Source organism: Nocardia sp. NPDC049526 (genome assembly GCF_044465765.1).
GTDB lineage: Bacteria > Actinomycetota > Actinomycetes > Mycobacteriales > Mycobacteriaceae > Nocardia.
The window spans coordinates 1-57671 of sequence record NZ_JBITMA010000013.1 but is presented as its reverse complement, the minus strand read 5'-3'; the positions used below and the strand labels follow the sequence as shown (position 1 = coordinate 57671).

Genomic DNA, 57671 nt, shown 5'->3' with positions numbered 1-57671 from the left:
TCGTCATAGAAATCCTCGACCGGCCAGCGGTCACGTGGCACCTCGCTGATCGCGTCGACACCGTCGAGCAGCAGCCGCCAGTACTCGTTCGGCCCGGTCGCTCCCGGAAATCGGCAGCCGATGCCGACAATCGCAATAGGATCGGTCATGGCAGCTCAGCCCGCCGCCGGCGCGCCCGGACGCCCGAGCTCGTCGACGATATATCCCGCAATCGCATCGATCGACGGATAGTCGTAGGCCAGCGTCGGCGGCAGCTCCAGTCCGACCCAGCGCGAGAGCCGGTCCGATATCTCGACCGCCTGCACCGAGGTAAGGCCCAATTCGACAAAGGGTGCGTCACATTCGACGGCCGTCGGATCGTCATCGATATATTCGGCGACCGCGGCGGCGATCCACTCCATGATCAGATCGTGGGCTCGCTCGCGTCCGTACCGTGCCGGATCCGGTACCGCAACGTCAGGATAGGGCTGAATCGACATCGTGACCTCCTCGCTCAGTCGCGAGCACCGCTACTGGGTTGTTCAACCGGACCAGTTCGCCGCGCTGGAATGCGGTTCGGCAGGCACTGCGCCGGGGCTTGCCGCTGGATGTGCGCGGCACCGAATTCGGCTTCACGAGCACGATCCGATGCGCCCGCAGACCGTGATTCGCGCTGACCGCACTGCGGATCAGTCGCTCGATGCGGACCTGTTCCTCCGGTTTGCGGGTGGTGGTTTCGGCCACCACCGCGAGCTTCTCCGCGCCGTCGGCACCGAAGGTGAAGACGATGCTGCTGCGGACATTCGGATGGATCGCCTCCACGGTCGCCTCGATATCCTGCGGATAGTGATTGCGGCCGGCGATGATGATGAGATCCTTCAGGCGCCCGGTCACGAACAGTTCGCCCGCGCGCAGGACACCGAGATCCCCGGTGCGTAGGAAGGGACCCTCCCCGGTATCGGCGAGATGCGCACCGAAGACGTGCTCGCTTTCCTCCGGGCGCCCCCAATAGCCGCGGCCGATATCCGGCCCGGCCGCCCAGATCTCGCCGACTTCGCCGTCCGCACAGCGCCGCAATGTCACCGGGTCGGCGATGACAATGCTGCGATGCAGTCGCGCGGTGCCGCAGCCGACCATCTCGGTGTAATCAGCATCCGCCGTCTCTTCGAAACGTCCCTGTGCCAGTGCGTCTTTCGCCACGCGACGGCGAACAGCGCCGAGCGATGGACCGCCCGCACCGCTGACCATGACGGTGCTCTCGGCCAATCCGTAGCAGGGGTACCACGCGCGCGGATCGAAACCGTAGGGGCCGAAGGCCCGCGCGAATGCGTCGAGCGTTTCCGCGCGTACCGGTTCGGCCCCGCTGAATGCCAATTTCCAACTGCTCAGATCGAGTTCGGCTCGCTCCTGTTCGGAGATCCGGCGTACACACAGGTCGTAGGCGAAGTTGGGCGCACCCGATATGGTCGCCCGGTACTTGGTGATCGCCTGCAGCCAGCGGGCGGGCCGGTGCAGAAAGGCCATCGGCGACATGAAGACTCCCGGTGTCGCGGTGTACACGACGCCGAGCAGGTTCCCGATCAACCCCATATCGTGGTACAGCGGCAGCCAGGACACTCCGATATCGGCCTCGGACAGATCCGCACCCGATGCGATCAGGCGCTCGTTGTGCATCAGCGCATCATGGGTGATCACCACCCCCTTGGGTTCCGAAGTCGACCCGGACGTGTACTGCAGAAACGAAATATCCTCCGGCACAACGGTTGTCGGCACAAAGCGGGTTGCGTCGCCGGGCACCACCCGATCGACCACCAGCCAGCGCGCCGTCGCGAGTTCGGGCACCACCGCGACAACCGCATCCCGATCCGCCGCTGCACCGGCGGCGAGCACCACCCTGGGGCGGCAGTTGCGCGCGATCGACCGCAGGGTCTGCACGCGCTGCCCGGAACCGGCCGGAAATGGCGGATATGCCGGTACCGCAATAACATTCGCATATTGGCAGGCCACAAAGGCTCGGCAGAAGTCGTATCCGTCGGGTGCCAGGATCAGCGCCCGATCACCCCGCTCGGCCGACTCCTGGATATGCGCACCGATTGCCCTTCCGTAGCAATCCAATTCGGCGAACGTGAGGCTCTCGCCCTCGTCCGATCCGTCGGCCAGGAATCGATAGGCGATCGACGAACCCTGTCGTTCCCCCCGGTGTTCCAGCAGAGATAGGAATGTAGCGGCCCTGGTTTGCACAGAATCTCACCCCATGCGCAAAAAGTGATTCTGGCGATCGGGTCACGACAGCATCCGTTGGTGCCGTCCCAATAGCCCCCGTCGACCGACGCCGTGCGCCGGCCCAGTGATACCCCAGCAATCCACGCGACACGATCGTCGACTCGCGGTGGCGACTCGGCGAATTACATGCTGTGCGAATCTATGCTGTGCGTATGAATCTTAAGACTCCGCGCCGTCCGCCGCAACCGTCGCTGTAGGCTCAGTTATGTGGACCCACTGTTCGAGTTCGGCTTACTCACCAAGGCAATTGGGCGTGAGCTGGAGCGTGGGGGGAACCAGACCATGCAGCGCTTCGGATTGACCAATGCGCAAGCCGATGCCCTGGTGGTCATCGGCGAGGCGCAACCGGTCTCACTGAAGAAGCTGGGGGGATTGCTCATTGCCGAGGGCGGTCATCCGAGCCGCCTGGTCGATCGACTTGTCGAATCAGGGCTGGTCGTCCGGGGCGTCGCCGAAGACGATCGCCGTGTCATCCAATTGTCGTTGACCGAGCGCGGTACCGAATTGGCGCGCTCGATCACTGAAGTGCGCCAACGATTTCTCGATGCCACACGCCGGCTGCTCGGGGATCTGGACATGGAGCCGGGCCTGGCACTGCTTCGTGCCGTGGCCCAGCACACATCGTATGCGAATTTGATCGAAGATCGACGGGCAATATCGCACTATTCCCCTAGAGCGCAGCGCGACCGTCAGAACGCGCGCTAGCGGGAGGGCTCCGTTCCATCCTCGGCGGGCGCGGTCGCGCTGAGCCGGCGACGGCGGTCCAGGAACTCCCGATAGGGAGTATGCATCAGAAAACTCTCGATCAATTCCTGTGCGCCCGCGATATCACGATCGCCCAGCAAGCCCCGGGCGAAGTCCAGGACGGTCGTGCGAATCCGCTCGATCTCGACCACCCGCTCCCGGCCGCGCGATGTCAGGGTCAACACCACATGTCGGCGATCCTCCGGGAGCGGCTCGCGCGCAACCAGTCCCGCCTCGACGAGCCGGTCGACCAGCCGGCTCGGATGTCCGGCCTCCGCGATGAGCAGATCGCCGAGATCCTTCAGCGACAGCGGTCCCGCCTGGCCGATGACCACCAGCGCGTCCGCCTGCACATCGGTGACGCCCAACGGCTCGAGCGCATCGTTCATGAGGCGTTCGAGAGCTCGGTGCGCAGCCTTCATTGCCAGCGCAAGTTCGAACAACGGATTCACCCGATGAGCGTATGACACCGGCCAGCGCCCCACCTCGCCCCGAAAAATACCGGACCGACGGAGTGACGGACCCCACAGCGAGATGTATGATCAGCCATCTAATGACACGCCACTCATTTTTGGAGCAGGCATGAACAGTCGCCAGGGTCGAATCCTCCCCTTCATCAGATCCGCCGATCAGCACCCGCTACCGGTCATCGAATGGCCGGATAGCGTGCAGACCATCCTCGACGCCGACCAGGCCGTCGCGCTCGCCACCACCACCCCGGCACGCGGTGTGGTGATCGCCCCGCTGACCAATTTCGCCGCCAACGACCGCGCCCGCGGCACCGTGACGGTGAACAGCTCGGTCGGCATGTGGCGCAAACTGCAACGCATCCAACAGAATCCGAGCGTCACGGTCGCCTTCCACACCCGCGCGCACGCCGCGACGGCGCGGCCGGAGTTCGTCCTCATGCAGGGCGATGCGACGATCGGACCGCTGGACCGGCCGCACCAGTGGTACGACGAACTCGGTGACCGCTGGGAGCGCTTCGGCGGTCAGTCGCGCGGGGTCGGACCGCTCTGGGAGCGCTGGATGCGTGCTTATCACTGGCGGGTCAATATCACCATATGCGTTGCACGCGTGCTTATTTGGTCCGATCTGCGATGCACCGAGGCGCCGACGGTACTCGGTGTTCCGCTGCCCGCACCGCCACTGTGCCAGCACCCGCCCACGGGTGGCACTCGTCCTCGGGTCGACCAGCGCGTGGCGGCCGCCCATGCCCGGCGATACCCGAACGTGCTGCTCGGCTATGTCGGCAGCGACGGATTCCCGATGGTGTTGCCGGTGCAGGTCACCGGATCCGATCCCGACGGTCTCGAACTGGACTGTGCGCAAATACTTCCCGGCGGCGGACGGCGGGCGGGCATGCTCGCGCATTCGTTCAGCCGCTATGTGGTCGGACAGCGCCAGCAGAGCCATACCGGCTGGCTCGATGTCACGGCGGATCGCGCCGTCTACAGCCCGCATACCCAGCACGGCTACCATCTCCCGCCGTCGCGCTCGATGTACAACCTGTCCGCGGGTTACGTCACCCGGCGCGGTGTCCGTTCCGGCCAGCGCGCCGGATTCCTGCCCCGCACAACACCTTCCGGTGGCGGTCGATGATCACCATCGCGCAGAGCACGATAATCCCGGCATCGACGGATCGGGTGTGGCAGTTCTTCACCGAACTCGACGACCGCTATCGCGACTGGCATCCCGAACACGTCGAATGGCGCACGCTGCAGGGACCCCCGTTGACACCGGGTGCGATCTGGTACGCGCACGAGTGGGTCGGCCGGGTCGAGATCAGCAGTCGGGCATTCGTCACGGCGGCCGATCCCGGCCGATACTTCGCCTATCGCATCGGATTTCCCAGCGCCCTGGTCAATGCCCGCGGTTCGTTCCATCTCACGCCGCTCGACGAGCACCGGTGCCGACTCGACGAGACGGCCACCCTGGGCTTCGCCCTCCCCATAGTCGGGGCCATATTCGATGTACTGCTGCGGGTCCTGCTGCCGATCGCCGATATGCGTAGGCACGTCCGGGAGGAAGGGACCAATCTCGCAGCGCTGTTCGCCCACGCAGCCGAGAGCTGACCCGCCGCACCACCGACTCGGTGTGCGGGTCCGACCAAAGGAGGACAGCGTACGCGACCTCGAGCTGATGTCACCGGCACTGGGAACGCCGCACAATCAGGGCCGTAAGAAATCTGTTGGGAAACTCTAAGCCCGGACAGATTTGATGCCCAGGTACGGATGTGACGCTGATGGTCGCAGATTTGAGCCGAGAACGGAGAAGATAGTGCCGACGACGTTTCCGAGTTCCGTCACCGAGGCCACATCGGATACGGTGCAGGACTGCCGCCGACGTGGTTGGACGGTCGCGGAAACGACCAATGGTGTCTGCCTGATCACCGATGCGCGGATTTCGGCCATCGAACTCACCGGGGCACTGGCCGCCACCGTGCGCCGGTACCTTCGGGCCAACAACCTGTCCGGTCCGGTGATCGAAATCCCAGGCCCGCAGCGCCGCGAGATCCACCTCGTCGTCGGCGCGGCCAAGGCGGCCATGGCGATCGGCGCACTGCGCGGTCTCGGCGCGATCGTGCACACCGACGGTGCGAGCATCCCGCTTCCACCGACCCGCCTGTCGGCCGGTTCGGCCTGCTGGGGCATTTCCCCGAGTGAGGCCCGTTGGGTACCGCCCGTGGTCGCGATCGCCGCCGCGGTGCGGGCCGCCGAATCCGGCCGCAAGCGCCATCTCGACGATCTGGCGAGCTGAGCAGCATCAAACCGACGACGGGTCCGATTCCGCTCGTCGGTCGGGTGTCGGCATCGCGTCCGTGCCGTCGGTAATCGGTTCGCGGACAATGACTTTTCGCTGGATGCGCCGCAGCCAGGCCGGAGCCCACCAGCACGCGTCACCGAGCAGCTTCATGGTCGCAGGGACCAGCAGCATTCGCAGCACGGTGGCATCGATGAACAGCGCGGTGACCATGCCGAGGGCGATGTACTGCATCATCAGCAGATCGGACAGGGCGAAGACACCGGTCACCACGATCAAGATCAGTGCGGCGGCGGAAATGATCCGGCCGGTGCGCGCGACTCCGGTGCGGACCGCCTCGGTCGTGGACGCGCCCGCCCTGCGCGCCTCGACGATGCGGGCGAGCAGGAAAACCTCGTAATCGGTGGACAGGCCGTAGATCACCGACACGATCAGCATCAGCACCAGCGACATGATCGGCTGCGGCGTGAAAACCCAGCAGTCCGGCCCCGTGCCCGTCGACGAAGATCCAGGTCAGCACGCCGATGGTGGCACCGAGGCCGAGCAGGTTCAGCACAGCGGTCTCGAGTGGCAACACGATTGAGCCGAAGGTGAGGAACAGCAGTGCGGAGGTGGCGATGAAGACGAACGTGAGCATCAGCGGCAGCCCGTGGAACTGGGCGCCCGCGTCACCAAAGCCCTCGGCATCGATCTGATGTCACTGCAGATGGGACGATCGTTCAGCCTGGAACAGGCCGGTCCGAAGGTGGCCGACTTGATTCTCGCTGCCGAACCCGGTCAGCCACAACCGATTCCGGATCCGCCGACGACCGATGGGGCCGCACACGGTTCGGGGGCCGCGAACGAATCGAGCACCGTGGCAACAACGGCCGTACCGCAGCACTGACCACCCTTATCGAATCGAGGTATCGCTGTGGTCGATTTCGGTCTCATCGATGAGTGGAACCCGCCCCCTGGTCGGCTGGTCACCTGGGTTGCCGCACCGGAATCGGTGGCGCGAGCCGCGCAGGCGCCTGTCCATCTCGCGCCGCCGTCGCACCAGCAGGAGCAGTATCTGCGCTGGCCGATCGGCACACTGCCGCCGACTTCCGCTACTCCGGATTATGTCTGGTCACCGCCGAGATACCGATGGGTGATCTCGACCAGGATGCAATGACGCGCGTCATCAATCCATTCCTCCTGCGCCACGACACCTTTCGGACCTGGTTCGCCATCGATTCCGATGGAACGGTGCGGCGGCGCCTGGTCGCACCGGATGTGGTCGACTTCGTGCCGATCGACTACGGCCGCCTCGACGACGCCGAAGCCATCCGCGGACATGTGCAGAAGACGACCCCCGGTCCGTTCCAATGGGATTGCTTCACTTTCGGCGCGATCGAGCACGGTGAGTCGACCACGGTCTACCTGGCCGTCGACCGCTTCCTTGCCCCGCAACAGTTCCGGACTCTCGCTTCGCACCACACTGGATCCTGCGGTGACGATCGGGACCGGTCGGCGCGATAAGCGCTCGCACAACGCGGCTCTGGACAGCTCACAACGCGAGCCGGAATCCGCTCGGCGGGCACCCTGTGCCCGGTGCCGTCTGACCATCCCCTCCGCGGTCAGACGGCGGCAACTGACGCGCGAGGACATCGGCAGTCGAGATGTTGTTACCATTTGGATGATAGACGCATCCGAATGTGCATGACAACGCCGAACAGGGCACGATCGCCGCGCCACCAGCTACATCTCGGCCATTCGTAGCGCCGCGCGCGAGTATCGAACCGGTACGCTGCGCGGTGCCGCAGGAAGCAAGGGAACAGCGAAGGGACCGATGGTTCGTCTGACGAGGGCACAGCAGCAGGACGCCACCCGCAGAAAGGTGTTGGCCGCGGCCAAGTCCGAGTTCGCGCAGCGTGGATTCCGCGGCGCGACGGTGGACGGCATCGCCGATCGCGCCGATATGACGCGGGGCGCGGTCTACTCCAACTTTCCGGGCAAGCGGGCGCTATATCTCGCGGTGCTGGCACACGAAGCCGAACAGGCTCCCGCGCCCGCCGGCGGCACGAAGGCCGATACACCAGCCGCCGCGCTCGGCGCGTTCGCCAGCACCTGGCTCGAGCAACTTCCGCAGTCGAGCCAGTACGAGTACGGCGAAGACGAGCAGTTCACCTCCCCCGCACTCAGCGTCGATTTCGTACCCGAAGTCCTGATGAGCGAACAGATCCGGCGGCCGTTCGCACAGCTGCTCGCGCTCGACGCACTGCTGCTCGCCGTATCGCTGCGGGCCATCAGCCAACCGACGTCCGCGCCGCTGGAAAGTTTCATCGCCAGTGCCGAATCCGTGCTGACGATCCTGTACGGGACCACCCAGCTGTCCTACGTCGCGCCCGAATTCACCGATCCGGCACGGGCCATCGCGCTGTGCGAACAGGTCGCACTACTCGGCGGCGTGAAGACGCCGAGCCCGGCGTTCCCGACCGACGCGCGCGTCACTCGGGTCGACGAGCCTTGGGAACCGCCGAGCTGCATCGATCGTGTACGCGCGGACTCGGCCCAGCTCGACGGCGACAGCCTGATCGCCGTCGTCGGCATGCACCGGATCGCCACCGTCGAAGCGGCGCTGTCGATCTGGCCCGAGCACACCGATATCACGCTGGCGCTGGTGAGCGATCGTCCCGCGGAACTCGCACCGTTGGCGCGGCTGGCGATCGCGGATATCTGCCGGTCATTGCGTCATGCGTTTCCGGCGGCGGCGCTACCGCGGCTGCAGGTGGTCGTCGATGATGCCGGGACACTCGCGGCCGCATGTGGATTCGACCGGGTCGACGACAATTCCGAGTTCGCGGTCCTCGTCGAGAACGGCCGCATCACGACGCGGGCCGAGGGGCGGGGCGCAGGCAAGGCCGCCGCAACCGAATACGCCAGTTCATCGGCTTCGGACCGAGCGTAAGTCTTCGAGGGTGCCGAACGTTTTCGCCAGCGCCTGACAGGCACCCGCGCCCGTCACCCGCGCCAGCACCCGTTCGCCGTCGACGAAGACAGCACTCTCGGTGTCGTCATCGACGATATCCACCCCGCACGCCCGTGCGAGTTTGCCGGATTCGTCGAGAACCACCTGCATGCCGGGAACCGCGGGGCACGGAAATGCGGCGCGCAGCGACCGGCTGATATCGCTGACCGCGAGGCGAGCCAGCTGTGCCACCTCCGTCCCGTCGGCGGTGGCCATCGCGATCGTGGTGCGACCTCCGCTGGGCTGGTCACGCAGGATATCCGCGACGGCGCCGAGCTTGTTCATCCCGAGTACGGCAACTACGTTCGCGCCCGAAAGATCCGCGGCCACCGTATGGACGAGGTCGCGGCATGGTGGTGGCTTCCACGGTTCGTCGACGCCCGCGACCGTGACGGTATCCGCCGTAGCCCGCGTGGTGTCGTCGATCCGGTGGTGCACCATCTGCTCGCATGCGGCGATCACTTTCGCCCGGTCCACGAATTCCGGTGCGACGAAAGACAATTGGGTCGCACCGTAGAGCAGGGTGATCACCGATTCGGCGATGCCGAGCCAACGGCCGGGCAGTACGGACCCGCCACCGCCGTCGAGGCCCGCCAGCGCCAAGCCCAGAAGGATGGCATCGAGTTTGATCAGCTGCACGAACGAGCCGCGCAGACATTCGTCGACGACGAGTTCGGGAATGAGGTCGTGCGCCAGCATCGGTGAGTGCAGCTGCGAGACCCCGGCCACCGGACAGTTTGCCGAACCGGGGAGCCGTTCGACCCAGGTCCGGGCGAATCGGCCGATGGCCGCCACCGGGGTCCGCGCCGGGCGACCATCCAGCAGTTCCGGCGCCCCCTCGGCCTCCGCGGCCAACACCGCCAGGTACAACGCCCGCTTACCAGCGAAGTTGGAGTACACCGCGCCGCGAGTGAGCTCCGCGCGCTCGGCGATGTCATCCACCGTCGCGCCCCGAAAACCGCGTTCGGCGAATTCCGCCTTGGCCGCCGCTAGGACCCGGTCGCGATTGCGTTGCTGCAATGCGGCTCTGCTCTGACGACTCATCGGTTCTCCACCAACCGTTCTGTTCGTTTACAGATGCGCATACCATCCAAATGTTGATACCATCTCAATGCTACGTGCGACTGAGTACGAGCAGGCGGGCATCGAAGGACGGGTAGTGGGCATCACCAGGTACGAATCCGGGTCGCGAACCGCGGCCACGGTGCTCGATGAGGCCAGGCGTCTGGTCGAGCCCGCATACCGCTCCTCCCTGGACCGCATTGCCCCACCGATTCGAATGATCGTCGGTTACCACGCCGGCTGGCTGGACGCCACGGGTCGGCCCAGCAAACAGGTCGGCAAGTCGATCCGTCCGGCGCTGGTACTGGCATCGGCGAAAGCCGTGGCGGCCGCGGAGCCACCGCAGGGCGTCACCGAGGCCGTCGCGGTCGAGCTCGTGCACGATTTTTCACTACTGCACGACGACCTGACCGACGCCGACGAGCAGCGGCGCAACCGCCGAACGGCCTGGTCGGTGTTCGGCGAACGCGGCGCCCAGCTCGCAGGAGATGCGCTACTGGCCATGGCGATCAACGAGATGGTCGGCCGCCCCGGCATCACGCTGCTGTCGAAAGCCCTCGATGCCCTATGCAACGGACAGGCCGCAGATATCGAGTTGGAGCACCGCGAGACCGGCGGGCTCGACGAATCCCTCGCCATGATCGAGTCGAAGACCGCGGCGCTGTTGTCCTGCGCCTGCGAGATGGGCGCGATCGCCGGTGGCGCCGACCAGGAACAAGCCAGAGCGCTGGCCGAATTCGGACACCATCTCGGCATCGCATTCCAATTGATCGATGACATGCTCGGCATCTGGGGCAATCCGAGCGTGACCGGTAAGCCGCTGTACCCCGACCTCGCCAACCGCAAGAAGTCCCCGCCGATCGCGCGCGCATTGGATTCGACCGGGCCCACCGCGGACGCGCTGCGCGAGTTGTATCGAGACGTCGGGCGAGATACCGAAACGCTGCACCGGATCGCCTGCCTGATCGAACTCACCGGAGCACGCGAGTGGGCGGAACGGGAAGCCCGGCGGGAGCTCGACGCCGCGTTGGACTGCCTGGCCGGCGTATCCGCCGACGATGCCACCGAGGATCTTCGACTACTCGCCGCGATGATGACGAGCAGGTCCGCATGAAGAACCCGATCGAGTCGATCCCGCTAGCTCCGAACACTGTCCCGATTCTCGGTCACGGCATCCGTTTTCTCACCGACCCGATCGGATTTCTATCGTCACTCCCCACGCACGGCCGCCTCAGCCGAGTCCAATTGGGCCCGTTGCCGGTCGTCGTGGTCTGCGATCCCGAGTTGGCCCGAGTGGTGCTCCTCGACGACCGCACCTTCGATCGCGGCGGACCACTCTACGATCGCTCCCGCGAGGTCGCGGGTGACGGCATCGGAACCTGCCCGCACAGCAGGCACCGCCGACAGCGCCGCCTGAGCCAACCCGCCTTCCAACCAGGACGTATCCCCGGATACTCCGAGGCCATGGTCGACTCGATCGAAAACGTGATCGGTTCCTGGCAGGACGGACAGCAAATCCAGCTCGGCGCGGAAATGTCGAAACTCACTGTCCGAGTGGCGGTTCGGACAATGTTCTCCTCGTCGTTTCCGGAGACCTCGGTTCAGCAGGTCGCCGACGACTTCACGACCATTGCCGGGAGCATATTCCGGCGAATGGTGCTGCCACCGGCCGTCAATCGACTGCCCACACCGGCCAACCGGCGCTATTACCAGGCTCGGAACCGGCTGCGGGCAGTGGCCGCCGAACTGATCGACCAGCGGCGCACCGACAATCGAGACCACGGCGATCTGCTGTCCTCCCTCATGCGTGCCCGCGATCCGGACTCCACCGGCGCGCAGGTCGCGATGAGCGACGAGGAGCTGATCGACCAGGTATTCACCTTTCTGTTCGCGGGTGCGGAAACCACCGCGAGCACGTTGACCTGGGCGCTGTATCTGCTCGGACGAAATCCGGAGCTACGACGGCAGGTGCAGCAAGAGGTCGATACCGTACTGAGCGATAAAACCGCCCGCTACCAGGACCTGGCGAATCTACCGGTCGTCAATCGGGTGGTGACCGAAACGCTGCGGTTGTATCCGGCCGGATGGTTGCTCACCAGGGTGGTTTCGGCCGACACCACCCTCGACGGCGTCCCGCTCCCTGCGGGCACGACCATTGCGGTGAGTCCGCATGTCATTCATCGGCGCGATGAAATCTATGAGCGGGCAGGCGAATTCGTGCCCGATCGGTGGATCGGTGCGGAACCGGACCGAACGCTGTTCATATCCTTCGGCGCCGGTGCGCGAAGGTGCATAGGTGACCAGTTCGGACTGGTCGAGGCCAGTTTGGCACTGGCGACGATCGCGGCACGCTGGCGCGTCGCTCCGCTGTCGACTCGGCCCGTACCCGTATCGCTCGCCCATCTGCCCGCACCGACGAAACTCGGTATGCGGGTGTGGCGTCGAGATCCGGTGGCCGTCAATGCCTCCGCATCGGAGTCGGGGTAGGTAGGTATGGCCGCACTCCCCGAAGCGGCCGCGCGCCGCAGGGTCGGCGTGCTGACCAGCGGCTTACTGCGTGAGTTCCACATCTGCTGGTCGTTCAGCGCAGGCGACCTGACGGCAACCGTTGTACCCGCGACGACCTTCGCCGTCGCCGCATGGGCGAGCACCCATGCGGGTGTCGCTGCACTACCGCTGGTGTTGGCCGAATGTCTGGTCTATTTCTGGCTTTACATCTACACGTTCAACCTGTCCAACCAGCTGACCGGGATCGAGGAGGATCGCCACAATAAGCCGAACCGGCCGCTCGTCGTCGGGCTCGTCACCCCGCAGGGCGCCAAGTGGCGGCTGGTCTGGGTCACTGCCGCCTTCCTCGCGCTGGGTGCGGTGCTGCAGGTCCTGGAATGGACGGTGCTCTGGATAGTGGCGTGGGCCTTCCACAATCATTTCGGCGGCGCCCGCGCGCTGTGGGGTAAGAATGCCGCCATGGTCGCGGGCACGATCGCCCAACTCGCGGCGGCCTGGCAAATCGTGACTCCCCTGACGCCGGCGGCCTGGACCTGGATCGCGGCGATCGCCATACCCCTGAGTGTGCTGGTATCCCTGCAAGATCTGCGCGATATCGACGGTGATGTGGCGGTCGGAAGACGCACCGCCGTAGTGGTTTTCGGGGAGCCGGCCTGCCGCCGGTTCTTCGCGGCGGCATTCGTGAGCTATCCGGTTGCCATGCATTTCCTCGTCTATCGGGACGCACCGGCCCCCGCGGCACTGGTCGGCGTGGCCGCAGCGCTGCTGTCCTTCGTCATCGCCTACCGCGTGCTTCGGCGGCGGGATCGCCGTGCCGACCACACCACCTACCTCCTCTATACCTATTGGTACTGCCTGACTCTGGCCAGTGCGGTCCTCGCCTTCGGAACGTAATCCTCGGCAGGACGCGCCCACACAGATCCGGGGAGGGATCGGCTTACCCGAACCAGATGAGCGCGGCCTGCCCTCGAACACCACTACGCCGGCGCCACCGACTGCGGCCTCGGTGTCGCGCCTTCGGGTATTCGAGACACGGTGTCGGCGACGGTGCCCGGTGATCACCATGTGTTCCCAGCTTAGGTTCGCCTGAACATGTGGGCAATCTGATTGGGGCACAACATTATTGAGCCACGTGTGCATTGTGATCGATCCCAGGGTGGGTGCGCGAGGCCCGACGGGTGGATTCCGTCGATTGTTGGGGTCATTCACATCGGTCCCGGTTGACGGTTGGGCGCGGCCCCAACTTCGCAGTGAATGGTGGGCAACACGGGTAGGGCCTCGCATACTTGCGTCTATAGGGGTTTCCTGCCGACCCGAGCTGTTCGAACCGGCCGACGAGAAGTGCATGAGTTGGTTACCGACATCATCGATGTGGGCGCGGAATTCGCGATCGCCCGGCAAGCGCTCTGGGATCTGCTGCTCGAACCGCAGACCTATCCACGGTTATTCGCCAGCATCGGCGGCTGCGAACGCGTGGAATCCCGTACCGACACCGGCATTCTGGAGGTGCGGGTAGGCACCCCAGAGTTCGGAATACGCACTCATCAGGTGCGGTTCCGGGTGTGTCGCTGGTACGAGAGCTTCGAATTGGAATGCCTCGGCACCGGTAGTTTCGCCTCGGTTCGCCTGCGCGGCGACGAGGAGCGCACCAAGATCGTCATCACCCTGTTCGCACCGGGCCGGATGCATCCGCTGCTGCCGGAGCAGTCCAATGCCGCAGTGGTGGCGTGGGTCGACAGCGGATTGCGGCGCGCGGTCGACGTCATCCGCGGCGCGCACACCTCGGTGGTGGTCAATGCCGAGAATTCACCGCTGCGGCGGCAGGTGGGTGTGGCCAAGCAGATCATGAGTACCGGTGTCGCGCGGCCCACCAACCCCGCGACCAGCATCAAACAGGTTCGCTCCCTGTCGAAATGGGGTTTCAATCTGGCGGGCGGGTACGCGGCGGGGTCCGCGCATTCGCCGGATCGGATCGCTGTCGTCGACGACTCCGGTACCCGCACCTTCGCTCAGATGCATGAGCGCACGAATGCGCTGGCCGGAGCCATGGCGGCCCTGGGCCTCGCGTCCGGTGACGCGGTGGGATTGCTGTCGCGCAACCATGCGGGCATGGTCGAAACCATGGTCGCCGCCGGGAAACTCGGGGTCGACGTGGCGCTGTTGAATGCGGGGCTGTCCGGGCGGCGCATCGAGGAAATCGTGCAGCGCCACCGGCTTTCGGCGCTATTCGTCGACGGTGAGCTGGAACAGCTGGTCCGCTATCTGCATACCGATCTGCCGCGGTTCAATACCGACGGTCGCCCGCCGGTACCCGGGCGTTCCACCATCGACGACCTGATCGCCATGGGGCAGTCCGAATTTCGCATCCCGACACAGCCAGGCAGGCTGATCGTGCTGACCTCGGGAACCAGCGGCACACCGAAGGGTGCGCGCCGCCCCCATCCGAAGGGTTTCGGCACCATCGCCGCCCTGCTGTCGCGGATTCCGCTCGCAATGGATGCGGCGATGCTGATCCCGGCCCCGCTGTTCCACACCTGGGGTCTGGCCGGGCTGCAGCTCAGCACGGCGCTGCGTGCAACGGTCGTGCTGCCGGAGCGGTTCGACGCGGAGGAATGTCTGCGCTTGGTCGCCGAACACCAGGTCGAGAGCATGATCGTGGTGCCGACGATGGTGAATCGCGTCCTCGATCTGCCCACCGCCGTACGTGCTCGCTACGACACATCCAGTCTGCGCACCGTGATCAGCTGCGGCGCACCGCTGGCCGGGGCGACCGTGCTGCGATTCATGGACACCTATGGCGAGATCCTCTACAACGTCTACGGTTCCACCGAGGTGTCCTGGGCCACCATCGCGACTCCCGACGATCTGCGCACCGCACCGACCACTGCGGGCCGACCGCCGCTCGGCACCAGGGTCGCGGTGCTCGGTCCGGATCAGCGCCCGGTTCCGATCGGCGTCACCGGGCATATCTTCGTCGGCAACCACATGCTGTTCGACGGCTATGTCAATTCCGCGCCACCCGCCGAGGCCGACGGCATGCTCGACACCGGTGACCTCGGCTATCTCGATGTCGCGGGCCGGATGTTCATTGCCGGGCGCGACGACGAGATGATCATCTCGGGCGGTGAGAATGTGTTCCCGCGTCCGGTCGAGGAGGCCCTCGCGCATCTGCCGCAGGTCAGTGAGGTCGCCGTGGTCGGCGTGCCGGATACCGAGTTCGGGCAGCGTCTGGCGGCTTTCGTGGTGAAACGCGAAGGCGCGGGACTGGATTCGGATATGATCCGGTCCTACATTCGCAATCGGCTCAGCCGCTTCTCCGTACCGCGCGATGTCACCTTCCTCAATGCGCTCCCCCGCGGCGAAACCGGAAAGATTCTCAAGCGGCTGCTCATCGGATCCGAGCCCGGCGAATCGTCTCCACTGGGCACCACCGGCTCTGCCTGACCTTATGTGGGTTCCTGCGACGGTGCGGGCAACGCCAGGGTCGGCACCGCCATGGCAATGGCGAGGACCGCGATTGCCGCCAGCATGACAATGCTGCCGTCCAGGGTGTGCGTGCGGAAGAACACGACGCTGAGCAGTGCAAGCCCGACCGCATTGCCGATCTGCTCGATGGTGGGCACCTGCCCGGATGCTTCGGCCATTTGGCGCTGCGCCAAACCCGCCAGCATCAGCGGTTGCACCTGCACACCGAACAGGCCGACCCCGAATCCGGCGATGAAGACCGGGCCGAGCGCCAACGCGAGATTCACCTCGCCTGCGGTGAGCCGCAGATATGCCGCGCCGATCGCCACGCAGCATCCATACATCGCAATTCCGAACGCGAGTGCCCTTACCCCCCAACGCTTTACCGGCAACATCGAGGCAAGGGCACCGGTGCCCGCACCGAGTGCGAATGGTGTCATCGCCACACCGGTGCGCAGTGCGGACCACTGCAATTCGTCCTGCAGGGTGATCGATACGGTGAAGACGAATGCGGTGAACAGGCCGAAGAAACTTGCCACCAGCGCCGCACCGATGGCGAAGCCGCGATCGGCGAACAAATCCAGGCGCACCAGCGGAGTGCCGCCGCGCCGGACCAGCCTGCGCTCGTAGCCGAAGAACACCGCACCCAGCGCGAACGCCGCAGCGATTACACCGAAAGGCCATGGTCGCCAACCATTCTGCTGAATGTCCGCGAGAGCGGCGAGTAAGGCGAACAGGCTCACGGTGGACAACGCCACGCCGCCCAGGTCGAGGCGATCGCGTTCCAGTGGCCTGCCGAGGTGCAGATATTTGAAGCCGAGGACGAAGGCGAGCACGCCGATGGGCAGATTCATCAGGAATATCGAATGCCAACCGAGTCCGCCGATATCGGCGGTGACCAGCGCACCGCCGAGGATCGGCCCGAGCATTCCGGCGAATCCGGCGGTCGCACCGTACAGCGCGAAGACCTGTTGATGTCGATTCGGCGGGAAGCTCGCGATGAGGATGGCAATGGTCTGCGCCGCCATCCCGGCACCCGCGACCCCCTGGGCGATTCTCGCGATTACCAGTTCGGCTGCACTGGTGGATATTCCGCACCACGCCGAGGCCGCGGTGAATGCCGTGACCGAGACCAGGAATACGGTGCGGCGGCCGAAGATGGCGCCGATGCGCGCCGCGGTCAGCAGCGTGCACGCGAAGGCCAGCGAATAGCCGCAGACAACGAGCACCTGCGCCGATTGCGAGGCCCGCAGGTCTGCGGTGAGATTCGGAAGTGCGGTATTGACGATGGTCACGTCGATCATCTGCATGAATACCGCGATGAGGCAGCCGGCGAAGGCGAGCCACGCGCCGAAGTCACCGCCCGCCCGCTCGCCGGATCGTCGTGTCCCGATCTCCGTCACAGCTGATCCTCCCGAACGCGGGCAATCGAACGCGATGACGGTAACGAACAAGCCGGTAGCTACCGCAGGTCAGCGATAAAAGACTTTGTCAACACACAAGCCGACCGTCACCCGTCTTGTGAACCGGGCCAAGTCGAGGCTCGCCCTTCGGCCCCGATCAGGCCGACAGGTCGGTCGACTCGGCTCGCGCCATCTTCACCAGCATGTCGTGCAACTCCTTCGCCAACTTCCCCGCCCGATCCCCGTGCAGCGCGAAATCGGTGAAAGCATCGAGCAGGGCCAGGCTCGGATCCAGCGGGTTGTACGTGAGATCCGCACTGCCACGCAGTGATTCGGTAATCAGTCGGCGCTGCGCCTCGTGCCGGGCCCGAAAGTCCCCCGCGACATCGAGCGCACAACCGAACTCACGCACGACCGCGGCGTACACCGGCCGATCGGCATTGCGCCGCCGTCGCAACCACCTGCGTGGCCGCGCACTCCCGGCCGCCGGAACCAAGGTCGCCAAGGCACCCCCATCGAGCACCATCCAGATCGCCGACGCATCCGATTGCGGTAATGCCGGAGACGCCCCACGCACATCGGGCGCGTTATCGTCAGGATCGGTAATCCGTATGCCGCGCAAGGCAATCGGATACCTGGTGAGCATATCGTCCACCGCTGCCGTCACCTCCCGGACAAGATAGGTGTCGATATTCGGCCCATCGAACCCGACGATGTCCAGACCGTGCTGCGCCGCCAACTCGACAGCGGTCGTCGGTGTCGCCGAATCGTCGGATTCCCCATGGGAGCGCGGCATCTCGATGTCGGGATACATCGGAAGTTGTACCGTCTCGGAATCCTGAGCATAGACCGGCAGCGGTACAGTCTTCGGCTCCACGTCCGCCGCGGGCGGCCACCCCACCTCGGGCCCTCGCACGTAGACCGGCAACGGAACCGACTCGGGTTGTCGCGCGTAGACCGGCAGCGATGCCAAGTCGGGCTCCTGAACGTCCGCTGGTACCGACACAGCCTCCGGCCCCTGAACATCCGCCGATAGCGCCCCTCCCGCGGGCTCGGCAACAGCAGCGGACGACGGCACCACCTCGGGCGCCCCAACATCCACCAGCGGGCGTGCCATCTCGGGCTCCGACATGTAGGCCGGTAGCGGCAGCTCCCGAACATCTGCCGGCAACGCCCCGGGCGCCTCGATCTCCACCGGCGCACGTTCCGACTCGGTAGTCGAAACGTCAGCTGGTAGCAAAACTTCGTCCGAACCACTGACATCCACCAAAAGCGAAAGAGTTTCGGGGTTGCGAACGTCCTCAGATAGTGCGTCCGCCACAGGCGCCGCAACATCGACGGGTAGCGGCACTGCACGCAATTCGCGATCGTCTGCCGGTAGCGCTTTCGCCACTGGCTCCGCGACATCAGCAGGCAACAGCACCGACTCGGAATCACGAATATCTGCCGGTAGCGCGACCGCGGTGGGCTCAGCAGCGTCCGCCAGGAACGGCACAGCCGCAGGGGCCGCAATTTCCATCGGCGGGCGCACCGACTCGGGATCCGAAACGTCGACCGGTAGAGGTGGAGCCGGGCGTTCTCCGACATTCATCGGCACGAGTTCCGCGATATCCACGGACAACGGTGGGGGATTTGGCGGCCGAACATCCTCCGTCGGCGAAACTGCCTCCGGCGCTTGAACATCCGTCGATGGTCGAACCGCCTCCGGGCTCGCGTTCTCGCCGAGCGGACCACTCGGTACCAACACAGCTTCCGGTTCCCGAATATCTCCCGGTGACGCCGCGGACGCGGGCAGCGCGGGATCCGGCGGCAACGACAGAGCTGCACGCGCCTCGACATCCGCCAACGGCGCGGGTATCGACTCGCGTTCCGAAACATCCACCCGAAGCGACAGAGCCTCGGGTTCGCGAACATCCTCCGGTAGTGCCTCCGCGACATCAGCCGACAACGGCACCTGGTCCGGCGCCCCGACATCCACCGGCGGGCGTACCGTCTCGGGTTCCGCAACATCAGTCGGCCGCGGCCCTGCCTCCGGCTCCCGAACGTCTGCCGGTAGCGCGACGGCCGCGGGCACGGCAGCATTCAGCATGTGCGCGCCGTCCGGCTCGCCGACATCCACAGGCTGCGGTCGTGCCGTCTCAGGTTCTCGAACATCGACTGGCAGAGATGGAGTTGGGCGTGCCCCGACATCCACCGGCCCGGCCACCGCGACGGGCTCCGCGACATTTACCGACGGCGGCACAGGATCTGGCGGCCGGACATTCACCGGTGGCGGAACTACCTTCGGCGCTCGGACATCCGCCGACAGTCGAATCGCCTCCGGTTTCGCGGTCTCGCGCAGTGAACCGGTCGGTGCCGATACGGCGGGCTCGGGGCCCATGTGTGCCGCGCCGGCTTGTCGAGACGGCGTTCGCTGGATTATCGGTGGAGCTGCGACTGGGATCGGTTCCGGTGCAGGAGATGTGGAGGGTTCGGTGGGTGTGTTCGATCTCGCCGGGCGCGGACGGACGGTGCGTTGTGACCACGGGGTGTCCACTGTCCGGCGGGACCACGGAGTTGGTGCGGGCTCGCGCACGAGTGGGCGGTGTCGACTCGCGGTGGGTTGGTCTGTCGTCGGTCGACCTGATGCGGTTTCCGGCTGCATTGCCGCAGATGCGACATCCGAATGCACCGCAACAGGCGGAACGTCCGAGTGCACCGCAGCAGACGCGACATTCGACTGTACCGTCGCGAAGGCCACATCCGACCGCACATCTCCGGATGCGCCGACCGAACGCGCCTCCACAGACGCCGCGCCCGACTGCACCCCCACGGGTGCGCCGTCCGACCACACCTCCGCAGATGCGCCTGCCACCTGCCGTTCCAAGTATGCCGCATCCGAACGCATTTCTTCGGACACCGCGGCCGATTCCACCTCCGCGAATTCGATCGCGGCCTTCAGCTCGACGACGGTTCGGTTGGCTTCGGCGATGAGGCGTTCCAGCCTCGCCACCATCGCCCGCAGTTCGCCCGGGTCGAACCGCGACCGCTGCATCACCGAGGTCTCCTGCTGTGTCGTTACCGCGGTCACCTGCAACCGGGTGTGCTGACCCGTAACCACGGCCCGATTCGCATGAACCCGAGTACGGACAGTGGCACAGTCAATTTTCACTCAGGTCGTCAAACCTCCCGAGGTTGGGAAGTCCACACCTTGCCCGGCTCGGCCGCTTCGGGCAGGGTTCATCGTTCGAACTCAGAGGGCACCGCCACCTCCGATCAACCATGGGTTGAAGCTGCAGTCCAGATTCGAATGGTGCGCGGGATCCAGGGCCTCGAGCGCGATGGAGGCCGAGCGCGGTGAATACATCATGGTCAGGTGGTCGGACAGATCCTGTTCGCAGCCGTCCTGCAGCGTGATGTTGTCGACCGTGGCGTCCGGCCCGGCCTGCAGGAATGTCCAGCTGTAGGGGTTGGTGACCTCGTCGTACCGCGACCCGACGACCGTGTAATCGACACCGGGCACCGTATCCCCGTTCGCGTTGAGCCGCGCATAGAACGAAGACCCCACCGCCTGTTCGATATTCGACAGCCCGACGATCGGCTCGTAGAAACCGAGGATATTCACACCGAGGTTATTGATGGCCCGCCCCAGCAACGCGATGCCCATCAACGACGTGCCGTGGTGGGTGGCACCGAAAGTGACCAGCTTGCCGACCTTATCGGCACCCCCGTCGAATTTCAGATACTGATTCGCCACCGTCCCACCCTGCGAATGACCAACGATATCGACCTTCTCCGCTCCTGTGGCCCCCCGTACCCGCTCCACGAAATCCGCCAGCTGGCGTGCGGATTCGGCCATCGGCCCGACTCCGTAGCGACCGGGCAGCATCGCACCGATCCCACCGCCCTCCATCAGCCCCGATCGCCCGAAATTGAAGGCGAATACGCAGAATCCCGCCCGCGCCAACTGCGGCGAGAGATAGGCAAACGTATCGAAGGCATTGAGCCAGGTGCCGTGCAACAGCACCACCGGGTTCGGATGTTCGGCACTCGGCTTGCAGTCCCACCGGTTCGCACCCGCAGGCGCGGCATCCGGGTGCGCGAGACCGTAGGCGAAAGCCGCAAGGGCCGCGGTCATTTCGGGACCTTCACCGACGGTATTGGATGCGATGCTCTTCGCCCAGCCCGATCCACTTCCGGTGTCCACGATCGCCTGTGGCTGCCTCCCGTCCGGAGCCGGGGCCAGCCCCGCGTTGATCTGTTCGACGAGGAATTGCTGATCGGATTCGGCGGGCTCCGCGCCCGCCACACCGATTCCGAGCCCATGTGCCACGGACAGTCCAGCGATGAGGGCGGCACCCGCGAAGGCGCGGCAGCCGCGTTGCTTCATTGCAAACATCTCGTACTTCCCATTCCGATCGGTTCCGCCCCACGCCGGTCGCTATGCCACAGATCACAGATCACACGAAATGTGATGGCCGCCATTGTGATTAAGCGGTATTCGAAATCTAGAACGGTCATCAGCTGACGTCACTGCACGCCATGACGAATAAAGTCCGCACCGGTTTGTCGTCGACGACAAAGTTCTGGTTGATAAAACCGAAACGTTGAACCGCCCACTGTCGTGGGCAACAATCGGCGCATGGCAATCGCTACGACCTCGGCCATCCGAGACGCCCCATTGGTGACCCGGTTACTGACCCGGTGGCCGCAGATCTCCGAGCGCATGCTCGCCGAGGGCCTCGGTGCGACGCCGCCAGCGACCGATCTGCCCGAGGGCCATTTCACCGCGGAGGTGCTGCCCGCCATCTACGCCTGCGGCCGCGCCGTACTGCACGCCATCGGCGAAGACCGCGAATTCACCGGAGCCGAGGTCGCGGCCTTCGTGGCACCGGTCGCCGAGCGGCATGCCGAAGACCGCTTCCCGCTGTCGATCCTGATCGAGGCAATCCACGGTTCGGCGCAATCGGTGCTCGCCGAAGCCGCCGCACTCGCGACACCCGAAGAGATGGCCGATCTGGTCCAGGTCGGCTCCCGCCTGCTCGATCTGCTCAAGCACATCAATATCATCGTCGTCGAGACCTACACGGCGGTCGAACAATCCATCTACAACGCCGAGCGGGAAGCTCGCCGCGAACTGTGTTCGGCACTGCTGCGCGGCCAACCCGCCGATGAACAGGCCGCCCGCGCCGACACCCCGCTCAGCGACCGCTACACGGTGCTCGGCATCCATATCGATTCCGACGACCAGCCCACCTCCGTCGCCGATCTACTGGCCCGGCGGCGGATACGGATCCTGCACCGCACCCTCGACACGATCAGCAACGGCACCGCCCTGGTGACCTTCGACGGATCCACCGGAATCGCCCTGCTCCCAAGGCATTCCGACGAACCCGAGTCGACGCGTTACGCCGGGCTGGCGGCCGAGCTGGCCGAACAATTCGGCACGTCGGCACATCTGGCCGAATGCCCGGCGGTTCCGCGCGCCGAACTGCCCGAGGCCGCGGCGGAAGTCGCCGAACTCGCAACGCTCGCACGCCTTCTCGGTCGCCCGACCGGAACCTACCGACTCGACGATCTGCTGCTCGAATACCAACTCACCCGACCGGGCCACGCCCGCGATCGGCTGGCCGAGCGGATCACCCCGCTGCTGAGCAACCCCCATCTCCTGGAGGCGCTGGAGGCGCATCTGCGCTACGGCTCCGACCGTAAAGCCGCGGCGGCACGACTTCATGTGCACCCCAACACCTTCAGCTATCGACTGCGCCGCATTGCCGAACTCACTGGTATCGATCCCACCGACCCGAACAACTCACGCATGCTCGCCGCATCACTCACGATCCAGCGCACAAACCGGCCGTCCGAACCGGGCAGGTAGGCCGCTCAGGCGCCGATGCGAGCGACCGTTTCGGCGACGCGCTCCAGGTGATCGGTCATCGCCGTACGCGCGGCCTCCGGCGCACCGGCCTCGATGGCCCGGACGATGGCCTCGTGCTCGCGGTCGGAATCGGTGCGGCGGTCCTGGGTCAGGTTCAAGAATTCCGATTGCAGGTCCAGCGCGCGGCGAGTGTCGGCCACCATGGCGGTCAGCATCGTATTACCGCTCGCGGCCGCGATCGCGGTGTGCAGTTCGCCGTCGTAGCGCACCCATTCGTGCGCATCCGGGGCCGCCGCGAGCTTGTCCAGGATCTCGAACAGCCGCCGCACCTGCTCCGGCGTGCGGCGCTCTGCGGCGAATCCGGCGGCCGGTATTTCGACGAGCCGGCGCGCCTCGATCAGATCGCCGGCACCGACACCCGCGAAGGTCGGCTGGGTATCGGCATTCTTGGAGACGATGAAAGTGCCTCGGCCGGTGTGGGTTTCGGTGAGTCCGAGGATGGCGCAGGCATGTAGCGCCTCGCGGACCACCGGCCGACTCACCCCGAACTGCTTGGCCAGCGCCAACTCCGCGGGTAGGCGATCGCCCACCGCGTAATCGTCGCTCTGAATGAGGCTCTTCAGCCGACGAAAGACCGCTTCGGTGGCGCCGATGCGCTGCACGTACCCTTCCTCGACCGTCACGCGACCCAGTATGGCATTGACAGCCGCTGTGACCCCCATTACAGTCAACCTGTCTTACAGCCTGACAGCCTTACTTCTTGAGGGCTGGATCCGGCCCATGGAAGGTTTTCGATGCAACATCACGACCAACAGTCGACCGCCGCCACCACGCCCGCACCGCGGATCGATATCGGGGACCTCGGCTACCAAAAGCGGCTACGCAAGCGCCATATGCAGATGATCGCGATCGGCGGATCGATCGGCACCGGGCTTTTCCTGGGCGCCAGCGGCCGGATGTCGCTCGCCGGACCGTCCCTCGCCCTCGTCTACATCGTGTGCGGGATTTTCACGTTCATGGTGGTGCGCGCACTCGGCGAACTTGTGATGTATCGGCCTTCGTCCGGCGCGTTCGTGTCCTATGCGCGCGAATTCCTCGGTGAACGCGGCGCGTATTCGGTGGGCTGGCTGTACTTCCTGAACTGGTCGACGACCCTCGTCGCCGACATCACAGCGGTCGCGCTCTACGCGCACTTCTGGTCGTTCTTCGTGCCCGTGCCGCAGTGGGTACTGGCGCTCATCGCGCTGACAGTCGTCGTCGCACTCAATGTGATGTCGGTGCGACTGTTCGGCGAACTCGAATTCTGGTTCGCGCTGGTCAAGGTCGGAACCATCGTCGTATTCATGGTGCTGGCCATCGGATTCATCGTCACCGGTACCTCGGTCGGCGCAAACGCCCCCGGCATCTCGACGATCACCGATCACGGCGGACTGTTCCCCCGCGGCCTAGCACCCATGCTCACCATCGCGCTCGGTGTGGTGTTCGCCTTCGGCGGCACCGAGATGATCGGCGTCGCCGCGGGCGAAGCCGACAATCCCAGACTGGTGGTGCCACGCGCGGTCAACTCCATCATGTGGCGGATCATCCTGTTCTACGCGGGCTCGGTCATCCTGTTCACGCTGTTACTGCCGTGGACGGCGTACTCCCCCAGTGAAAGTCCGTTCGTCACGGTGATGAGTTCGATCGGCATCCCACACGCCGCCGACGTCATGAATCTGGTGGTGCTCACCGCCGCGATGTCGAGCCTGAACGCCGGGCTCTACGCGACCGGTCGCACCCTGCGCTCGATGGCGGTGGCCGGTGCGGCACCACGTTTCGCCCAGCGCATGAACCGCAATGGCGCACCGTACGGCGGGATCCTGATCACCAGCGTGGTCGGTATCGCGGGCGTGGTGCTCAATCTGGTCATGCCGCACAAGGCCTTCGAGATCGTGCTGAATCTGGCCGGACTCGGCATCGTCGGCACCTGGGCGTCGATCATGATCTGCCACTGGATCTTCGTGCGCCGAGCCGAGCAGGGGCACTACCGCAGACCGGCCTTCCGGCTGCCATTCGCGCCGGTGCTCAATATCCTCACGCTCGGCTTCCTGCTCGCCGTCATTCTGCTGATGTTCTTCGACGACGAGATCGGGCGCATCACGCTGGCGGCATTCCTGCTGGTCGTCGTCGCGATGGTGGTGGGTTGGTTCCGGGTCCGGGGTCGACTGGATTCGGACGTGCTCGCTCCGATGTCGGAACCCGGATCGGAGACCTCGTGACTTCGATCACCACCGTCCCGCACCGTCTTTCGCAGATCAGTGTCGACATCCTCTACACCGGTGGCACATTCGGGATGGTCGATCACGGTGACGGACTGCGGCCCCGCCGGGGTCTGGGCAGCGAAATCGCAGACACCATCGCCCGATTCGAGCGCGCGAACGGCGTCGCGGTTCGGTTCGACTACACCGAACTCGAGCAAGTCATCGATAGTGCCGATGCCGGGCCCGACACCGCCTGCCGGATCGCCGCACGGGTCCGGTCCGGTATAGCGGAGCGGCAACCGGATGGGGTCGTCGTTGTGCACGGCACCGACACGATGGCCTATGTGGGCGCTCGGATGGCATTCGAGCTGCGCGGAATCGAGGTGCCCGTCGTGCTGACAGGAGCGCAGATCCCGCTGGGCAGTCCCGGTAGCGACGCGCGGAGCAACCTGGCGCTTGCGCTGAACAGCATTGCCGCCCAGGCAGTCCCCGCAACATTTATCGCCTTCGGCCAGTCGCTGCATCCGACCGTGCGGGCCAGTAAACGCGCCTGCGACGACTACGACGGATTCATCACGGTCCGCGAATGCACACCGCCGCTCGCACCACCTCGACTGCCCGAGACGCGACCGCGCATCGATAGCCCACCCGTCGGCCTGTTCACCGTCTTTCCCGGAATGCATCCGGACCTGCTCGATACGGCACTGCGCCACTACCAGGGCGGACTCGTACTCGAGTGCTACGGCTCAGGCACACTGCCGCTGCACGGTTCGGCAACGGTCGAGGCCATCCGCGCGGCCACCGCTCGGGGAACACCGGTAGTCGTCATCACCCACTGTGACAGCGGCACAGTCGATCTCGACCGCTATCACCCCGGCCGGGCCATGCGCGATGCCGGTGCCATCGGTGCCGGCGATATGACCAGGGAGGCCGCACTCGCGAAACTCGGCTACCTGGTCGACTTCGGCCTGTCCGGTAGCGAGCTGCGCCGGTGGATGACGACGAACCTGCTCGGCGAGCTCTCGAATCACCCAGCGACACAGCCGTTCCCGCACACATCCAACTGAACAGGAATCCGATGACCGAAAGCACTCGTACCGAACGCGATTCCCTCGGCACCCGCGCGGTACCGCGGGAGGCCTACTGGGGCGTCCACACTGCCCGCGCGCTGGATAATTTCGCCATTACGGGCGACCGCATCGGCAATTATCCGGCCCTGATCACCGCGCTCGCCGCGGTCAAACAGGCCGCCTGCCGGGCCAACCGGGACCTCGGCCTGCTCGATTCGCGCCGTGCCGATGCTATCGATGCGGCCTGCGACGAGATCCGCGGTGGTGCACTGCACGACCAGTTCCCCATCGATCCCGTCCAGGGCGGGGCCGGGACCTCGACGAATATGAATGCCAACGAGGTCATCGCCAACCGGGCGCTGGAGTTGCTCGGCCACGACCGCGGCAGCTACACCGAGCTGGACCCGCTCGACCAGGTGAATCTGGGCCAGTCCACCAACGACGTCTACCCGACCGCGGTGAAACTCGCCATCGTGCACCACATCCACGATCTGGTCGCCGCACTGGGCCGGCTGGCGACCGAATTCGACGGCAAGGCAATCGAATTCGCCGACGTCATCAAGATGGGCCGCACCCAGCTCCAGGATGCCGTACCCATGACGCTCGGGCAGGAGTTCGGCACCTTCGCGATCATGGTGCGCGAGGACTGCGCCCGCCTCGACGAGGGCACCGCACTGTTGCGCGAATGCAATCTCGGCGGTACCGCGATCGGCACCGGGATCAACGGCCATCCGGATTATCCGGCGCTGGCCTGTACCCATCTCGCCGATATCACTGGGATTCCGGTGACCTCGGCCGCCGACCTCATCGAAGCCACCCAGGACTGCGGTGCGTTCGTACAGATCTCCGGCATCGTCAAGCGCGTCGCGGTCAAACTGTCCAAGATCTGCAACGACCTGCGGCTCATGTCCTCGGGACCGACGACCGGTCTGGGGGAAATCTCGCTTCCCCCAGTGCAAGCCGGATCATCGATCATGCCCGGCAAGGTCAATCCGGTCATCCCGGAGGTCGTCAATCAGGTCGCATTCGCGGCTGTCGGCAACGATATGACCGTCACCATGGCCGCCGAAGCGGGCCAGCTCCAGCTCAATGCCTTCGAGCCGATCATCGCCTACAGCCTGCTCCGCACCACCGCTCACCTCACCGCCGCGATCGACGCCCTGGCAACCAGATGCGTCGCGGGCATCACTCCCCACCGCGACCATCTGGAACAGGGCGTCCGCCGCTCCATCGGCATCGTCACCGCTCTCACTCCCCACATCGGCTACGCCGCCAGCGCCCGAATCGCCAAGCAGGCCTTGCACACCGGCCGCCCCGTCGACGAAATCGCCACCGAGCTCGGCCTGCTGCCCGCCGAAACCGTGAAATCCCTACTGGCGCCGCACCGCCTCGCCGGACTGCCGGCCCCCGCAACCGAACCTGCTGCGGCGCAGTAGTTACCGCGGTCGCGCTGCACTGCCGGCTTCATGCCCCGGTCGCGGGCGGTAGCCAGGTGCGTACGGTCTACGCTTCGGCTTCGAACACACCGAACACGCCGACATCGGCGTGGCGACATAGATCTGCGGGCCGGTTGGGCTAGCATGGCAGCGCTGTGCGACGTGGCGGCGTTCGCGCAGCGAACGGGGAAGGAACCCGCCCGGCGGCACTCTGTGTCGCCGGGCGGGTCAAAAACTCCTCGTGCCATGCTCCACACATGGCCCCTGTGCCGATCCCAGAGGCCAAGCGCGCACTGAATCGCCGCATTCCTGGTGAGTATCGGTGCACGGTAGTCGAAACCTTCTCTCCCCGAGGGCACCTCGCTTCACGACGTGGTCGACGAAGTTCGCTCGATGCTCGCCGACGAATTGCTGGGCACCGCGGGTCTTTTCGTGCATGACGCCGCCGGCAGGGCTCGAGTATTACGACGCAGCAGACTCCAGTCGCGGCCATTGGCGGCGGAACAGCGCGATTCCGGCGAAGGCCGCAGGAGGATGCCGGATCGCAACACGCCCACGAAAGGTGCTGCGGGAACCGCTATTCGGACAAATCGGCGTGTGCTACTCCCAGCCGGAAGGACTGTCGCGCACGTGCAAGAATCGTCCGCGATGATCACCTATCTTGAAGCGACTGTCATCGGTGCGGTGCAGGGGGTCACCGAGCTGTTTCCGATCTCCAGCCTCGGTCACTCCGTGCTTATCGCCGCATGGGTGGGCGGTGACTGGCGGAAGTTGTTGGTCCAGAACGAGTCCGGCGCGGGTAATCCCTATCTGGCATTCGTGGTCGCGCTACACGTGGCGACAGCCGTGGCGTTGCTCGGGTATTACTGGCGCGACTGGTGCGCGATAATCGCCGGTTTCGTCACGACGCTGCGCACCAGGCGGGTCGATACCGTTCCGCAGCGATTGGCGTGGCTGATCGTGATCGCGTCCACTCCGGTCGCCATCCTCGGGCCGCTGCTCGTCCATCCGCTGCACGCACTGTTCGAGGGGCCCATCGATGCGGCCATCTTCCTGACTCTCAATGGCGTCGTGTTGGTGATCGGTGAGGGGCTGCGCCGACGCAACGAACCGACGCTCGCGCAATACGGGCGACGTTTCGCCCTCACCGCCGCGTCGCATCCGTCCCGCCAATCCGACCGGCCGCTGGCCGCCCTCGGGACGCGCGACGCCGTAGGCATCGGATTCGCGCAAGCCGGCGCCCTGCTGGCCGGGTTCAGCCGCGCGGGTCTGACCATGGTCGGCGGATTGTGGCGCGGTCTCGAACACACCCACGCGGCCAAATTCGCCTTCCTGCTTGCTACTCCGGCAATCCTGGGGGCCGGGATCGTGGAATTGCCGGAACTGTTCGGACCGGAAACCGACGGCATCCGCGGGCCGATACTCCTCGGCGCCATCGTGTCCGGGACGTCGTCCTGGCTGGCCGTGCGCTACCTGGAGCGACACTTCCAAACTCGCACCCTGCTACCGTTCGCAACATACTCACTGATCGTCGGACTGCTCTCGATCGTCCACTTCAGCTGAATCCATCTTCGACAAACAGGGTTTCGTGCTCAGATGACAACACCGGACTATCACGAATTCGGACTGTTCGCCGAGAATGCGGCCGAGGCCGGGCTGCCCTGGTCCGGTCCGCCCGAGGTGCAACGGTTTTCGATCGACATCGGCTCCGGTCGCCACATCAGTGGTCTGCGCTGGGGTGCGAGCGAGCCGGAGTTGGTGCTCCTGCACGGTGGCGCGCAGAACGCGCACACCTGGGACACCGTGGCGCTTGCGCTGAACCGCCCACTCATCGCTCTGGACCTGCCCGGCCACGGCCATTCCGACTGGTGGCCCGACCATCTGTACACACCACACCGGCTGGCCGATGCGGTCGCCGCCGCCGTCGATACCGTCGCGCCGCAGGCGAAGGCGGTCGTCGGCATGTCCCTCGGTGGACTGACCGCAATGCGACTGGCCGCGCGGCGCCCGGACCTGGTGCGCCGCCTGATCATCGTGGACGTCACCCCCGGCACCGGCGACAACCCGAACAAGACCGCGGCGATAGTCGCATTCGTCAACGGCCCCACCGACTTCGGATCCTTCGACGAGATCCTGGAGCGCACCGTCGCGCACAATCCGGGCCGGTCGGTCCAGTCGCTGCGGCGCGGAGTCCTACACAACGCACGCCCACGCGACGACGGACGCTGGATCTGGCGCTACGACCGACTGCGCCCCACCGCCGACGGCTCGCTCGACTTCAGCCCACTGTGGGACGACGTATCCGCCGTACAAGCACCCCTACTGCTCGTACGCGGCGCACGGTCACCGGTCGTCGACGACGCCGACGTCGCGGAACTGCTCCGCCGCCGCCCCGGCGCCCGGGTCGCGATCGTCGACGGCGCCGGACACTCGGTCCAGGGCGACCGCCCCCTCGAACTCGCGGCACTCATCCGCGACTTCGCCTTTCCCGCCGAATGATCGCTATGACTTCGGCGCGTTCGGATTGAACTTATTGGTGAAGAATTTCGACGGCTCGAAGGCACCGGTGATCCCGCCGGTATCCCGCAACCAACTCTCCCAGCGCAGGAAATCGGTGTCGGCGATTGCCCCGCTGGGCGCGGGCACCCCGACCGACTGCCAGAACTTCACCGACGAAGCATCCTCGCCCGGACGTTGCCGCTTCTCGATGACTTGAGTGAACCTGGCGATGACCTCATCACGCGGTGTGGTCTTCTGCCATTCGATCGCCTTGGCGACTCCGCTCACGAATGCCTCGACACTGGCCTGGTTCTTGGCGAGGAAGTCATTGCGAAAGACGTACTGACCGCCGTTGAACGGACCGAATTCCTCGTAGTCGGTGAATACCGCACGAAGTCCGCCGTTCGCGATTGCCCGCTGCTGGAACTGTCCGCTCAAGGCAGCGACGTCGACCTGTCCGCGCCGGAGGGCGTCCTCGGTATTCGGCGGCGGTAAGACCACCAACTGAACCGACCTGATCTGTTCTTCGTCGAAACCGCTCTTCTTCAGCGCATCGTGGATATCCGCCTCGGACTGGCCGCCAAGCGTATTCACGCCGATCTTCTTGTTCAGCAGGTCTTTCGGTGTCGAGATCGGGCTGTTGTCGGGAACGTAGAACCCGGTGAAAGTCTTGTCGTCCGAGCCGTAGTAGTTCAGCACCGCGGTAATCGGCGCACCGGCGTGGGCCAGCTTCGCCACCGCACCGCCGAAAGCGCCCCCGAAGTCGACCTGGCCGGTGGCCGCCGACTGGATATCCTGTGGACCGCTGATGGTGTTTCCCTGCCAGTCCAGCTTCACCTTGCCTTCGAAAAAGCCGAGATCCTCGGCGAGTTCCGGAATCGTGACCTGCGAGGCCCAGCCTTGATAGCGAAAGAGTGGGACGCCACCGGATTTGCGAACATCGCCACCGCCACAGGCGCTCGACACCATCGCGACGGTTACGGCAACTACCGCGGCTATGAAGAGCCTGCTACGTATTCTCGCACTCATTGTGCGGCCACCTTTCGGTCGATCTGGTTGGGCCAGGGGATGTAGACGGGGATGTATCGACCCATGACGACGGCGCCGAGCGCCGATACGGCGCCGATAGTCAGGACCGCGACAGCCAGTGGACCGACCGCCGCCAATCCGCTGATCGCCAACGGGCCGGCGAAAAAGCCGCCGTCATGGGTTAGTCGCCATGCGGCAAGGAATTCGGCACGGGTGGCGGCAGGGGCGATGTCGGCGCCGATGGTCATGATGACGCCGTTGCCGATCCCGTTCCCGATCCCCATGACCACTGCGATGGTGCCGAGAGTCAGCGCCGAATCGGTCAGCGGCACAGCGAAATACGTGAGGGCCAGGATGGTCAGCGACGGTACGGTGATGAATCGTCTGCCGTACCGGTCCATCAGATGGCCCGCCGGGTACGCGCACAGCACATCCAGGCCGGCCCCGATGCCGAAGATCAGACTGGCCGTGGCGGCGGTGGTGCCGAGATGATCGGCCCACAACGGCAGCACGGCTTCCCGCGACGAACGCGCGGCACCCATCAGCAACGAACCCGCGCCGAGGGTCAGCAATAGTTTGCGATGAGCTCTGCCGACGCCCAGTAGGGACAGCGGCGGTTGCCGGATCGTCTCGACGGCTGAGGTCCGCGGGTCCGGAAGCCGAGCCATCAGCGATCCGGCCACCGCGATCGCAATCAATTGGACGACGAATCCGCCGCGCGTGCCGATTCCGGTGATCGCGGCAGCGCCGAGAAATGGACCGACGAAGAAACCGAATCGCATGGAACCGCCGAATAGCGACATTGCCCGCGCTCTGCGTTCGAATGGCACGGCCTCCGACAAATAGCTCATCCGAGCCAGGCCCCAGATCGCATTGGACAGCCCGACGATCACCAGTCCCCCGCACAAGATCGGCACCGTTGTCGCGAGCAGGCACAATAGGACACCGATGATGCCCACGGTGCTCGCGCCGATGATCGACACCCGCTCGCCGAGCCGGGATACGACCTGACCAGCGGGAATATCGCCGATTATCTGTCCGAGACCGACCAGCGCGACACATAATCCGGCTACCGCCACCGATGCGCCCAAGTCGAGCGCTGTCAATGTCATGACCGGCGCCGCAGCCCCCATACCGATGCCGTAGGCCGCCGCGGGTACATAAACGGTGAACAACAGCGGCCGCAGCGAGCTCAGTTCAACCGATATCTCATCTTGTCGGCAGGCCGTCATGCTTTTCGATAACCCGCATTTCTCTCGGTGGACGACTCGCCGGAATACAACTACGCCGGGCGAATATTTCGACTCACTGTGCGGACGCATGCGGAAATAAGCAATACCTTTTCCACATCGTGAAAATCACGGTGATTCGAATTCGGCCCGGCCCTTCGGGCATTTCGCTGCCGCCGATATCGCTATCGGCGTAGCGCCGATCGGGTGAACGCCGCGTTCAAACGCTTCAGAAAGGGGCTGCCCGGCCGGGTCTCGTGGAGGGCCTCGGTGAGTAGGGCGATGGGTTCGGTGCAGGTGGTATAGCGGGCGCTCGGATCCTTTGCGAGCGAACGGTGCACGATCGAGTCGACCTCGGTTGGGATCCAGTGTCGGCGCGCGGAGATATCGGGGGGCGGATCGTGCAGGTGGGCCTGCGCGGTGGCCATGAGATTTCCGCGAGGAAACGGCGGGCGACCGGTGAGCACTTCGATGGCCGTGGAGATCAGCGCGTACTGGTCCGTCGCCGGGCAGACAGCGCCTGCCTGCAGCAGTTCGGGCGCGGCGTACGGCACCGAGACGACGACGAAACCATTTGTGGCCAGGGGCGGTTCGGGCCGGTGCAGCCATCGGGCCTGGTCGAAATCCGAAAGTTTCACCGTCGCAGGGTCGTCCGTGCCCACCAACAGATTCGCCGGTTTGACGTCGAGATGGACGATGTCGTTGGCGTGCACGAAATCCAGACCCGCCGCGACCCGAGCCAGCACGTGCAGCACCCGCCGCAGGTCCGGCTGTCGGTGCGGCGTCGGCACCAAAGTCGCCCCTGTTGTACCTGCCACGTACTCGTGCGCCGACCACAGCCTGCCGTCGGTTTCACCGTGCGTGTACATCCGCACGATATTGGGATGCCGCAGCACGGACAGGATGTCGAACTCGTGCACGAATCGCGCACGCGCCTCGGGCGACCGACTGTCCTCGGGACCCAGAATCTTCAGCGATACCGGCCGCGCCCGTTCAACATCCTCGGCCAGATACACATCACTGCTACCGCCATGACCAAGCCGAGCCTGCACAACGAATCCAGCAAACCGGTCATTCGGTTCCACTACCACCGCCACACCGTAGTTCGCTGACGCCCGGCATCGGCGGCGCAACCTCTCGCTGCTGGGAAATCGGGTGCGGTCAGTCCTTGGGTATGCGTTCGTGGAGAGTCAGCAAAATGTGATCGAAGGTGGCGACGATCGCGGGTTCGGGCGCTGGGACCGTGGCCAATTCGGCGATCAGTTGTTCGGCCAGCACACGCAGCTTGATATTGGTTTCCTGCGAGCGCCAGATCAGAACCTTGAACGCCTGCTCGGCACTGATGCCGTACAGCCGCATCAGCACACCCTTGGCTTGTTCGATCACCGCACGCGACTCGATAAGTTCCGGCAAACGCACCTCTAGCGCTTCACGTTCGGCTTCGGCGAGGGTGGCGCTGAGGTCGATATAGAAACCGGTCGTGCCCACCGGTTGGCCGTCATCGTCGAGAATCCGGTCGGCGACCACCATGACATTGTGTTCGACACCGGAGGTGTCGATGAATCGGTGGCGGCTCGAGAACGGCTCGCCGCTGTCGACGGAACGGGCGATGCGTTCGGCGACGGGTTCGCGGTCGTCGGGATGTTTGTGGGCCAGCAGCAGTTCGGTGGTCGGCTCGATTTCCCCGGGCCGGTAACCGTGCATCCGGTAGACCTCCGGAGACCACTCCCAGCGGCGGCTGGCGAACCAGAAGCGGAAACTACCGACCGCGGACCGCGCACCCGACTGTCCGGGCGACGCAACCGCGGTATCGACGATCGGAGATCCGGGCGAAGACGTCACCAACCAATTATGGCCCTTGCGCCGCCGCCGGCCCGCCTGGGACGACAGATTTCTTTCCGGAAAGCTGCTGGTCAAGCTCGCTCGTCGAGTAGCCGCCACGCCGTGAGCGCGAGCCTGGCCCGCAACAGTCCGGTGGACTCGCCGAGTTCGATACCCGTCATCTTTTCGATCTGTTCGAGGCGACGGGCGACGCTGCTGTGGTGCAGGTGCAGCAGTTCGGCCGCCCGGCGCAGCGAGCCGGTTGCGCAGTAGGCGTCGAGCGTCTCCAGATCCTCCGGAGTACTTGTCATTCGGGCGATCGCGGCCACATCGGCGTTGTCGCGCGCAGCGTCCTGAGGTACCTGCGCGAGCAAGGCCAGCGCGCCGAGGTCGTCGTAGCGGACGATCGGGCTGCGCGCGGTGGCGAAGCGCAGGGCGGTGCGGGCTTCCCGCCAGGACCGATCGGGGCGATCGGCGGCGCCGATGCCCGCGCGTACGCCTGCCGGAAATCGGGCTGGGTCCACAGTGCTGGCGAGGATGACGCCCACGTCGGCCAGTGGTGCCGCCTTCACCGGGCGAGCTGGGCAGATCAGGCTGCCGACCTGGTCGAGTGGAAGCTGAGATCGAACGGCCACGACGCGCACCGGCAGATCGGCGGCAAAACCCAAGAGCCGCAATGCGCGAGCCCTGGCCGCCTCGTCGCTGTCAGCACTGATCACCAGTTCGACCAGGGCCGGGTCGGCCATAGTGGTGCGTGCCGGGCCGTATCTCTCGACGACCGCCGCGGCCGCGATGGCGAGCCGCTCCAACAGCAGTTCGTCGAGCGAGCGGGAGGTGCCGGTGCGCTCCAGCCAGACCGTGCCGATCTCCTCCTCGTCGAGGATGATCGGCCCAGTGGTGGACGCGGACGGCGGCGGACCCGGCACTTCCCGCCCATCGGGTGCGAATCGGATCACTCGTCCCGTGCCGTGCAGTCGAATCCCGGTCACGCACTCGGCCAGGACCGCCGAGGCGCGAGCCAGCGCTGGGAGATCCACCCGCCGGCGCATCAGGGTGTCGTAGAACATCACGACACGCAGCGCGCCTTCCGCTTCCACATCCAACTGCGATAATCGGACCACCAAGGCATCCATGCCCTGGAGGATATGAGCAATTCGGCGTCGAACCCCTGTTACGGCAGGGTGAATCGGAGTTCTGGGTTCGGCTTCCCGGACCGTGTTCTGTCGTGGATCGGGTTGCGAGGATCGGGTAGTCGGGAGTTCTGTATAGCGCGGACACCTTAGCGAGTAGTGCTCGACGCGCTGAATCGCAGGGGACGGCGTTGTCGGGGAAGTGCACACCTGCCGTGGTCGCCGACGAACATCCGGCTGTCAGCCTGTCGCACCGATCCGAAGGAATCCGTCATGGCAACAGCTGTAGGTATCGATCTGGGAACGACGAACTCCGTGATCGCGAGCTGGCAAGGCGGTGAGCCGGTGGTGATCGCAAACGCCGAGGGAGCGCGCACGACACCGTCGGTGGTCGCGTTCACCGAGAGCGGCGAGCGCCTGGTCGGGCAACTTGCCCGCAGGCAGTCGATCCTGAACCCGAAGGGCACCATCTATTCGGCGAAGCGATTCATCGGCCGCCGCTTCGACGAGATATCGCAGGAAGCTAAAGCGGTGAGCTTCGATGTCGTCGCGGGAGAGGGCGGCGCGGCCCGCTTCGACGTCCGCGGCAAGTTGTACGCGCCGGAGGAGATCAGCGCGCTGGTGCTGCGCAAGCTGGTCGACGACGCAAGCAAATTCCTGGGCGAACGGGTCAAGGAAGCAGTCATCACCGTGCCCGCCTACTTCAATGACGCCCAGCGCAATGCCACCAAAGACGCAGGTCGCATCGCCGGGCTCGACGTGCTGCGCATCATCAACGAGCCGACCGCGGCCGCGCTGGCCTACGGCTTGGACAAACAGACCCATGAGACCGTGCTGGTCTTCGACCTCGGTGGTGGCACCTTCGACGTGAGCCTGCTCGACGTCGGTGACAGCGTGGTCGAGGTGCGCGCCACCGCAGGCGACTCCCATCTCGGCGGCGACGATTTCGACCGTCGCCTGGTCGACTATCTGGCCGACGAATTCCAGCGTGACCAGCACATCGACCTGCGTGCCGACCCGCAAGCGCTGCAACGACTCTTCGAGGCGGCCGAGAAGGCCAAGGTCGAACTGTCGTCGGTGGCGCAGACTCAGGTGAATCTGCCGTTCGTGACGGCCGACGCGAACGGTCCCAAGCACCTCACCACCACGATCATGCGGTCGAAATTCGAGGACCTGACCGCGGATCTGGTGCAACGCTGCCTCGACCCGGTGGAGCAGGCGATGAGCGACGCCAAGGTGACCGCCAACGACATCGACGAGGTGATCCTGGTCGGCGGCTCCACTCGCATCCCGGCGGTGCAGGCGCTGGTCCGCAGGCTCACCGGCGGCAAGGACCCGAACATGAGCGTCAACCCCGACGAGGTCGTCGCGCTCGGCGCGGCCGTCCAGGCGGGTGTGCTCAAGGGCGAGGTCTCCGACGTGCTGCTGCTCGACGTGACACCACTGTCGCTTGGCGTGGAAACCCAGGGTGGGGTGATGACGAAAATCATCGAACGCAACACCACCATCCCAGCCCGGCGCACCGAGGCATTCGCCACCGCGGAGGACAATCAGCCCGCCGTCGATATCGTGGTACTGCAAGGCGAACGGGAGCGCGCCGCCGACAATCGCGTGCTCGGCCGGTTCCGGCTGGAGGACATTCGCCCCGCCCCGCGCGGCGAGGCACACATCGAGGTCACCTTCGATATCGACGCGAACGGCATCCTCAATGTCACCGCCCGCGACAAGGACACCGGCCGCGAGCAGAGCATCACCATCAGCGAGCAGTCCAATCTGGACCCGAGCGAGGTCGAACGCATGCTCGCCGAAGCCGAACGCCACCGCCGCGAGGACGAGGAGTTGCGCAAGGCCGTCGATGCCCGTAATGAACTCGATTCGGTCGCCTACCAAGTGGAGCGGCGCCTCGCCGAACTCGGCGACACCGCCGCCCCGCACGATCGGGCCCGCGCCGAGATGCTCATCGCCGATGCCAGGCAGTTGGTCAAGGAAGATGCCCCGTTGGAGCGCGTGCAACCGCTCACCGCGGAACTGCAGCAGCTGCTGTACGGACTCGCACCCGCCCGGACCGGAGGCGATGGCGGACAACCGAGCGGCGCCGCGCCATCGCCGGGCGACGACGATGTGATCGACGCCGAGTTCGACCGGAGCTGAGGCACGCTGATGGACAGTTCCGCCGACCAGTCGACCGACGACGCGAAGACCGACGACACGGACCAAGATCAGTCGCCCCCAGGCCGGCCCGACTCGGCTGTCGCGCAGCTAGAGGACCGCTGGCGCCGTGCCGCCGCCGACTTGGACAACCTACGCAAGCGGTATGCACGTGACCTGGACCGCGAACGTGCCGCCGAAAGGTCCAAGGTGGCCGCCGCCTGGCTGCCCGTACTGGACAATCTGGAACTGGCGCTGGCCCACGCGGGCAGCGAGCCGGACGCGATAGTGCAAGGCGTGCAATCGATCCGAGACCAAGCGGTGCAACTGCTCGAGCAACTCGGCTACGCACGATATGCCGAGACCGGAGTTCCGTTCTCGCCCACTGTGCACGAGGTGGTGGGGGTGGTCGAGGCGCCGGATGTCCCACCTGGCACCGTGCTCGAGGTCGTGCGCCCCGGATACGGCGAGAACGGCGGGCAGCTGCGGCCCGCAGCAGTGGTCGTCAGCAGGGGGGAGGGGTGAGCGCCGATGGCACGCGACTTCTACGAAGTCCTCGGGGTGCCCCGTGACGCCGATAAGGACCAGATCCAGCAGGCATATCGCAAGCTCGCCCGCCGCTACCACCCGGACGTGAATTCCGAGCCCGCGGCGGCGGATCGGTTCAAGGAGATCGGTGAGGCGTATCAGGTACTGTCCGACCCGTCGACCAGGCGCCGCTACGACCGATTCGGCGCCGACTTCCGGCAGATACCGGAGGACTACGACGAACGGGTTGCCGCGGCCGGTGGCGGTTTCGGGCGTGGCCGCGGCGGCACCCGGGTCCAGTACGGCGAGGGATTCGGTGCCGGTGGGCCCGTCGATCTCGAGGACCTCTTCAGCGGAATGTTCAGCGGCCGTGGTGGATTCGGCCCGATTCCGGGCGCCGACCAGGAGGCCGAGTTCGAGCTCACCCTCGAGGAGGCCTACCGCGGTGGCAAGCGGACCCTCCACTTGGACGGGCGCAGCTTCACCGTCGACATTCCGGCCGGGGTAATCGACGGACAGCGAATCCGGCTGGCCGGGCAGGGCGGCCGCGGCAGCGGTGACGGGCCCGCCGGGGACCTGTACCTCGTCGTGCGGATCAAGCCACATCGGCGATTCCGGCTGCATGGCCGCGACATCCACCTCGACCTCCCGATCTCCCCGTGGGAGGCGGTGCTCGGAGCCACCGTCGCCGTCCCTACCCCGAACGGTGAGGCGAAGGTCAAGGTGGTGCCGGGGTCGTCTACCGGACGGAAGCTGCGGTTGCGTGGCGAAGGCATGCCCAACCCGCGCGGCGCGAACGGCGACCTGTACGCCGAGGTCAAGGTGATGGTGCCCGCGAAGCCGACCGAGAAGGAACGAAAACTGTTCGAGCAGTTGGCGGCCGAATCGGCCTTCGACCCGAGGAGGGGCACATGAACACCTTTGTCCCGGCCAACCGGTACGTCATGGTGCGCCCAGCGCCGCTTCGGCTGGAAACCTTCGCACGGCGGGCCGGGTTGCACCCCGAGCTCGTGCGCAGGCTGACCGCGCTCGGCCTGCTCGATTGCACCCGCGACAGCACAGGAGAGCTGCGTTTCGAACCATCCGAGGTGGCTGTCGCCGCCCGGATCCAACGGTTGCGGACGGGCCTCGGCCTGAACTATGCGGCGATCGGGTTGGTGCTCGATCTGCTGGACCGAATCGAGAAGCTCGAAGCCGATCCTCGCCGAAGGAGGACCTCCACATGGACACCAACCGACTGACCGAAAAGTCTCGGGAGGCCCTGCACGAAGGGCAGAACATAGCAACTCGGTTGGGGCACACCGAAGTCGACGGTGAGCATCTGCTGCTGGCGTTGATCGATCAGCCGGAGGGCTTGGTGCCCCGGCTGCTCGACCAGGCAGGTGCGGATGTCGATATGCTGCGCGCCGATCTGGAGTTGGAGTTGTCTCGTCGGCCGAAGGTCGCCGGCCCCGGCGCATCGCCTGGTCAGGTGATGATCACCAAGAGATTGGGCGGACTGCTCGAGTCCGCCGAACGAGAAGCCAAGCGCCTCAAGGATTCCTATGTGTCGGTGGAACATCTGATGCTTGCCCTCGCCGAGGAGGGGACAGCTGGTGCCGCGGGGCGGCTGCTCGCTCGCGAGGGTGTCAGCAGGGAATCGTTTCTCACGGCGCTCACGAAGGTCCGCGGCAATCAGCGGGTCACCTCGGCAACCCCGGAGGGCGCGTACGAGGCGCTGGAAAAGTACGGCCGCGACCTCGTCGCCGAAGCTCGCACGGGCAAGCTCGACCCGGTCATCGGTCGAGACGCCGAGATTCGCAGAGTGACCCAGATTCTGAGTCGCAAGACGAAGAACAACCCGGTGCTGATCGGGGATCCGGGTGTCGGCAAGACGGCGATCGTGGAGGGTCTGGCCCAGCGCATCGTTCGCGGGGATGTTCCGGAAGGTTTGCGGGACAAGACGATCTTCGCGCTGGATATGGGTTCGTTGGTCGCCGGTGCGAAATATCGGGGGGAGTTCGAGGAGCGGCTCCAAGCCGTGCTGGGAGAAGTGAAGGCGGCGGAGGGCGCCATCCTGTTGTTCGTCGACGAGTTACACACGGTGGTCGGCGCCGGATCGGTCGGCGGCGAGGGTTCGCTCGACGCGGGCAACATGCTGAAGCCCATGCTCGCACGCGGCGAACTGCACATGATCGGCGCCACCACCCTCGACGAATACCGCAAGCACATCGAGCCGGACGCGGCACTGGAGCGCCGGTTCCAGACGGTACTGGTGGACGAACCGACCGTGGAAGACACCATTTCGATCCTGCGTGGCCTGCGCGACCGCCTCGAGGTGTTCCACGGCGTGAAGATTCAGGACGGGTCTCTGGTCGCTGCCGCAACCCTGTCGCACCGCTACATCACCGACCGCTTCCTGCCCGACAAGGCGATCGACCTCGTCGACGAGGCATGCGCCCGGCTGCGCACCGAAATCGACTCCATGCCAGCCGAACTCGACGAGCTCACCAGGAAGGTGACCCGCCTGGAAATCGAAGAGGCCGCACTGTCGAAGGAAACCGACGCCGCCAGCAAGGCCCGCCTCGAGGAACTGCGCAAGGAGTTGGCCGACGTACGCGCCGAGGCCGACGCCAGGCACGCCCAGTGGGACGCCGAACGGCAGGCGATCCGCCGGGTCCAGGAACTACGCGGCCGACTCGAACAGCTGCGCCACGAAGCCGAAGAGGCCGAGCGCAATTACGACCTCAACCGCGCGGCCGAACTGCGGTACGGCGAAATCACCAAACTCGAGCGAAACCTGCAGGCCGCGGAGGAACAGCTGACCTCCAAGCAGGGCAAGCAACCGCTGCTGCGGGAGGTGGTCACCGAAGACGAGATCGCCCAGATCGTCGCGGCATGGACCGGTATTCCGGTCGCTCGGCTGCAAGAAGGCGAGCGGGAGAAGCTGCTGCGGCTCGACGAAATCCTGCACGAGCGTGTCATCGGCCAAGACGAGGCGGTGCAGGTTGTCGCCGACGCGGTGATCCGGGCCCGGTCCGGGATCCGCGATCCGCGCAGGCCGATCGGTTCCTTCATATTCCTGGGTCCCACCGGCGTCGGCAAGACCGAGCTGGCGAAAACGCTGGCCGCCGCACTGTTCGACAGCGAAGACAACATGGTGCGCCTGGACATGAGCGAATATCAGGAACGGCACACCGTCAGCAGGCTGATCGGCGCACCACCCGGCTACGTCGGCTACGACGAAGGTGGTCAGCTCACCGAAGCCGTGCGCCGCAAGCCGTACTCGGTGGTGTTGTTCGACGAGATCGAAAAGGCGCACGCGGACGTCTTCAACACTCTGCTGCAGGTGCTCGACGACGGCCGAATCACCGATTCGCAAGGCAGGCAGGTGGATTTCCGCAACACGGTGATCATCATGACCTCCAACATCGGCTCCCAGTACCTGCTCGAAGGGGTCACCGGTCATGGCGAGATCAAGCCGGACGCCCGGGACCGGGTGCTTGCCGAACTACGCGCGCACTTCCGTCCGGAGTTCCTCAATCGAGTCGACGACATCGTGCTGTTCACTCCGCTGACGCTGCCGCAGCTCGAACAAATCGTCGAACTCCAGACCGCCGAGCTGCGCGAACGGTTGGCGCAGCGGCAGATCCACCTGGAAATCACGCCGGAAGCGCGCAGGCTGATGGCACGGCACGGTTTCGACCCTGTCTACGGTGCGCGACCGTTGCGCCGCTATATCGCCCACGAAGTGGAAACCAAGATCGGGCGGGCCTTGTTGCGCGGCGACATCGACCAGGGCGGCACCGTCACCGTGACCGTGCACGGCGACGAACTGGCGGTCGCCTACACGCAACAGCCGGCTGCGGCGTGAGAAAGCGGGAGGGCCATGGAAAAGACACAGGTCAAGTGTCCACATTGCGGCAAGACCAACCGGGTGCCTGCCGCGGCGGCCACCGGAACCCCGCGCTGCGGCAACTGTCATGAGCCGCTGCCGTGGATCGTCGCGGCGGACGACGATGATTTCGGCGCGGTGGCCGAGGATGGCGCGGTGCCGGTGCTGGTCGACCTGTGGGCGACTTGGTGCCGTCCCTGTCTGATGGTCAGCCCGGCGCTCGAGCAGCTCGCCACCGAACGCGCAGGCCAGCTGAAACTGGTCAAGGTCGACGTAGACGCCGCACCGCGCACCGCCCAACGGTTCGCCGTACGTGCGGTGCCGACGCTGCTCGTGCTGCAGCACGGGGAGGTCTTGGCCCGGCAGGCGGGCGCCGCGCAGGTGCCCGAACTGCGGCGATGGCTCGACCAAGCACTCGCCGAGGGCCGAAAGAAGGAGACGACGGCATGACTTCTGTGCACACCGACCCGCACGCAGCCGCGATCCGGCCGGTAACCCCCCGAACTCCCCAAGGTTGTGAAGAGTGCCTCCGGCTCGGGACGCCGTGGGTCCACCTGCGGCTCTGCCTGACCTGCGGGCACGTCGGCTGCTGCGACTCCTCGCCGATGCGGCACGCGCGTTCGCATGCGGGCGGGGCAGGCCATCCCATCGTCCAATCGATGGAACCGGGCGAAAATTGGCGCTGGTGCTACGTCCACCAGAACTTTGTCTGAGAACCCCGCGTCGGGCGTGACGCCGAACGAAACATCCGACATCGTAGGGGCATTCCCACGATTGTCGGACGAGCAGGTGGCGACGCTCGCCGTCGGCGGAACCCGCAGGCGGGTGCGCGCTGGCGAGACGCTGGTGCGGGCCGGCGAGCCGAGCGATACCTTCTTCGTGATCCTGTCGGGCAAGGTCGGGATCGTCGGCGACGAGCAGACGCACCAGATCGTGCGCGTGCACGGCCCCGGCCGATTCCTCGGCGAGCTGGGTCTGCTGGAGGGCCAGGTCGCGTTCTACACCGCGGAAATGGTCCAGGATGGCGAGATACTTGCCGTCCCGACGCAGCGGGTCCGAGCGCTGGTCGAACACGATCCGGTGCTCAGCGATCTGATCCTGCGCGCGTATCTGATCCGCCGCAGTTTGCTGATCGGACTCGGTTCCGGCTTCCGGATCATCGGCTCCTCTTACTCACCCGACACCCGGCGGTTGCGCGAATTCGCGGTGCGAAACCGATTGCCGCACCGATGGATCGACCTCGAGCGCGATAGCCGCGCCGAACAGTTGTTGCGCAGTCTGGGGGTCCGACCGGAGGACACCCCGGTGGTGATATGGCGGGGCGAGCGGGTCCTGCGCAACCCGACCAATGCCGAACTGGCGCGGGCAATCGGACTTGCCGTTCCGGACACCGGCCACGACACCTGCGATCTCCTCATCGTCGGCGCGGGTCCAGCGGGGCTGGCCGCTGCGGTGTATGGCGCCTCTGATGGGCTCGACACGGCGGTGCTGGAGGTGATCGCGTCCGGCGGGCAGGCGGGTACTTCCTCCCGGATCGAGAACTATCTGGGCTTCCCCGCCGGGATATCTGGCGCCGAGCTGGCCGAGCGGGCGGTACTGCAGGCCGAAAAGTTCGGCGCCCGGATTCTGGTGTCGGCCGAGGTGACCGGTCTCGAATCCGAAGGCGGCTATCATCGGCTCCGTCTTTCCGACGGCGGCATGCTGGTCGGCCGCGCCGTCGTTCTCGCCACCGGCGCCCGATACCGCAAGCTGGCGGTGCCTGGCATCGAGTTCTTCGAGGGCACCGGTGTGCACTACGCCGCGACGCACCAGGAGGCGGCCGCGTGCGGCCTCGGTCCGGTGGCGATCGTCGGAGGCGGCAACTCCGCCGGACAGGCAACGGTGTTCCTCGCCGAGCATGTCGAGCGTGTCTACCTGCTTATTCGGGGCGGCGACCTCGGCAAGAGCATGTCCCGATATCTGGTGGACCAGATCGAGCGGCATCCGCGCGTGACGATACTTCGGCATAGTGAGGTCCGCAGGGTGCACGGCACGAGTGATCTCGAAGAGATCGTGGCCGAGGACAATCGCACCGGAGAGCAGGCGACACTCGCGGTGAGTGCCCTTTTCGTGTTCATCGGCGCCACACCGTGTAGCGCCTGGTTGGCAGGCGCCCTCGGGCTGGACGATCACGGATTCGTCCGCACCGGCCCGGATGCGGTGTACCGGACCCGCGACGAGGACGCCCGCCATCCCGAATGGCGACCGGTGCCGCTGGAAACAACCGTGCCCGGCGTCTTCGCGGCGGGCGACGTCCGCAGCGGCTCGGTTAAGCGGGTTGCCTCCGCGGTGGGTGAGGGCGGGACAGCGGTGCGGCAGGTTCACGAATACTTCGAAAGGCGCTGATCGGTATGCGGTGCCGGGCGACAGCAGATGTCGACGGTTCTGCACCGACGAGTGAGCACCCAGCACACTCGATTGCCGGATCGGCACACGCGCGACACGCCGATCGGTGTAGCATCAGGGATCGACGCCCGCAGCATCGCATCGGCACGTGGGACACCAACGATCTAAGCAGGTCACGGGCTCGCAGTAGACCGACGCGATCGGTCAGAATTCGGGATTGGGCACCGAAGCCGCCGCGGTTTCGAGGTCGGCGCGGCCTCGACCGCCTAACCTCACGGACTCGATCCGCATGAACCAGCAACTGTTGAGTTCACACGTCAATGACTCGCTCGCCCGCGCCCAATTGTCGTCGATGCACGCCCTGTGCACCCTGTCGATGGTGCTCTTCGCCGAGCATCAGGACCTGGACATCCTGCGGATCGCCGCGGAGGCGGTGCCCTCGCTCGGGTGCTGCCGCACGCTGGCGAGTTATCACACCGTCGACGGCGAATTTCTGCCCTACCCACCGCTACCTGCGCGGCCCGACCTCGACACCCAGATCCGCGCGCAGGACGGTGCAGGCAAAGTCGACCTGTCCGACGGCCAGTGGGGCTGGGCGTTCACCCTGTCGAGCGTGACCGGAGCACGCGGCTCGCTGATTGTCGCTGCCGACCACGAACCACGGGCGGACGAGATCTTCCTGCTCACCGTGCTGGCTCAGTTGACCGGTGCGGCGCTGGCGAATGCCGCACTGCGTGAACGGTCGGTCGCCCACGCCATCCAATTGACCGAGACCAACCAGCACCTATCCGCCAGTGTGGTCCGACTGGAGAGCCAGATGCGGGTACACGAAGTGCTCGCCGGCGCTGCGGCGTACGGCGGCGGGGAGCACGGGATCGCGGACGCCCTCGCTCAGGTGTCCGGGCTACCCGTAGCGATCGAAGACCCCTTCGGCAACCTGAGGGCCTGGTCCGGGCCGGGTCTGCCGGACCGTTACCCGAAACCCTCACCGCAGCAACGTGAGCAATTGCTGTACCGCCTCGCCACGGCCAACGCGCCTCTGCGCATACACGACCGGGTAATCACCCTGGTGAAACCGCGCGCCGAAATCCTCGGCACACTCGCGCTGGTCGACCCTGACCATCGGGTGACCGACGAGAACCTCTTCGCCCTCAGCTACGGCAGTACCGTTCTCGCGCTCGAACTCTCGCATCAACGCAATGTCGCCGAGATCGAGCTGCGACTGCGCCGCGACCTGGTCGACGATCTGCTGTCCGGTACCGACAACGACAGCGCCTTCGCAAGGGCCGAGGCATTGGGACACGACCTGCACGGTCAGCAATACCTCGTCCTGGTGCACAGCACTGACAGCGCGGTCGCCGAGGCGGTAGGCCGCGCCGCGACCGCTCTGGACCTGCACTACATTCCGGGACGTCACGCCGGGGTGATGGTGCTGATCACCGACCGCCGACCCGATCCGGTCGCCCTGCACCACGCGATCCGCCAACACCTCGACACGACACCGGTGGCCATCGGTATCAGCGGCCGCTGCGACCAGCCGAGCCATTTCGCCGGTGCCTTCGCCGACGCGCACCGCGCCATCAATATCCGGCTGCGATCCCGAATACCCGACGGCGCGACCGCATTCGACGAACTCGGCTTCTACCGCCTGGTCGACGCCGCCCATACCGACGGCCAAGTCGAAGAATTCATGCGTGAATGGCTCGGCGCGCTCCTCGACTATGACCGAACCCGCAACACCGACCTCGTCCACACCTTGAGCCAATACCTCGAATGTGGCGGCAGCTACGACGATTCCGCCGCCGCACTGCACATCCACCGCAGCACCCTGCGCTATCGCCTCGGGCGCATCAGGGAACTCACCGGCTTCGACCTGCGCGACGTCAACACCCGCTTCAACCTGCATGCCGCGACCCGCGTCTGGCAATTCCTGTCCGCCGTACACCTCCCAGGCGAGACCTGATATCAGCGCGGCAGACTCGGAGTCGGATCCGATGTCGCCCGGTCGGCTCCCGGCCGGGCGGTCATGCCGAGGCGATGATCGAGGCCGATTGGCGGCGCGGAGGTCGGCCAATTCGAGCGTGAGTTCGTTGTCGGCAGTGCCGTGGTCGCTCAGGATCTCGTCGAGGACCATTCCGTTCACCGCCTGCTCGCGTGTCAATGCGATATTCGCCAGCCAGCTGAGTTCCCAGCTGCCGCCGGCGAAGTCGGGCACGTAGCGCGATTTCCGGAGTGATGTCGCTGGTGATGAATAGGTCGATCGTGTCGAGTGCCATGATCGCTCTCATTCACTCTGTTCGGGATGACCCGGACAGCGGTTCGCGGGATGGCGGTGGCCGTGCTCGCTCACGGCCCGAACGCGCTGGTGTCGGGTACCTCCTCACCCTCTCCAGTGTCGACAAGTTCCAGTCCTACGCACCGGAAGCGTTCCTGCATCGCGTGTCTCCGACACCGCTGCTGATGGTGATCGCGGATCAGGACCGCCAGAGACCCGGCGCCCGATCTCGCCAACCAGATGACCGAAGTCACGCTGTGTACAGGTGTTCCGTGCCCGGCAGTCACTGTGGTGGCTACCTCTCGAGTGCATTGATGACCAGGTCCCAGGCACATGCTTGTTCGAAGGTCAGCGGTCCGTCGATGATCGGCAGGCCGGCCTGGTGGGAAAGCAGCCAGCCGCACCGGAATTCGCTCCTCGGCGTTGGCGCCGAACTCCGGCCAATACTTGGCCACCGGGCCGTCCAGATCTGTCCTGGCCACCAACCCATCGGCAGTACACGCCCTTCCCCGACTGAACGCAGTCGGCGGCAACATCCTCAGCTGGTTCTTCACTCCTATCGCACAAGAAATCATCGTCGGTTAGCGGTTACCAGCGGATACCTGGAGGATGTGCGGCACTCGTCGCGGAACGAGGCGGGAATGTCCGACGGTTGGCGGATGACCTTCGATCGGCCGATCGCGAGGATAACTGTCATGGATCCCGAACTCGAACCATTCCTCTCGCTGTTCCCGCCGTCCGACCTGTCCGACCCGCCCACCGCGCGTAAACAGCTCGCCGAGCTGGCCGCCGCGATACCGGTTACCGATACCGCGAACTTGGACATCGAAACCCGAACGGTCCCAGCCGATCCCGATGTGCCGGTACGGATCTATCGCCCACACCAGGCCCAGGGCGCCATCGTGTGGCTGCACGGCGGCGGATTCGTGATGGGTGATCTCGATACCGAACATCCGTGGGCCACCATGCTCGCCAACGGCTCCGGCGCGACCGTGATCTCTGTGGCCTACCGACTGGCCCCCGAAAATCCGTTCCCCGCCGCACACGATGACATCTACACGGTGCTGAACTGGACCGCCGAGCACGCATCCGAACTCGGCATCGACCCGACGTGCATCGCGATCGGCGGCCACAGCGCGGGCGCGGGTCTCGCGGCCGCGGTGGCGTTGCGGGCGCGCGACGAGCAGGGGCCGCCGATCCGTTTCCAACTGCTCCACCAGGCCGGGCTCGACGACCGGCAGGAGACGTGGTCGCAGCGGAATTTCACCGATACGCCGTTCGTGACTCGCGACAAGGTCGCGCAAATGTGGGGGCACTACCTGGGCTCCACGCCCGCCACGCCGTACGCGGCCCCGGCGCGGGCGACCGATCTGTCGGGCCTGCCACCCGCTTACATCGCCGCCGCGGAGTTCTGCCCGAATCGCGACGAAGACATCGACTACGCATTGCGCCTGATGGCGGCCGGGGTGTCGGTCGAGTTGCACCAGTGGCCCGGCACGTTCCATGGCTCCCAGGCGATCCTGTCCGCGGAGGTGTCACAGCGGCAGAACGCCGAACTGGCCGGAGCTCTGCGCCGTGCCTTGGCCGAGTGATCCGAAATCCTCGGCCAGGTGCGGGTAGCGCTGGTCCTGAGGCAGGGACCAGCGTTGCCCAGTCCGGCACGGAATGAATCGCATGCAAGGCTGTCACGATTGGGCTACGCGATACGGCGTCCTCGGCGACGATGCAATCCCATCGTCGCCGCGGCGACACGTGGATCGAAGATGTGCAGTGGGGATTTCGTCATATTCAGCACATCGAGGAATTTCGCCGCGGTAGCCGGGTCGTCCGCCGCTGCTCGGAACATCCTGTTCAAGCCTGAATGCGCAAGTGATTTCACCCCTGGCGAGCCGAGTTCGACGGGGGGCATCGTCATATCGCTGACCTTTGTCAGCCACCATGGGGTGCGCAGCATGCGGCCGACGCGGCGATAGTAGCGGCGTGGCAGATCATCGGTCCCCTGCTGGAGTACCTCATCCAGTAGATCCGCCGCTATGGCCGCGACCGTCATTCCGCTGCCGTAGATCGGATTGAAACTGCACACCGCATCGCCGATCGAAAGTATTCCGCCCGGAACACGATCCAGCAGTTCGTGCCGGCGCCATACCGCCGTGCGGAACCGGTAGGTCGCTACCTCGTCGACAGGTATCGCGCGGCGAATTACGGTAGCAACATCCTCGGGTGCGCACTCGGCGGCGTAGTCCAGCAGTGCGTCCGGACTCGCCGGTGGGTGATTTTCCTTCCCGACGCCGAACGCCGAGAGCACCCACAAATCCCCCTCCTGTGCCGCGAACCCGAACCCGCGAGGTCGGCTCGGCATCGGTCCCACCAGGACGATCCGATCGCCGCCGACGGCGTCCAGCGGCAGGCGGAAATGGCAAGTGGCATAGCCGATATCGACGGGCACCTGATCTTCGCGTGGCCGTGGGTACCCCAGCGACTCGAGCCAGGTACCGGCTCGTGAACCACGGCCCATCGCGTCGACCACCAGATCGGCATGGACAGGCTCCGGTTCGCCGTCGGTCTCCCGGCGCATCACCCGCACTCCGCCGACGCCGGTATCGGAGGCGACCAGCTCGGCTACGACAGCGTCGTCCCATATCGTCACATTCGGCAGCGCCGATACCCGGGCACGCACATGCGATTCCAGAAATGGCCGGCTGGCGGCAACGGATGTTCTGCCCAATTCAGCGCGATACAAGACGTTTCCGAAGAAGATCGCCCGGAAATCGTCGAATGCGCTGACGGCCTTCGCGCCATCGGTGATCAGCTCGTCGATCAGGCCGGGAAACCGGGACTCGGCGATATCGGCGGCGCGCATCAGCAAGCCGTGGGAATGTTGCGATTGCGGAGTGCCGCGGCGTTTGGTTTCCGCGGCCGACAACCGATCTCGCTCGACGACGGTCACCGCCGCATAGTGGTCAGCCAGAATACGGGCCGCGAACAGACCCGCGATCCCGCCACCGAGTACGACCGCATGGTCCCCGGCGCGGCGGTTACCCCTTCGAGTCAGCGGATCCTCCTCGTCGGTGTGACGGCGCCGACGATATCCGGAAGATCGGTCGATCGCGGGCAGGGCACGGCGACCCTACCCCGATGCGGCGTGGTCGTGCATGTCCTAGACGTGGCGTCAGCGGCCGGATCGGTGGATGACCTCGCGGGCCAACGCCCGATATTGCTCCGCGCCGGCGGATCGAGGCGCCCAGGTAGTGATGGGTTCACCGGCAACGCTGGCGTCGGGGAAGCGGACCGTCCGCGAGATCACCGTGTCGTAGACCTGGTCGCCGAAGACCTCGGCAACCCGCGCCAGTACTTGACGCGAATGCAGCAGGCGCTGGTCGAACATCGTGACCACGATGCCGAACAGGCTCAGGCCCGGATTCAGCCGGTCCCGGACCTTGTCCATGGTGTCGGTGAGCAGCGCGACCCCGCGCAGCGAGAAGAACTCGCACTCCATCGGGACGATCACGCCGTCCGCGCAGGCCAGCGCATTCACAGTGAGCAGGCTCAAGGATGGCTGACAGTCGATGAGTATGTAGTCGTAGCGATCCCGAATCGGGTCGAGTACCCGCCGCAACGAATGTTCCCGGCCGACCTCGTTGACCAACCGTATCTCCGCCGCAGACAGATCGATATTGCTCGGCAGGAGATCGACATTGTCGACGTGAGTCCTGATCAGCACCTCGTCGATCAGCCTTCCCGATCCCCCGAGCAGGTCGTATACCGTGGACGGCAGATCATTCAGCACGGCACCCAACCCGGCGGACAACGCGCCCTGCGGATCGAGGTCGACCAGCAGCACCCGCCGCCCGCATTCGGCTAGCGCAGCGCCCAGATTGATGGTCGAGGTGGTCTTCCCGACGCCGCCTTTCTGATTGCACAGGGCAATGACCTGCGCGTCAGTACGAGGCACCGACTGCTCGGATGCATTGACTGCACTCACGATTCGCAAACGCTTCGGCTCGTGTCCGACCCTGAGCCACTCCGATTGCCAGGCAGATCAACTCGCAGGTAGTTTGCCAACATGTCGCCAGGGTAGCCGTTCACCCACGGTACTGAACAACAAACCCCGCATGAGTCCTTGCTCATCAACAATCAGAGCGTCGATCGCTGACAATTCACTGAACCGACCGCTTGGTCGAAACCGCATCGCCGGGAATGAATCCCAGGAACTGCACAGGTCCGGGTTCGATTCGGGGCAGCTTCGATCGTTGTGCGGCCGCTCGTTATGATCACGATCCTCTGCTTACGATCCTCTGCCCGCTGTCCACCCACGAAAAGGAATGCCCATGGCACGCAAGGTCGTTGTGACGCTCGTCGATGACTTCGACGGCAAATCCGCTGCCGAGGAAACAGTGGCCTTCGCCCTCGACGGCGTCGAATACGAGATCGACCTATCCACCGGAAACGCCGGCCAACTGCGTGGCATCTTCGAGCCCTGGACCTCGAGCGCTCGCAGAATCGGCCGCGCACCCCGGGGCAAGAGCCACACCTCGCGCACGGCGAACGACCGCGCCCGCACCGTTGCCATCCGCGACTGGGCCCGCGCCAAAGGCATCGCGGTGTCGGCCCGCGGACGGATTTCAGCAGAAGTAGCCCAAGCGTACGAGAAGGCCAACGCCTGAGCGCTGTGCAGCCCGGCGCTGATTAACACGTCGTCAATCGGCGGGATGCAGTGTCCCGGTAGCGGTTTGCCGTCCGAAACCGTCCCGCGCGACGGTCACCAACGCACCGTCGCGCGGGGTCGCCGAGACGACCAGCCCTTGGTGGTCGAATAGCGGCGACCGCAGCCGATAGTCGAAGACCTGGTCACCGGTACAGCCGCGGGCCCGGGCGGCCTCGACCATGGCCAGCGCCTGCAACGGTCCGTGCACGAGCAGACCGGGATAGCCCTCGACATCGCGGGCGTAGTCGCGGTCGTAGTGGATGCGATGGCCGTTGTAGGTGAGCGCGGAGTATCGGAACAGCAGGGTCGGGGATGTGTCGATGACCCATTCGTCTTCGGTGGGAGGCACTTTCGCGGCCTGGCCCGGCTCCGGTTCGCTGGATCCTCCGCTCGCCTCGACGGCGTCGCGGTAGACGATATCCTGCCGTTCGTCCACGACGATCCGATCGCCCTGCAGAATCTGGTGGCCGACAACGACGAAGGTCAACGCGCCGCTGCGCCCCTGTTTCTCTTGTGTGGACAGCACGGTCGTTCGTTTCGTCGCCGATTCGCCGCACACCAGCGCACCGCGGGTGCGTACCTGCCCGCCGGCCCACATCCGGCGTCGTCCAGGCCCCGGCGGCGCCGGAACGGTATTGCGAATCGGATGACCATCGGGTCCCAGATCCGCCTGTGCGGGGCGTTCCAGCAAGTAGATCCAGTGCCACAGCAGCGGAAGTCCCTTGTCCAGATCGGGCAGTGGCACGCCGAGCAGCCCGCTCAGCGCCTCCGCCGGACCGGGCACCAGCAATTCGGTGCGTTCGACCACATCGGTCATGCCGGCGGCTCCTTCGAAACATGTTCTGCCGATACGAATTCCGCGCGCAGGGCTGCGGTGTGCTCACCCATCCGAGGTACGGCACCCATCGCCGGTTCCCAGCCGCCGACCACTGGCGGCAGCATGGCCTGCATTACCCCACCGGGTGTATCCACCGGCCGCCAACGGTCGCGGGCCGCGAGCTGCGGGTGCTCGGTGAACTCGGCCGGTGTACGCAACCGCGCATTCGCGATACCAGCCTGTTCCAGTAGCTCGATGACCTCATCGGTGCCGAATGCGGCAAATGCCTGCTCCAACAGCACGGTCAACTCGCCGTCATGTTCCACCCGATCGGTATTGGTCGCGAACCGCGGATCCTCGATCATGTCGTTGCGTCCCAGCACCGCGTCACACAGCGCAGTCCACTCGCGCTCGTTCTGGATACCGAGGAATACGGTGCCGTCGGCGGTGCGGAACGGACCGTACGGCGAGATCGATGGATGTTTCGCCGCGGTGCGGCGCGGTGGTTCGTCGCCGTAGCGGGAGAAATAGGCGGGCTGGCTCATCCACTCCCCGAGCGCATCGATCATCGCGACGTGCAGACTCGCCCCGACACCGGTGCGCGCCCGGTCGTAGAGCGCGGTGAGGATGCCGCTGTAGGCATACATACCGGTGGCGATATCGGCGATCGAGAAGCCCGCCTTGGCGGGCACTTCCGGTGTGCCCGTTGACATCACCAGCCCGGTCTCGCACTGCAATAGCAGGTCGTAGGCCTTTTTCGACCGGTACGGACCGTCGGGTCCATACCCGGAGATCGAGCAGTGGATCAGTTCGGGCCCGGCCGCGCGCAGCGTTTCGGCGTCGAGTCCGAGCCGTTCGGCGGCGCCGGGCACCAGGTTCTGCACGAATACATCGGCCCGGGCGATCATCGCATCGAGCAGCCTGCGGTCGGCTCGATCCTTGACGTCGAGTTCGACGCTCTCCTTGCCTCGATTGAGCCACACGAAATAGCTCGACTCCCCGTGGACGGTTTGGTCGTAGCGTCGGGCGAAATCGCCGCCACCAGGGCGTTCGATCTTGATCACGCGGGCACCGAGATCGGCGAGCTGACGGGTGGCGAACGGTGCGGCAACGGCCTGTTCGACTGCGACGACGGTGATGTCTTCGAGAGGGCGGCGCATGCGGTGCCTTCCGGGAAAGTCGGTGCCGGACAACTCAGTTGATCCGATTCCGGCTGATCAGCTGGCGGGCGATCACACCGCGCTGAATCTCGTTGGTCCCCTCACCGACGATCATCAGCGGCGCGTCGCGGAAGTAGCGTTCCACATCGAATTCGGTGGAATACCCGTAGCCACCGTGCACGCGCACGGCATTGAGCGCGATCTCCATGGCGGTCTCGGAGGCGAACAGTTTCGCCATACCGGCCTCCATATCGGCGCGCTCGCCCGAGTCGTAGCGACGCGCCGCGTACTGCACCAACTGGCGTGCGGCGGTCAGTTTCGTCGCCATATCGGCGAGATAGTTGCCGACGGACTGGTGCTGCCAGATGGGTTTGCCGAAGCTCTCCCGTTGCTGGGCGTAGCGAATCGAATCCTCCAGCGCGGCCCGACCAACGCCGAGCGCGCGCGATGCCACCTGAATCCGCCCGACCTCCAGACCGCGCATCATCTGCGCGAATCCAGCGCCCTCGACCGCGCCGAGCAGCGCCGACGCGGGCACCCGCATATCGTCGAAGGTCAGCTCACAGCTCTCGACACCCTTGTAGCCGAGTTTGGGTAGATCCCGCGACACCGTGAAACCGGGCCCCTTCTCCACCAGCAGAATGCTGATCCCCCGATGCGCGGGTTCCGCGGCCGGATCGGTCTTGCACAGCAGGGCGACCAGATCCGACCGGCGGGCATTGCTGATCCAGGTCTTGGACCCGTTGACGATGTATTCCTCGCCGACCCGGTGGGCCGTCGTGCGCATCGCCTGCAGATCCGATCCGCCGCCCGGTTCGGTGAGCGCCATGGTCGCGCGCAGCTCGCCGGTCGCCATCCGAGGCAGGTAACGATCCTTCTGCTGCTGAGTTCCGTAGTCCAGCAACAGTTTTGCGACTACCGTGTGACCACCCATCGCCCCAGCCAGGCTCATCCAGCCGCGCGAGAGCTCCTCGGTGACGGCGGCGTAGCACGGTGTGGACACCTTGGCCTCGCCCCACGGTTCCGGGATGGCCAGCCCATAGATCCCGAGCTGTTTCATCTGGTCGATCAGCTTCTCCGGGTAGGTGTTCGTGTGGTCGAGCTCCTGCGCGACCGGTTTGACCTCCCGGTCCACGAAGTCACGCACCACCGCGACGATCGCGCTTTCTTCCTCGTTGAGCTCGTCCACGACGACTTCCTCTCGACCCTCGGCGATACGCCCCCGCACTACCATCATGAGAGTTAATACATACCTGGGTAAAATGCCGAGTTCTGATACCACTATGCCGGTTCGCGATGTACAGGAGGAGCGGATGGACTTCAAGCAGTTGAAGGCCATGGTCACGGTGGCCGAGGTCGGCAGCGTCACCAAGGCCGCGGAGTTGCTGCACCTGGTCCAACCGGCCGTCACCCGGCAGATACGGATGCTCGAACAGGAACTCGGCGTCGCGCTGTTCGAGCGCACCCGGCAGGGTATGCGCCCGACCGAGGCCGGGACGGTCATGGTCGAGCGGGCGAGGCGGGCCCTGCACGAACTGGATCGTGCCCGCGCCGAACTCCGCCCGGCACCTGGTGTCGTCACCGGGGTGGTCACCGTCGGCCTGCTGGAGAGCGCCGCCGACCTCTTGGCCGAACCACTGGTATCGGCGCTCGCCCACCATCATCCCGGCATCGAATTGCGCGTGCTCACCGGCTATTCCGGACATTTGCAGCGCTGGCTCGACGACGGCGACCTGGATCTGAGCCTGCTGTACAACCTGACCAGCACACCGTCGCTCAATGTCGAACCGCTTGCGCGGGAACGGCTCTGGGTGGTCGCGCCACCGAGCGACAACTTGCACGCCGACCGTCCTGTCACCTTGGCCGAGGTCGCGACCCATCCGATGGTGATGCCCGCGCCGGGGCATGCGCTGCGCGCCCTCATCGACGGCGCCTCCGCCCGGACGCAGGTGAATTTCGACGTGACCGTCCAGACCAATTCACTGCGGCTACAGAAACTGCTGGTGCTCGGCGGGCACGGCTGGACGATCCTGCCCGGTGTCGGCATTGCCGACGATGTCGCCAGCGGAACGCTCAGCGCCGCACCGGTATGCGAGCCGGAGGTCTGGCGACTGATCGTTCTCGGCATACCGCGCACCGGCCGCGTACCCGCGGCCGCCGAAGTCGTTGCGGCCGAACTCATCCGGCAGGTTCGCACCGCGGTCGCCGAGGGGCGCTGGCCCTCGGCCCGACTCGTCGACCGCAGCGAAACCACCGCGGATTGACCAGTCCGCCGAGCCGATTGCCATCGAACGGTTCGGCTCGATTCGACGCCCATCGCGTCACGCACCGGCGTCCTATGCCATCCGGAAATATGGGCATCAATTCTTTCTATTTTTCAACTGTCTGAATCATCACTCATGATCGGTCGCAGAGTCTTCTGATACCGAGGTTCGCCATGCAGCAGTACCCGATGTTCATCGACGGGCAGGACCATCAGCCGATCGGCGGCGAGTGGTTCCCCACCGACAACCCGTATCTCGGCGAACCATGGGCCCGAATCGCCAGAGGCGGCGCCGAGGATGTCGACGTCGCGGTGCAGGCCGCCCACCGGGCCTCGACCTCCGGTCCCTGGCCGGAACTCACCGCGAGCGCTCGCGGCGCACTGCTGCGCCGCCTCGGCGATGCCCTCGCCGAACATGCGCACCGGCTGGCCGAGCTAGAGGTCCGCGACAACGGCAAGTTGTTCGCCGAGATGTATGGCCAGCTCAGCTATCTGCCGCAGTGGTTCTACTACTACGGCGGACTGGCCGACAAGATCGAGGGGACGGTGCTGCCGCTGGACAAGAAGGGCTACTTCGCCTACACGCGCCAAGAGCCCGTCGGTGTCGTCGGCATCATCACGCCGTGGAATTCACCGCTGATGCTGCTGACCTGGAAGCTGGCCCCGGCCCTTGCCGCAGGCTGCACAGTGGTGATCAAACCGTCAGAATTCACCTCCGCCTCCACGATCGAGCTGGTCAGGCTGTTCCATGCGGCCGGATTGCCGCCGGGCGTAATCAATGTGGTGACCGGCTTCGGCGCCGACGTCGGCACTGCCCTCGTCGAGCATCCACTGGTCCGCAAGATCACCTTCACCGGATCCGATTTCACCGGACGCGGAATCAACGAGGCCGCGGCCCGCGACCTCAAGCATGTGAGTCTCGAACTGGGCGGTAAATCCCCGAATATCGTATTCGCCGACGCCGATCTCGACGCCGCCGTCAACGGAGTCGTTTCCGGCATCTTCGCCGCCACCGGCCAGACCTGTATCGCCGGATCGCGACTGCTGGTCCAAGACAGCATTCACGACGAATTCGTCGCCCGCGTAGTGGAACTCGCGCGCACAGCCCGCATGGGCGACCCCATGTCCGAGCACACCCAGGTCGGCCCGATCACCACACCGGCGCAGTACACGAAGGTGCTGGACTATCTTCGGATCGCCGAAAAGGATGGCGCCACACTGGCTTTGGGCGGAGCGCCCGCGACGCGCCCGGAATGCGGTAACGGCTGGTTCATCGAACCGACCATCTTCACCGGCGTAGACAATCGGATGCGCATCGCCCAAGAGGAAGTCTTCGGACCGGTGCTCGCCGTCATTCCGTTTCGCGCCGAGGACGACGCCGTCGCCCTCGCCAACGATGTCCGCTTCGGCCTCGGTGCGGGCGTCTGGACCAGTGACATCGGCCGTGCACTACGCATGGCCGAACGCATTCGCTCCGGCACCGTATGGGTGAACACCTATCGCGCCGTCAGTTTCATGGCACCGTTCGGTGGATTCAAGGATTCCGGCATCGGCAGGGAAAACGGAATAGACGCCATCCGGGAATACCTCGAAACCAAGACAGTCTGGATCAATTCCGGTGCGCCCGTGGGGAATCCATTCGTAATCCGCTGACCCGCCGAGGTGTGTCGCCGCACGGATCCGACATGGCGTCGCACTAGAGCTGAGCTGCGAGCATCTGGGCGACGTGCCGATCAACCTCAGACTTGCACGCGCGGGATCCGGGAAGTATCACGGCGTCACCCATCGGTAAATTCGGGAGGTACGTCCACCGTGAACGAACGCGACCACTCAGATGGGAACGTGCGTCCCCAAGGACCCGTCGTTCGGCAGCGGCAAGGTGGGCCTAACGCTCCACAACCCGAACCCCCTTGAGCGGTCCCCGATGACGAGACCACCCGGAATTGAGTCCAGGTGATTTCGTTCCGTGTTCAGTTGGTCCCGCAGGCCACCGGGTGGTGGGTGCA

The 57671-nt window shown here is 65.5% G+C and carries 50 protein-coding genes and 1 pseudogene (1 of these 51 running past the window's edge); 31 read left to right on the top strand and 20 right to left on the bottom strand.

What is annotated here, in order from left to right:
* The 3 genes in view from ACIBW7_RS33310 to ACIBW7_RS33300 are tightly spaced (at most 6 nt apart) and all read right to left on the bottom strand, a layout consistent with a single transcriptional unit that may run on beyond the window.
* Positions 1–149: the start of a type I polyketide synthase gene (locus tag ACIBW7_RS33310; protein ID WP_397053331.1), read on the bottom strand. It extends 5332 nt beyond the left edge of the window; 149 of the gene's 5481 nt are visible here — the first part of the coding sequence; its start codon is at positions 147–149; the stop codon falls past the left edge of the window.
* A gap of 6 nt (positions 150–155) precedes the next feature.
* Entirely contained in the window at positions 156–479 is a 324-nt protein-coding gene (locus tag ACIBW7_RS33305; RefSeq protein ID WP_397053329.1) for an acyl carrier protein, read from the bottom strand.
* Complete coding sequence (locus ACIBW7_RS33300; RefSeq protein ID WP_397053327.1) at positions 457–2220, bottom strand: fatty acyl-AMP ligase; 1764 nt, start codon at positions 2218–2220, stop codon at positions 457–459. Before ACIBW7_RS33300 ends, ACIBW7_RS33305 begins: the two co-directional genes overlap by 23 nt.
* A 249-nt stretch (positions 2221–2469) precedes the next feature.
* Here ACIBW7_RS33300 and ACIBW7_RS33295 point away from each other — a divergent pair, with 249 nt between their 5' ends.
* A complete protein-coding gene (locus tag ACIBW7_RS33295; protein ID WP_397053325.1) occupies positions 2470–2967 on the top strand; it encodes a MarR family winged helix-turn-helix transcriptional regulator in 498 nt (165 codons plus the stop codon).
* On the opposite strand, the gene ACIBW7_RS33290 is transcribed toward ACIBW7_RS33295, so the two are convergent.
* Complete coding sequence (locus ACIBW7_RS33290; protein ID WP_397053323.1) at positions 2964–3458, bottom strand: MarR family winged helix-turn-helix transcriptional regulator; 495 nt, start codon at positions 3456–3458, stop codon at positions 2964–2966. The genes ACIBW7_RS33295 and ACIBW7_RS33290 overlap by 4 nt on opposite strands.
* 130 nt (positions 3459–3588) lie before the next feature.
* On the opposite strand from ACIBW7_RS33290, the gene ACIBW7_RS33285 reads away from it, so the two are divergent.
* The 3 genes from ACIBW7_RS33285 to ACIBW7_RS33275 all read left to right on the top strand — a co-directional run bounded on the left by ACIBW7_RS33285 (position 3589) and on the right by ACIBW7_RS33275 (position 5766).
* The gene (locus ACIBW7_RS33285) at positions 3589–4608 is read left to right on the top strand and encodes a hypothetical protein (RefSeq protein WP_397053321.1); all 1020 of its coding nucleotides are present in this window, start codon (positions 3589–3591) and stop codon (positions 4606–4608) included.
* Positions 4605–5081, top strand: coding sequence for an SRPBCC family protein (locus tag ACIBW7_RS33280; protein ID WP_397053319.1), 477 nt, complete (start codon positions 4605–4607; stop codon positions 5079–5081). The genes ACIBW7_RS33285 and ACIBW7_RS33280 overlap by 4 nt, the downstream gene beginning before the upstream one ends.
* A gap of 205 nt (positions 5082–5286) precedes the next feature.
* Positions 5287–5766, top strand: coding sequence for a hypothetical protein (locus tag ACIBW7_RS33275; RefSeq protein ID WP_397053317.1), 480 nt, complete (start codon positions 5287–5289; stop codon positions 5764–5766).
* 6 nt (positions 5767–5772) lie between these two features.
* On the opposite strand, the pseudogene ACIBW7_RS33270 reads toward ACIBW7_RS33275, so the two are convergent.
* Positions 5773–6415: pseudogene (locus ACIBW7_RS33270) on the bottom strand (MMPL family transporter); the annotation flags it as partial.
* A 3-nt stretch (positions 6416–6418) separates the two neighbouring features.
* Between ACIBW7_RS33270 and ACIBW7_RS33265 the strand changes: the two are divergent.
* The 4 genes from ACIBW7_RS33265 (at position 6419) to ACIBW7_RS33250 (ending at position 8701) form a co-directional block, all read left to right on the top strand.
* A complete protein-coding gene (locus ACIBW7_RS33265) occupies positions 6419–6655 on the top strand; it encodes a hypothetical protein (RefSeq protein ID WP_397053315.1) in 237 nt (78 codons plus the stop codon).
* A gap of 27 nt (positions 6656–6682) precedes the next feature.
* Positions 6683–6925 carry a hypothetical protein gene (locus ACIBW7_RS33260; protein WP_397053313.1) on the top strand — a complete coding sequence of 81 codons (243 nt, stop codon included), beginning with the start codon at positions 6683–6685 and terminating at the stop codon, positions 6923–6925.
* Entirely contained in the window at positions 6922–7272 is a 351-nt protein-coding gene (locus tag ACIBW7_RS33255; protein WP_397053311.1) for a hypothetical protein, read from the top strand. Before ACIBW7_RS33260 ends, ACIBW7_RS33255 begins: the two co-directional genes overlap by 4 nt.
* 310 nt (positions 7273–7582) lie before the next feature.
* Positions 7583–8701, top strand: coding sequence for a TetR/AcrR family transcriptional regulator (locus ACIBW7_RS33250; protein ID WP_397053309.1), 1119 nt, complete (start codon positions 7583–7585; stop codon positions 8699–8701).
* Here the strand turns inward: ACIBW7_RS33250 and ACIBW7_RS33245 are convergent.
* Positions 8678–9805 carry a TetR/AcrR family transcriptional regulator gene (locus ACIBW7_RS33245; protein ID WP_397053308.1) on the bottom strand — a complete coding sequence of 376 codons (1128 nt, stop codon included), beginning with the start codon at positions 9803–9805 and terminating at the stop codon, positions 8678–8680. The genes ACIBW7_RS33250 and ACIBW7_RS33245 overlap by 24 nt on opposite strands.
* 67 nt (positions 9806–9872) lie before the next feature.
* On the opposite strand from ACIBW7_RS33245, the gene ACIBW7_RS33240 reads away from it, so the two are divergent.
* The 4 genes from ACIBW7_RS33240 to ACIBW7_RS33225 all read left to right on the top strand — a co-directional run bounded on the left by ACIBW7_RS33240 (position 9873) and on the right by ACIBW7_RS33225 (position 15775).
* On the top strand, positions 9873–10937 hold the full coding sequence (locus tag ACIBW7_RS33240; RefSeq protein ID WP_397053306.1) for a polyprenyl synthetase family protein: 1065 nt from the start codon (positions 9873–9875) through the stop codon (positions 10935–10937).
* Positions 10934–12310 carry a cytochrome P450 gene (locus ACIBW7_RS33235; RefSeq protein WP_397053304.1) on the top strand — a complete coding sequence of 459 codons (1377 nt, stop codon included), beginning with the start codon at positions 10934–10936 and terminating at the stop codon, positions 12308–12310. Before ACIBW7_RS33240 ends, ACIBW7_RS33235 begins: the two co-directional genes overlap by 4 nt.
* A 6-nt stretch (positions 12311–12316) precedes the next feature.
* Entirely contained in the window at positions 12317–13225 is a 909-nt protein-coding gene (locus ACIBW7_RS33230; protein WP_397053302.1) for a UbiA family prenyltransferase, read from the top strand.
* A 456-nt stretch (positions 13226–13681) separates the two neighbouring features.
* On the top strand, positions 13682–15775 hold the full coding sequence (locus ACIBW7_RS33225; RefSeq protein WP_397053582.1) for an AMP-binding protein: 2094 nt from the start codon (positions 13682–13684) through the stop codon (positions 15773–15775).
* A 2-nt stretch (positions 15776–15777) separates the two neighbouring features.
* On the opposite strand, the gene ACIBW7_RS33220 is transcribed toward ACIBW7_RS33225, so the two are convergent.
* From ACIBW7_RS33220 to ACIBW7_RS33210, 3 genes are all read right to left on the bottom strand, one after another.
* Positions 15778–17199 (bottom strand): MFS transporter, encoded by a 1422-nt coding sequence (locus ACIBW7_RS33220; RefSeq protein ID WP_397053300.1) that lies wholly within the window; start codon positions 17197–17199, stop codon positions 15778–15780.
* Between the two features lie 157 nt (positions 17200–17356).
* Positions 17357–19288, bottom strand: a complete 1932-nt coding sequence (locus ACIBW7_RS33215; RefSeq protein WP_397053298.1) for a hypothetical protein — start codon at positions 19286–19288, stop codon at positions 17357–17359.
* Positions 19289–20431: 1143 nt separating this feature from the next.
* Complete coding sequence (locus tag ACIBW7_RS33210; RefSeq protein ID WP_397053296.1) at positions 20432–21568, bottom strand: esterase/lipase family protein; 1137 nt, start codon at positions 21566–21568, stop codon at positions 20432–20434.
* Between the two features lie 252 nt (positions 21569–21820).
* On the opposite strand from ACIBW7_RS33210, the gene ACIBW7_RS33205 reads away from it, so the two are divergent.
* Entirely contained in the window at positions 21821–23056 is a 1236-nt protein-coding gene (locus ACIBW7_RS33205) for a PucR family transcriptional regulator (RefSeq protein WP_397053294.1), read from the top strand.
* Positions 23057–23061: 5 nt separating this feature from the next.
* Here the strand turns inward: ACIBW7_RS33205 and ACIBW7_RS33200 are convergent, their stop codons facing one another.
* Complete coding sequence (locus ACIBW7_RS33200; RefSeq protein ID WP_397053292.1) at positions 23062–23739, bottom strand: FadR/GntR family transcriptional regulator; 678 nt, start codon at positions 23737–23739, stop codon at positions 23062–23064.
* A gap of 111 nt (positions 23740–23850) precedes the next feature.
* On the opposite strand from ACIBW7_RS33200, the gene ACIBW7_RS33195 reads away from it, so the two are divergent.
* From ACIBW7_RS33195 to ACIBW7_RS33175, 5 genes are all read left to right on the top strand, one after another.
* Positions 23851–25314, top strand: a complete 1464-nt coding sequence (locus tag ACIBW7_RS33195; RefSeq protein WP_397053290.1) for an amino acid permease — start codon at positions 23851–23853, stop codon at positions 25312–25314.
* Positions 25311–26363, top strand: coding sequence for an asparaginase domain-containing protein (locus tag ACIBW7_RS33190; protein WP_397053288.1), 1053 nt, complete (start codon positions 25311–25313; stop codon positions 26361–26363). The genes ACIBW7_RS33195 and ACIBW7_RS33190 overlap by 4 nt, the downstream gene beginning before the upstream one ends.
* An 11-nt stretch (positions 26364–26374) precedes the next feature.
* Positions 26375–27802, top strand: a complete 1428-nt coding sequence (locus ACIBW7_RS33185) for an aspartate ammonia-lyase (RefSeq protein WP_397053286.1) — start codon at positions 26375–26377, stop codon at positions 27800–27802.
* Between the two features lie 648 nt (positions 27803–28450).
* The gene (locus ACIBW7_RS33180; protein ID WP_397053284.1) at positions 28451–29365 is read left to right on the top strand and encodes an undecaprenyl-diphosphate phosphatase; all 915 of its coding nucleotides are present in this window, start codon (positions 28451–28453) and stop codon (positions 29363–29365) included.
* A 33-nt stretch (positions 29366–29398) separates the two neighbouring features.
* On the top strand, positions 29399–30301 hold the full coding sequence (locus ACIBW7_RS33175) for an alpha/beta fold hydrolase (RefSeq protein ID WP_397053282.1): 903 nt from the start codon (positions 29399–29401) through the stop codon (positions 30299–30301).
* A gap of 3 nt (positions 30302–30304) precedes the next feature.
* On the opposite strand, the gene ACIBW7_RS33170 is transcribed toward ACIBW7_RS33175, so the two are convergent.
* From ACIBW7_RS33170 to ACIBW7_RS33150, 5 genes are all read right to left on the bottom strand, one after another.
* Positions 30305–31330, bottom strand: coding sequence for an ABC transporter substrate-binding protein (locus ACIBW7_RS33170; protein WP_397053280.1), 1026 nt, complete (start codon positions 31328–31330; stop codon positions 30305–30307).
* Positions 31327–32562, bottom strand: coding sequence for an MFS transporter (locus tag ACIBW7_RS33165; RefSeq protein ID WP_397053278.1), 1236 nt, complete (start codon positions 32560–32562; stop codon positions 31327–31329). The genes ACIBW7_RS33170 and ACIBW7_RS33165 overlap by 4 nt, the downstream gene beginning before the upstream one ends.
* Positions 32563–32744: 182 nt before the next feature.
* On the bottom strand, positions 32745–33650 hold the full coding sequence (locus ACIBW7_RS33160; protein ID WP_397053277.1) for a serine/threonine-protein kinase: 906 nt from the start codon (positions 33648–33650) through the stop codon (positions 32745–32747).
* Positions 33651–33720: 70 nt separating this feature from the next.
* Positions 33721–34401: a PAS and ANTAR domain-containing protein gene (locus ACIBW7_RS33155; RefSeq protein ID WP_397053275.1), complete on the bottom strand. Its 681-nt coding sequence runs from the start codon at positions 34399–34401 to the stop codon at positions 33721–33723.
* Between the two features lie 71 nt (positions 34402–34472).
* The gene (locus ACIBW7_RS33150; protein WP_397053273.1) at positions 34473–35513 is read right to left on the bottom strand and encodes a PucR family transcriptional regulator; all 1041 of its coding nucleotides are present in this window, start codon (positions 35511–35513) and stop codon (positions 34473–34475) included.
* A gap of 270 nt (positions 35514–35783) precedes the next feature.
* Here ACIBW7_RS33150 and dnaK point away from each other — a divergent pair, with 270 nt between their 5' ends.
* From dnaK to ACIBW7_RS33100, 10 genes are all read left to right on the top strand, one after another.
* The gene (dnaK, locus tag ACIBW7_RS33145; protein WP_397053271.1) at positions 35784–37661 is read left to right on the top strand and encodes a molecular chaperone DnaK; all 1878 of its coding nucleotides are present in this window, start codon (positions 35784–35786) and stop codon (positions 37659–37661) included.
* 9 nt (positions 37662–37670) lie between these two features.
* Positions 37671–38183, top strand: a complete 513-nt coding sequence (locus ACIBW7_RS33140) for a nucleotide exchange factor GrpE (RefSeq protein WP_397053269.1) — start codon at positions 37671–37673, stop codon at positions 38181–38183.
* Between the two features lie 6 nt (positions 38184–38189).
* Positions 38190–39101 (top strand): DnaJ C-terminal domain-containing protein, encoded by a 912-nt coding sequence (locus ACIBW7_RS33135; RefSeq protein WP_397053267.1) that lies wholly within the window; start codon positions 38190–38192, stop codon positions 39099–39101.
* Complete coding sequence (locus ACIBW7_RS33130; protein WP_397053265.1) at positions 39098–39427, top strand: chaperone modulator CbpM; 330 nt, start codon at positions 39098–39100, stop codon at positions 39425–39427. The genes ACIBW7_RS33135 and ACIBW7_RS33130 overlap by 4 nt, the downstream gene beginning before the upstream one ends.
* Positions 39409–42039: an ATP-dependent chaperone ClpB gene (gene clpB, locus ACIBW7_RS33125; protein WP_397053263.1), complete on the top strand. Its 2631-nt coding sequence runs from the start codon at positions 39409–39411 to the stop codon at positions 42037–42039. Before ACIBW7_RS33130 ends, clpB begins: the two co-directional genes overlap by 19 nt.
* 15 nt (positions 42040–42054) lie before the next feature.
* Positions 42055–42510, top strand: coding sequence for a thioredoxin family protein (locus ACIBW7_RS33120; RefSeq protein WP_397053261.1), 456 nt, complete (start codon positions 42055–42057; stop codon positions 42508–42510).
* On the top strand, positions 42507–42773 hold the full coding sequence (locus ACIBW7_RS33115; protein ID WP_330229339.1) for a UBP-type zinc finger domain-containing protein: 267 nt from the start codon (positions 42507–42509) through the stop codon (positions 42771–42773). The genes ACIBW7_RS33120 and ACIBW7_RS33115 overlap by 4 nt, the downstream gene beginning before the upstream one ends.
* Complete coding sequence (locus ACIBW7_RS33110) at positions 42685–44445, top strand: FAD-dependent oxidoreductase (RefSeq protein WP_397053258.1); 1761 nt, start codon at positions 42685–42687, stop codon at positions 44443–44445. The genes ACIBW7_RS33115 and ACIBW7_RS33110 overlap by 89 nt, the downstream gene beginning before the upstream one ends.
* A gap of 289 nt (positions 44446–44734) precedes the next feature.
* A complete protein-coding gene (locus ACIBW7_RS33105; protein WP_397053256.1) occupies positions 44735–46408 on the top strand; it encodes a PucR family transcriptional regulator in 1674 nt (557 codons plus the stop codon).
* Positions 46409–47415: 1007 nt separating this feature from the next.
* Positions 47416–48312, top strand: a complete 897-nt coding sequence (locus tag ACIBW7_RS33100; protein WP_397053254.1) for an alpha/beta hydrolase — start codon at positions 47416–47418, stop codon at positions 48310–48312.
* A 104-nt stretch (positions 48313–48416) separates the two neighbouring features.
* On the opposite strand, the gene ACIBW7_RS33095 is transcribed toward ACIBW7_RS33100, so the two are convergent.
* Both ACIBW7_RS33095 and ACIBW7_RS33090 read right to left on the bottom strand, forming a co-directional pair.
* Positions 48417–49772, bottom strand: coding sequence for an NAD(P)/FAD-dependent oxidoreductase (locus ACIBW7_RS33095; protein ID WP_397053580.1), 1356 nt, complete (start codon positions 49770–49772; stop codon positions 48417–48419).
* A 117-nt stretch (positions 49773–49889) separates the two neighbouring features.
* A complete protein-coding gene (locus tag ACIBW7_RS33090; protein WP_397053253.1) occupies positions 49890–50672 on the bottom strand; it encodes a ParA family protein in 783 nt (260 codons plus the stop codon).
* 376 nt (positions 50673–51048) lie between these two features.
* On the opposite strand from ACIBW7_RS33090, the gene ACIBW7_RS33085 reads away from it, so the two are divergent.
* Positions 51049–51384: an Lsr2 family protein gene (locus tag ACIBW7_RS33085; RefSeq protein WP_397053251.1), complete on the top strand. Its 336-nt coding sequence runs from the start codon at positions 51049–51051 to the stop codon at positions 51382–51384.
* Between the two features lie 33 nt (positions 51385–51417).
* Here ACIBW7_RS33085 and ACIBW7_RS33080 read toward each other — a convergent pair whose 3' ends face one another.
* Genes ACIBW7_RS33080 through ACIBW7_RS33070 form a run of 3 tightly spaced genes read right to left on the bottom strand, consistent with a single transcriptional unit; the run spans position 51418 to position 54636 of the window.
* Positions 51418–52242, bottom strand: a complete 825-nt coding sequence (locus tag ACIBW7_RS33080; RefSeq protein ID WP_397053249.1) for a MaoC family dehydratase N-terminal domain-containing protein — start codon at positions 52240–52242, stop codon at positions 51418–51420.
* Positions 52239–53402, bottom strand: a complete 1164-nt coding sequence (locus tag ACIBW7_RS33075; RefSeq protein ID WP_397053247.1) for a CaiB/BaiF CoA transferase family protein — start codon at positions 53400–53402, stop codon at positions 52239–52241. Before ACIBW7_RS33075 ends, ACIBW7_RS33080 begins: the two co-directional genes overlap by 4 nt.
* Positions 53403–53436: 34 nt before the next feature.
* Positions 53437–54636, bottom strand: coding sequence for an acyl-CoA dehydrogenase family protein (locus ACIBW7_RS33070; protein WP_397053578.1), 1200 nt, complete (start codon positions 54634–54636; stop codon positions 53437–53439).
* Positions 54637–54715: 79 nt separating this feature from the next.
* Here ACIBW7_RS33070 and ACIBW7_RS33065 point away from each other — a divergent pair, with 79 nt between their 5' ends.
* Together ACIBW7_RS33065 and ACIBW7_RS33060 are read left to right on the top strand one after the other, a co-directional pair.
* Positions 54716–55666, top strand: coding sequence for a LysR family transcriptional regulator (locus tag ACIBW7_RS33065; protein WP_397053245.1), 951 nt, complete (start codon positions 54716–54718; stop codon positions 55664–55666).
* Between the two features lie 173 nt (positions 55667–55839).
* A complete protein-coding gene (locus tag ACIBW7_RS33060; protein ID WP_397053243.1) occupies positions 55840–57318 on the top strand; it encodes an aldehyde dehydrogenase in 1479 nt (492 codons plus the stop codon).
* The last annotated feature ends 353 nt before the right edge of the window (positions 57319–57671 follow it).

Bases quoted from the DNA above. Each gene is read 5' to 3' on its own strand.
- ACIBW7_RS33305 (WP_397053329.1), bottom strand. From the start codon at position 479: ATGTCGATTCAGCCCTATCCTGACGTTGCGGTACCGGATCCGGCACGG.
- ACIBW7_RS33285 (WP_397053321.1), top strand. From the start codon at position 3,589: ATGAACAGTCGCCAGGGTCGAATCCTCCCCTTCATCAGATCCGCCGAT.
- ACIBW7_RS33280 (WP_397053319.1), top strand. From the start codon at position 4,605: ATGATCACCATCGCGCAGAGCACGATAATCCCGGCATCGACGGATCGG.
- ACIBW7_RS33255 (WP_397053311.1), top strand. From the start codon at position 6,922: ATGACGCGCGTCATCAATCCATTCCTCCTGCGCCACGACACCTTTCGG.
- ACIBW7_RS33250 (WP_397053309.1), top strand. From the start codon at position 7,583: ATGGTTCGTCTGACGAGGGCACAGCAGCAGGACGCCACCCGCAGAAAG.
- ACIBW7_RS33245 (WP_397053308.1), bottom strand. From the start codon at position 9,805: ATGAGTCGTCAGAGCAGAGCCGCATTGCAGCAACGCAATCGCGACCGG.
- ACIBW7_RS33240 (WP_397053306.1), top strand. From the start codon at position 9,873: ATGCTACGTGCGACTGAGTACGAGCAGGCGGGCATCGAAGGACGGGTA.
- ACIBW7_RS33235 (WP_397053304.1), top strand. From the start codon at position 10,934: ATGAAGAACCCGATCGAGTCGATCCCGCTAGCTCCGAACACTGTCCCG.
- ACIBW7_RS33230 (WP_397053302.1), top strand. From the start codon at position 12,317: ATGGCCGCACTCCCCGAAGCGGCCGCGCGCCGCAGGGTCGGCGTGCTG.
- ACIBW7_RS33215 (WP_397053298.1), bottom strand. From the start codon at position 19,288: ATGCTGAATGCTGCCGTGCCCGCGGCCGTCGCGCTACCGGCAGACGTT.
- ACIBW7_RS33210 (WP_397053296.1), bottom strand. From the start codon at position 21,568: ATGAAGCAACGCGGCTGCCGCGCCTTCGCGGGTGCCGCCCTCATCGCT.
- ACIBW7_RS33205 (WP_397053294.1), top strand. From the start codon at position 21,821: ATGGCAATCGCTACGACCTCGGCCATCCGAGACGCCCCATTGGTGACC.
- ACIBW7_RS33195 (WP_397053290.1), top strand. From the start codon at position 23,851: ATGCAACATCACGACCAACAGTCGACCGCCGCCACCACGCCCGCACCG.
- ACIBW7_RS33185 (WP_397053286.1), top strand. From the start codon at position 26,375: ATGACCGAAAGCACTCGTACCGAACGCGATTCCCTCGGCACCCGCGCG.
- ACIBW7_RS33180 (WP_397053284.1), top strand. From the start codon at position 28,451: ATGATCACCTATCTTGAAGCGACTGTCATCGGTGCGGTGCAGGGGGTC.
- ACIBW7_RS33175 (WP_397053282.1), top strand. From the start codon at position 29,399: ATGACAACACCGGACTATCACGAATTCGGACTGTTCGCCGAGAATGCG.
- ACIBW7_RS33170 (WP_397053280.1), bottom strand. From the start codon at position 31,330: ATGAGTGCGAGAATACGTAGCAGGCTCTTCATAGCCGCGGTAGTTGCC.
- ACIBW7_RS33165 (WP_397053278.1), bottom strand. From the start codon at position 32,562: ATGACGGCCTGCCGACAAGATGAGATATCGGTTGAACTGAGCTCGCTG.
- ACIBW7_RS33150 (WP_397053273.1), bottom strand. From the start codon at position 35,513: ATGGATGCCTTGGTGGTCCGATTATCGCAGTTGGATGTGGAAGCGGAA.
- dnaK (WP_397053271.1), top strand. From the start codon at position 35,784: ATGGCAACAGCTGTAGGTATCGATCTGGGAACGACGAACTCCGTGATC.
- ACIBW7_RS33140 (WP_397053269.1), top strand. From the start codon at position 37,671: ATGGACAGTTCCGCCGACCAGTCGACCGACGACGCGAAGACCGACGAC.
- ACIBW7_RS33135 (WP_397053267.1), top strand. From the start codon at position 38,190: ATGGCACGCGACTTCTACGAAGTCCTCGGGGTGCCCCGTGACGCCGAT.
- ACIBW7_RS33130 (WP_397053265.1), top strand. From the start codon at position 39,098: ATGAACACCTTTGTCCCGGCCAACCGGTACGTCATGGTGCGCCCAGCG.
- clpB (WP_397053263.1), top strand. From the start codon at position 39,409: ATGGACACCAACCGACTGACCGAAAAGTCTCGGGAGGCCCTGCACGAA.
- ACIBW7_RS33120 (WP_397053261.1), top strand. From the start codon at position 42,055: ATGGAAAAGACACAGGTCAAGTGTCCACATTGCGGCAAGACCAACCGG.
- ACIBW7_RS33115 (WP_330229339.1), top strand. From the start codon at position 42,507: ATGACTTCTGTGCACACCGACCCGCACGCAGCCGCGATCCGGCCGGTA.
- ACIBW7_RS33110 (WP_397053258.1), top strand. From the start codon at position 42,685: ATGCGGGCGGGGCAGGCCATCCCATCGTCCAATCGATGGAACCGGGCG.
- ACIBW7_RS33105 (WP_397053256.1), top strand. From the start codon at position 44,735: ATGAACCAGCAACTGTTGAGTTCACACGTCAATGACTCGCTCGCCCGC.
- ACIBW7_RS33100 (WP_397053254.1), top strand. From the start codon at position 47,416: ATGGATCCCGAACTCGAACCATTCCTCTCGCTGTTCCCGCCGTCCGAC.
- ACIBW7_RS33085 (WP_397053251.1), top strand. From the start codon at position 51,049: ATGGCACGCAAGGTCGTTGTGACGCTCGTCGATGACTTCGACGGCAAA.
- ACIBW7_RS33080 (WP_397053249.1), bottom strand. From the start codon at position 52,242: ATGACCGATGTGGTCGAACGCACCGAATTGCTGGTGCCCGGTCCGGCG.
- ACIBW7_RS33075 (WP_397053247.1), bottom strand. From the start codon at position 53,402: ATGCGCCGCCCTCTCGAAGACATCACCGTCGTCGCAGTCGAACAGGCC.
- ACIBW7_RS33070 (WP_397053578.1), bottom strand. From the start codon at position 54,636: ATGGTAGTGCGGGGGCGTATCGCCGAGGGTCGAGAGGAAGTCGTCGTG.
- ACIBW7_RS33065 (WP_397053245.1), top strand. From the start codon at position 54,716: ATGGACTTCAAGCAGTTGAAGGCCATGGTCACGGTGGCCGAGGTCGGC.
- ACIBW7_RS33060 (WP_397053243.1), top strand. From the start codon at position 55,840: ATGCAGCAGTACCCGATGTTCATCGACGGGCAGGACCATCAGCCGATC.